The organism is Streptomyces sp. BV286 (assembly GCF_019090165.1).
GTDB lineage: Bacteria > Actinomycetota > Actinomycetes > Streptomycetales > Streptomycetaceae > Streptomyces.
Map to the genome: position 1 here is coordinate 57,672 of NZ_JAHRIB010000147.1, position 44,858 is coordinate 102,529.

43 protein-coding genes and 1 tRNA gene (1 of these 44 only partly in view) are annotated in these 44,858 nt (G+C 69.8%); 12 read left to right on the forward strand and 32 right to left on the reverse strand.

Translation table 11 applies throughout. The features are described from left to right. The 4 genes from KUF83_RS23615 to KUF83_RS23630 form a co-directional block, all read left to right on the forward strand. Nucleotides 1–147 carry the 3' portion of an ABC transporter ATP-binding protein gene (locus KUF83_RS23615; protein WP_217456805.1) on the forward strand. The gene continues 840 nt to the left of window position 1, outside the view, so 147 of the gene's 987 nt are visible here — the last part of the coding sequence; the start codon falls outside the window, past its left edge; its stop codon occupies nucleotides 145–147. Between the two features lie 4 nt (nucleotides 148–151). Beyond that, nucleotides 152–922 (forward strand): ABC transporter permease, encoded by a 771-nt coding sequence (locus KUF83_RS23620; RefSeq protein WP_217456806.1) that lies wholly within the window; start codon nucleotides 152–154, stop codon nucleotides 920–922. A 108-nt stretch (nucleotides 923–1,030) separates the two neighbouring features. Continuing rightward, nucleotides 1,031–2,263, forward strand: coding sequence for an ABC transporter ATP-binding protein (locus tag KUF83_RS23625; protein WP_217456807.1), 1,233 nt, complete (start codon nucleotides 1,031–1,033; stop codon nucleotides 2,261–2,263). Then, complete coding sequence (locus tag KUF83_RS23630; RefSeq protein ID WP_217456808.1) at nucleotides 2,260–3,105, forward strand: ABC transporter permease; 846 nt, start codon at nucleotides 2,260–2,262, stop codon at nucleotides 3,103–3,105. Before KUF83_RS23625 ends, KUF83_RS23630 begins: the two co-directional genes overlap by 4 nt. Nucleotides 3,106–3,162: 57 nt before the next feature. Here the strand turns inward: KUF83_RS23630 and KUF83_RS23635 are convergent, their stop codons facing one another. Next, a complete protein-coding gene (locus KUF83_RS23635; RefSeq protein WP_217456809.1) occupies nucleotides 3,163–3,504 on the reverse strand; it encodes an ATP/GTP-binding protein in 342 nt (113 codons plus the stop codon). Between the two features lie 217 nt (nucleotides 3,505–3,721). On the opposite strand from KUF83_RS23635, the gene KUF83_RS23640 reads away from it, so the two are divergent. Beyond that, nucleotides 3,722–4,750: an LLM class flavin-dependent oxidoreductase gene (locus KUF83_RS23640; protein ID WP_217456810.1), complete on the forward strand. Its 1,029-nt coding sequence runs from the start codon at nucleotides 3,722–3,724 to the stop codon at nucleotides 4,748–4,750. A gap of 148 nt (nucleotides 4,751–4,898) precedes the next feature. Here the strand turns inward: KUF83_RS23640 and KUF83_RS23645 are convergent, their stop codons facing one another. Then, nucleotides 4,899–5,291: an SCO5389 family protein gene (locus KUF83_RS23645; RefSeq protein ID WP_149511509.1), complete on the reverse strand. Its 393-nt coding sequence runs from the start codon at nucleotides 5,289–5,291 to the stop codon at nucleotides 4,899–4,901. Between the two features lie 287 nt (nucleotides 5,292–5,578). On the opposite strand from KUF83_RS23645, the gene nucS reads away from it, so the two are divergent. After that, the gene (nucS, locus tag KUF83_RS23650; protein ID WP_217456811.1) at nucleotides 5,579–6,259 is read left to right on the forward strand and encodes an endonuclease NucS; all 681 of its coding nucleotides are present in this window, start codon (nucleotides 5,579–5,581) and stop codon (nucleotides 6,257–6,259) included. A 101-nt stretch (nucleotides 6,260–6,360) separates the two neighbouring features. On the opposite strand, the gene KUF83_RS23655 is transcribed toward nucS, so the two are convergent. The 3 genes from KUF83_RS23655 to KUF83_RS23665 form a co-directional block, all read right to left on the reverse strand. Continuing rightward, nucleotides 6,361–8,895, reverse strand: a complete 2,535-nt coding sequence (locus KUF83_RS23655) for an ATP-binding protein (protein ID WP_217456812.1) — start codon at nucleotides 8,893–8,895, stop codon at nucleotides 6,361–6,363. Nucleotides 8,896–9,177: 282 nt separating this feature from the next. After that, entirely contained in the window at nucleotides 9,178–9,501 is a 324-nt protein-coding gene (locus tag KUF83_RS23660; protein ID WP_003997851.1) for an STAS domain-containing protein, read from the reverse strand. Nucleotides 9,502–9,675: 174 nt separating this feature from the next. After that, the gene (locus KUF83_RS23665; protein ID WP_217456813.1) at nucleotides 9,676–10,524 is read right to left on the reverse strand and encodes a 3-hydroxyacyl-CoA dehydrogenase family protein; all 849 of its coding nucleotides are present in this window, start codon (nucleotides 10,522–10,524) and stop codon (nucleotides 9,676–9,678) included. A 323-nt stretch (nucleotides 10,525–10,847) separates the two neighbouring features. Between KUF83_RS23665 and KUF83_RS23670 the strand changes: the two genes are divergently transcribed. Next, nucleotides 10,848–11,420 (forward strand): cob(I)yrinic acid a,c-diamide adenosyltransferase, encoded by a 573-nt coding sequence (locus KUF83_RS23670; RefSeq protein ID WP_217456814.1) that lies wholly within the window; start codon nucleotides 10,848–10,850, stop codon nucleotides 11,418–11,420. Here KUF83_RS23670 and KUF83_RS23675 read toward each other — a convergent pair. Further along, nucleotides 11,417–11,995 carry a hypothetical protein gene (locus KUF83_RS23675; RefSeq protein WP_217456815.1) on the reverse strand — a complete coding sequence of 193 codons (579 nt, stop codon included), beginning with the start codon at nucleotides 11,993–11,995 and terminating at the stop codon, nucleotides 11,417–11,419. The two genes, KUF83_RS23670 and KUF83_RS23675, sit on opposite strands and share 4 nt — an antisense overlap. 152 nt (nucleotides 11,996–12,147) lie before the next feature. Here KUF83_RS23675 and KUF83_RS23680 point away from each other — a divergent pair, with 152 nt between their 5' ends. From KUF83_RS23680 to KUF83_RS23690, 3 genes are all read left to right on the forward strand, one after another. Then, a complete protein-coding gene (locus KUF83_RS23680; protein WP_217456816.1) occupies nucleotides 12,148–13,356 on the forward strand; it encodes a sensor histidine kinase in 1,209 nt (402 codons plus the stop codon). Then, on the forward strand, nucleotides 13,353–13,994 hold the full coding sequence (locus KUF83_RS23685) for a response regulator transcription factor (RefSeq protein ID WP_217456817.1): 642 nt from the start codon (nucleotides 13,353–13,355) through the stop codon (nucleotides 13,992–13,994). Before KUF83_RS23680 ends, KUF83_RS23685 begins: the two co-directional genes overlap by 4 nt. A gap of 105 nt (nucleotides 13,995–14,099) precedes the next feature. After that, entirely contained in the window at nucleotides 14,100–15,938 is a 1,839-nt protein-coding gene (locus KUF83_RS23690) for a glycoside hydrolase family 18 chitinase (RefSeq protein WP_217456818.1), read from the forward strand. A 98-nt stretch (nucleotides 15,939–16,036) separates the two neighbouring features. Here the strand turns inward: KUF83_RS23690 and KUF83_RS23695 are convergent, their stop codons facing one another. The 25 genes from KUF83_RS23695 to KUF83_RS23815 all read right to left on the reverse strand — a co-directional run bounded on the left by KUF83_RS23695 (nucleotide 16,037) and on the right by KUF83_RS23815 (nucleotide 42,667). Beyond that, the gene (locus KUF83_RS23695; protein ID WP_217456819.1) at nucleotides 16,037–16,483 is read right to left on the reverse strand and encodes a DUF2550 domain-containing protein; all 447 of its coding nucleotides are present in this window, start codon (nucleotides 16,481–16,483) and stop codon (nucleotides 16,037–16,039) included. Nucleotides 16,484–16,611: 128 nt separating this feature from the next. Then, nucleotides 16,612–16,986 carry a F0F1 ATP synthase subunit epsilon gene (locus KUF83_RS23700; RefSeq protein WP_217456820.1) on the reverse strand — a complete coding sequence of 125 codons (375 nt, stop codon included), beginning with the start codon at nucleotides 16,984–16,986 and terminating at the stop codon, nucleotides 16,612–16,614. A gap of 129 nt (nucleotides 16,987–17,115) precedes the next feature. Continuing rightward, a complete protein-coding gene (gene atpD / locus KUF83_RS23705) occupies nucleotides 17,116–18,552 on the reverse strand; it encodes a F0F1 ATP synthase subunit beta (RefSeq protein ID WP_217456821.1) in 1,437 nt (478 codons plus the stop codon). Continuing rightward, a complete protein-coding gene (locus KUF83_RS23710) occupies nucleotides 18,552–19,469 on the reverse strand; it encodes a F0F1 ATP synthase subunit gamma (RefSeq protein WP_217456822.1) in 918 nt (305 codons plus the stop codon). The genes atpD and KUF83_RS23710 overlap by 1 nt, the downstream gene beginning before the upstream one ends. Nucleotides 19,470–19,489: 20 nt before the next feature. Next, nucleotides 19,490–21,082, reverse strand: coding sequence for a F0F1 ATP synthase subunit alpha (atpA, locus tag KUF83_RS23715; protein ID WP_217456823.1), 1,593 nt, complete (start codon nucleotides 21,080–21,082; stop codon nucleotides 19,490–19,492). A gap of 137 nt (nucleotides 21,083–21,219) precedes the next feature. Further along, a complete protein-coding gene (locus KUF83_RS23720; RefSeq protein ID WP_217456824.1) occupies nucleotides 21,220–22,035 on the reverse strand; it encodes a F0F1 ATP synthase subunit delta in 816 nt (271 codons plus the stop codon). After that, nucleotides 22,032–22,586, reverse strand: a complete 555-nt coding sequence (locus KUF83_RS23725) for a F0F1 ATP synthase subunit B (RefSeq protein ID WP_217456825.1) — start codon at nucleotides 22,584–22,586, stop codon at nucleotides 22,032–22,034. The genes KUF83_RS23720 and KUF83_RS23725 overlap by 4 nt, the downstream gene beginning before the upstream one ends. Before the next feature lie 44 nt (nucleotides 22,587–22,630). Continuing rightward, entirely contained in the window at nucleotides 22,631–22,867 is a 237-nt protein-coding gene (locus tag KUF83_RS23730) for a F0F1 ATP synthase subunit C (RefSeq protein ID WP_067273352.1), read from the reverse strand. Between the two features lie 76 nt (nucleotides 22,868–22,943). Continuing rightward, nucleotides 22,944–23,765, reverse strand: coding sequence for a F0F1 ATP synthase subunit A (atpB, locus tag KUF83_RS23735; protein ID WP_269252308.1), 822 nt, complete (start codon nucleotides 23,763–23,765; stop codon nucleotides 22,944–22,946). Nucleotides 23,766–23,990: 225 nt separating this feature from the next. Continuing rightward, on the reverse strand, nucleotides 23,991–24,428 hold the full coding sequence (locus KUF83_RS23740) for a hypothetical protein (protein ID WP_217456826.1): 438 nt from the start codon (nucleotides 24,426–24,428) through the stop codon (nucleotides 23,991–23,993). A 295-nt stretch (nucleotides 24,429–24,723) separates the two neighbouring features. Beyond that, nucleotides 24,724–26,097, reverse strand: coding sequence for an MraY family glycosyltransferase (locus KUF83_RS23745; protein WP_217456827.1), 1,374 nt, complete (start codon nucleotides 26,095–26,097; stop codon nucleotides 24,724–24,726). A gap of 129 nt (nucleotides 26,098–26,226) precedes the next feature. After that, nucleotides 26,227–27,477, reverse strand: a complete 1,251-nt coding sequence (gene glyA / locus KUF83_RS23750) for a serine hydroxymethyltransferase (protein ID WP_217456828.1) — start codon at nucleotides 27,475–27,477, stop codon at nucleotides 26,227–26,229. Between the two features lie 145 nt (nucleotides 27,478–27,622). Continuing rightward, on the reverse strand, nucleotides 27,623–28,303 hold the full coding sequence (locus tag KUF83_RS23755) for a protein-tyrosine-phosphatase (protein ID WP_217456829.1): 681 nt from the start codon (nucleotides 28,301–28,303) through the stop codon (nucleotides 27,623–27,625). Next, complete coding sequence (locus KUF83_RS23760) at nucleotides 28,300–28,947, reverse strand: L-threonylcarbamoyladenylate synthase (protein WP_217456830.1); 648 nt, start codon at nucleotides 28,945–28,947, stop codon at nucleotides 28,300–28,302. The genes KUF83_RS23755 and KUF83_RS23760 overlap by 4 nt, the downstream gene beginning before the upstream one ends. Before the next feature lie 84 nt (nucleotides 28,948–29,031). Beyond that, on the reverse strand, nucleotides 29,032–29,871 hold the full coding sequence (gene prmC, locus KUF83_RS23765; protein ID WP_217456831.1) for a peptide chain release factor N(5)-glutamine methyltransferase: 840 nt from the start codon (nucleotides 29,869–29,871) through the stop codon (nucleotides 29,032–29,034). A gap of 109 nt (nucleotides 29,872–29,980) precedes the next feature. After that, nucleotides 29,981–31,057 (reverse strand): peptide chain release factor 1, encoded by a 1,077-nt coding sequence (prfA, locus tag KUF83_RS23770; protein WP_217456832.1) that lies wholly within the window; start codon nucleotides 31,055–31,057, stop codon nucleotides 29,981–29,983. Nucleotides 31,058–31,230: 173 nt separating this feature from the next. Further along, a complete protein-coding gene (gene rpmE / locus KUF83_RS23775) occupies nucleotides 31,231–31,458 on the reverse strand; it encodes a 50S ribosomal protein L31 (protein WP_189837654.1) in 228 nt (75 codons plus the stop codon). Between the two features lie 242 nt (nucleotides 31,459–31,700). Continuing rightward, the gene (locus KUF83_RS23780; RefSeq protein ID WP_217456833.1) at nucleotides 31,701–32,837 is read right to left on the reverse strand and encodes an LCP family protein; all 1,137 of its coding nucleotides are present in this window, start codon (nucleotides 32,835–32,837) and stop codon (nucleotides 31,701–31,703) included. 380 nt (nucleotides 32,838–33,217) lie between these two features. After that, nucleotides 33,218–35,308, reverse strand: a complete 2,091-nt coding sequence (rho, locus tag KUF83_RS23785) for a transcription termination factor Rho (RefSeq protein WP_217456834.1) — start codon at nucleotides 35,306–35,308, stop codon at nucleotides 33,218–33,220. A gap of 388 nt (nucleotides 35,309–35,696) precedes the next feature. Further along, nucleotides 35,697–36,626, reverse strand: coding sequence for a homoserine kinase (gene thrB / locus KUF83_RS23790; protein WP_217456835.1), 930 nt, complete (start codon nucleotides 36,624–36,626; stop codon nucleotides 35,697–35,699). A 229-nt stretch (nucleotides 36,627–36,855) separates the two neighbouring features. Further along, nucleotides 36,856–37,914, reverse strand: coding sequence for a threonine synthase (gene thrC, locus KUF83_RS23795; protein WP_217456836.1), 1,059 nt, complete (start codon nucleotides 37,912–37,914; stop codon nucleotides 36,856–36,858). Between the two features lie 6 nt (nucleotides 37,915–37,920). Continuing rightward, complete coding sequence (locus tag KUF83_RS23800; RefSeq protein WP_217456847.1) at nucleotides 37,921–39,219, reverse strand: homoserine dehydrogenase; 1,299 nt, start codon at nucleotides 39,217–39,219, stop codon at nucleotides 37,921–37,923. 161 nt (nucleotides 39,220–39,380) lie between these two features. After that, nucleotides 39,381–40,772, reverse strand: coding sequence for a diaminopimelate decarboxylase (gene lysA / locus KUF83_RS23805; RefSeq protein WP_217456837.1), 1,392 nt, complete (start codon nucleotides 40,770–40,772; stop codon nucleotides 39,381–39,383). Between the two features lie 37 nt (nucleotides 40,773–40,809). Continuing rightward, the gene (nrtL, locus tag KUF83_RS23810; protein WP_217456838.1) at nucleotides 40,810–41,901 is read right to left on the reverse strand and encodes an ArgS-related anticodon-binding protein NrtL; all 1,092 of its coding nucleotides are present in this window, start codon (nucleotides 41,899–41,901) and stop codon (nucleotides 40,810–40,812) included. A 235-nt stretch (nucleotides 41,902–42,136) separates the two neighbouring features. Further along, nucleotides 42,137–42,667, reverse strand: a complete 531-nt coding sequence (locus KUF83_RS23815; protein ID WP_217456839.1) for a response regulator — start codon at nucleotides 42,665–42,667, stop codon at nucleotides 42,137–42,139. 208 nt (nucleotides 42,668–42,875) lie between these two features. Between KUF83_RS23815 and KUF83_RS23820 the strand changes: the two genes are divergently transcribed. Next, nucleotides 42,876–42,947: transfer RNA gene (locus KUF83_RS23820), tRNA-Arg, on the forward strand. Nucleotides 42,948–43,213: 266 nt separating this feature from the next. Here KUF83_RS23820 and KUF83_RS23825 read toward each other — a convergent pair. Beyond that, entirely contained in the window at nucleotides 43,214–43,792 is a 579-nt protein-coding gene (locus KUF83_RS23825; RefSeq protein ID WP_217456840.1) for a hypothetical protein, read from the reverse strand. A gap of 247 nt (nucleotides 43,793–44,039) precedes the next feature. Here KUF83_RS23825 and KUF83_RS23830 point away from each other — a divergent pair. Then, a protein-coding gene (locus tag KUF83_RS23830; protein WP_217456034.1) for an IS5 family transposase occupies nucleotides 44,040–44,848 on the forward strand; the annotation gives its coding sequence in 2 pieces (ribosomal slippage) (nucleotides 44,040–44,387 and nucleotides 44,390–44,848; 807 coding nt in all). Nucleotides 44,849–44,858 lie beyond the last annotated feature (10 nt).

Sequence of the window (44,858 nt, forward strand, 5' to 3'; positions counted from 1 at the left end):
GCCTCGCTGGAGGAGGCGTTCATGCAGCTGACGGCGGAGTCGGTGGAGTACCACGCGCACGCCGACACCCCACTCGCCGCCGCCCCGCCGCCCCCTCCCGGCGAGCAGCGGGGACCGCACTGGGGCACCGACTGGAAGAAGGGCTGAACCCATGGCCGCGACCCAGGTCGTCCGCTCCGAGTGGACCAAGATCCGGTCGGTGGCGTCCACGGTGTGGACGCTGAGTCTCGCCGCCGTGGTGACCGTCGTGCTCGGTGTGCTGATCTCGCTGCTGTCCAAGAACGAGTTCGACAAGCTGAGCGCGAAGGACCGGCTCTCCTTCGACCCCACGTTCATCAGCTTCGCGGGAATGAGCCTCGGTCAGCTGGCGATGATCGTGTTCGGCGTGCTGGTGGTGTCCAACGAGTACAGCACCGGCATGATCCGCACCTCGCTCTCCGCGGTCCCCCAGCGCGGCACGTTCCTCTTCAGCAAGATCGCGGTGGCGACCGGGCTCGCCTTCCTCGTCGCCCTCGTGACCAGTTTCGTCGCGTTCTTCCTCGGCCAGGCGATGCTCGGCTCGCACCGGGCGTCGATCGGCGACCCGGGCGTGCTGCGCGCGGTCATCGGCGGCGGTCTCTACATGACCCTCATCGCCGTCTTCTCGATGGGCGTCGCCACGATGCTCCGCAGCCCGATGCTCTCCCTCGGCATCCTGATGCCGTTCTTCTTCCTCATCTCCGCCATCCTCGGCAACGTCTCGGCCACCAAGAAGGTCGGCCAGTACCTGCCCGACCAGGCGGGCAGCAAGATCATGCAGGTGGTGACCCCGGTCGACGACGACGTGCCGTACGGGCCCTGGGGCGGCCTCGGGATCATGGTGCTGTGGGTGGTCCTCGCGGTGGCCGGCGGGTACGTGCTGCTCAAGAGGAGGGACGCGTAGGAGTGTTTTTTACCCGCTCTTGAAGGGAACCGTCAGCGCCCCGATATCCTCCTAACCCTTACGGGGGCGTGTGCCCCGACGTCCTGAAGCTTTCGATGGGTGCGGAGAATGATCGAGGCAGTCGGCCTGACGAAGCGCTACGGCGACAAGACAGCCGTGTACAACCTTTCCTTCCAGGTGCGACCCGGTTCCGTCACCGGCTTCCTCGGGCCCAACGGGTCGGGCAAGTCGACGACCATGCGCATGATCCTCGGGCTCGACAACCCGACCTCCGGCCAGGTGACCATCGGCGGATACCCGTACCGCAGGCTGCCCAACGCCCCCCGCCAGGTCGGCGCGCTCCTCGACGCCAAGGCCGTGCACGGCGGCCGGCACGCCCGCAACCACCTGCTGTGCCTGGCCCAGCTGTCGGGCATCCCCGCCCGCCGGGTGGACGAGGTGCTCGGTGTCGTGGGCCTCCAGGACGTGGCGCGAAAGCGCTCCAAGGGCTTCTCCCTCGGCATGGGCCAGCGGCTCGGCATCGCGGCCGCGCTGCTCGGCGACCCGCAGGTGCTGCTCTTCGACGAGCCGGTCAACGGGCTCGACCCCGAGGGCATCCTGTGGGTGCGCAACCTGATGAAGTCGCTGGCCGCGGAGGGCCGGACCGTCTTCGTCTCCTCGCACCTCATGAGCGAGATGGCCCTCACCGCCGACCACCTCATCGTGATCGGCCGCGGTCAGCTCCTCGCCGACATGAGCGTCGGCGCCTTCATCTCGGCCAACTCCGCCGACTTCGCGCGCGTGCGGACGCCCGACACCGAGCCCCACCAGCGCGAGAAGCTGACGTCCGCGCTCACGGAGGCGGGCGGTCAGGTGATGCCGGAGCAGGACGGCGGGCTGCGGGTCACCGGTCTGCCGCTGCCGCGCATCAGCGACCTCGCGCACGAGGCGGACGTACGCCTGTGGGAGCTCTCGCCCCACCAGGCCTCGCTGGAGGAGGCGTACATGCGGATGACGCAGGGAGCCGTCGACTACCGCTCCAGCATCGACCAGCGCGCCGGCCTGCAGCAGGAGCTGCCGCCGGGGGCCGTGCCGCCGCCGCAGATGCCGGTGCCGGGACAGGGCCAGCCGGGCTGGTACGCCCCGCCGCCGCCCCAGCAGGGCGGGCAGCCGTTCGCGATGCCGCAGGGACAGCCCCCGGCGGGCCCGTACGGCGCTCCGGGCGCCCCCGGGGCCGGGGAGCCCAATCCGTACGCCCAGCCCGCCCCCGCGCCGTCCGCAGCCGCTCCCGCGGCGCCTGCGGCCGCCCCCGCACAGCCCGCCGCCGCCCCCGACCTGACCAAGCCCGAGGACGCCCGATGAGCACGCCCCAGCCGCAGACGCATCAGCAGGCCGCCCCTGCCCCGAACTGGCAGTCGGCGCCCGGGACTTCGTACACCTCGCCGATCCCGATCACGCGCACCCACCTCGGTCACGCGCTCACCTCGGAGTGGACGAAGATCAAGTCGGTGCGCTCCACGATGTGGACGCTCGGGGTCTTCCTGCTCCTGGTCGTGGGCATCGGCCTGCTCGTCGCCGCCCAGACGACCGACGAGGACTACCGGAGCGTCCCGTACACGATCCCCGCCTTCTTCGGGCTGATCCTCGGACAGATCTGCCTGATCACCCTGGGTGTGCTGGTGGTCTCGTCCGAGTACGGCACGGGCATGATCCGTACGACGTTCACGGCCTCGCCCCAGCGTCACCGGGTGCTCACCGCCAAGCTGCTGGTCTTCTTCGTCGTCGCGTTCGTCGTGTCGGCCCTCGCCATCGGGTTCGTGGGCCTCGTCACCTCGGGCATGCACGGCGGGTCGTCGGACAACGAGTGGGGCGGGACCGTCCTGAAGGGCGCGCTCTACGTGTCGCTGCTCGGCGTGCTCGCGCTGGCCGTGGGCTCGATGCTGCGGCACTCCGCGGGCGCGATCACCGCGATGCTCGGTGTGGTGCTGGTGCCGGCGATCCTGCCCGCGTTCCTGCTGATGTCCGAGAGCATGCGCACGATCGGCGAGAAGATGATGGAGTACAACGCTCCGAACGCGCTCGCCCAGATCTTCGAGATCGACAGCGAGAACGGCGGCGGGGGCTCACAACTCGCCCTGCTCGCCGGCGTGACCGCGGCGGCCATCGCGGGCGCCTACGTCCTGCTGGAACGGCGGGACGTGTAGGCGCCGGACGTGTAGGCGCGGAACGTGGACCGGGGGCGGACGTCGCCCGTCACGGCACTAGAACCTCGGCGCGTTACGGGACCGCTGCACCCGCGTGGTGCGGCGGTCCTTCGCGTTCCAGCACGCCTTGTGCCAGTGACGGCGCTCGTCGACGCCGGAGTGCTCGGGCCAGGCCACCACGTGCGGGACGCCGGAGGGGATCTGCTGGTCGCAGCCGGGGCAGCGGTACGTCTTGCCCTGCGCGCTCGCGCCCGCCACGTGCCGCACGCTCCACGCATCGCCCTGCCAGCTCTCCGAGGACTGCCAGCCCCCGTAGCGGTCGGACGGGTCCGATCCGTCTGCGGACGCGCTCCGACCGGAGCCGTCCGCACCCTTGGGACGGTTGCGACGCGGGGACACGGGACACCTCACGGAGCTATACAGGGAGCACGGGCCGCGTCCAGCCTACGCGGAGCACCCAGGGGTACGCGTACGTCACCAATCCCCACAGATCCACCGCACGGCCGGCCCATTCTGCAGACAATCCGCCAATCTCCCCGCCAAGCCGTGTCCTTGGCACGTGTCAGACGGTTATGCGGGATGGGGAGCCGCGTCGGCACAAGGAGGCAGGAGTGCGATGCGCGTAGGAAGTTTCGTTCTGGCGGCCCAGTTCCCAGGACAGGGCCAAGGCGAGGCGCTGCACCGCGCGGTGCGGTCCGCGGAGGTCGCCGAGGAGGCCGGCCTCGACACGGTGTGGCTGGCGGAGCACCACTTCGTGCCGTACGGGACGTGCCCGTCGGCCGTGACACTCGCGGCGTTACTGCTCGGCCGCACCCACCGTATCCGCGTGGGCACCGCGGTCAGTGTGCTGCCCACCGTGCACCCGGTGGCGCTCGGCGAGCAGGCCGCACTGCTGCACGTGACGTCCGGCGGGCGCTTCTCGCTCGGGGTGGGACGCGGGGGCCCCTGGGTCGACCTCGAGGTCTTCGGGACGGGCCTGGAGGCGTACGAGCGGGGGTTCCCGGAATCACTCGATCTGCTGGTGCGCTGGCTGCGCAGGCCGTCCGTCGCGGGCGGGTCCGAGCGCTTCGACTTCCGCGAAGTCCCCGTCGTGCCACGGCCGTCGGAGGCCCTGTCGGGCGGTGAGGGCCCCGAGGTCGTCGTGGCCTGCACCTCCCCGGCGAGCGTCCGGCTGGCCGCCGAGCGCAAACTGCCGATGCTGCTCGGCATGCACGTGGGGGACGAGGAGAAGGCCGAGATGGTCGCGCTGTGGCGTTCGTGCGCGCTCGCCGCGGGGCACACCCCCGACGACATCGCGGACGCCGCCCACGTCTCGGCCGGGCTCGCACAGATCGCCGACCGGCGGACGGACGCGGTGGAGACGCTCCTGAAGACCATGCCGGGCTGGCTGAAGCAGGGGCTCGACGCGCATGTGACGGTGGACGACCGAAAGCGCTCGATGCGCGATCCCCTGGCGTACACCGAACTGCTCTGCGGCCTCCACCCGGTGGGCACTCCCCGCCTGTGCGCCGACCGCCTCGCGGCGACCTCCGAGCGCACGGGGATCACCCGCTTCGCCCTCCTCGTGGAAGGCACCGGTGATCTCGCGGCCACGGAGGAGAATGTCCGGCGCCTGGGGGGCGAGGTACTGCCGCGGCTCCGGTGAACCGGCCCGCACTCCCCCCGAAGGGAGCGGCGCCCCGGCTCAGCCTGCCCGCGGACCGGGCCGAACAGGCCCGGTCCGCGGGAAGCTTGCCGCCCCGGTACAGAACACCTCCCGCGTACGGGGCGGCAAGCCGTGCGACTCCACTGCCTCAGCAGTCCCGGAACTCCGGCGACTGGTTCAGCAACTGACTGCGCACCGACGTGAAGCGGGCCAGAGTGTCGTCCACCGAGCCGTCCAGCGGGAACACTGCCACCCGATGGCAGTTCTGGAAGGCCAGGCGTACGCCGAAGTGCCGCTGCAGCGCACCGCGTATCGCGTCGCTCGCGAGCGCACGCAGCAGCTGGCCACGCGCCTGCTCGTCCGGCGGAGGCGTCTGGTTGTCGGCGAAGTTGCCGCCGTCCACCTTCAGCTGAGCCACCAGGGAGCTGATCATCTCCCATGCGTAGGGCAGGGAGGTCCGGACGCAGTCGACGAATTCCGCTTCGTCGACCTCGCCTCGCTCGGCCTTTTCGAGTAGGGCCGGTGAGACGTCCAGCGACATGGGTTCTCCTCTCGCACCCCCTCGGCCGAGGGGGTTGACGGACAGGTAAGGAGACCGTGACGCCGAACACGCTGAGTACACGCGTCGCGACCTCCCGTTTATACGGTAGGCAACTGTTCGTGGCCGCACCAGGACATTGAGAAACCAGGCCAGTCCCAACGTGCACACAACCGGCCACTTTCGAACAGGGCTTATCCGGGGAAACAGGGGCGACCGGAAGAGTTGCGGTCAACGAGCCTCCTGGGCGGATCGCGCCGACCCGCACCGGTCGAGTAGCGTTGCCGACCATGCGTCTCGTCATTGCCCGCTGCTCCGTTGACTACGCGGGCCGGCTCACCGCCCATCTCCCGTCGGCCCCCCGCCTCATCCTCGTGAAGGCGGACGGCAGTGTCTCGATCCATGCGGACGACCGGGCCTACAAGCCCCTCAACTGGATGTCGCCGCCCTGCACCCTGAAGGAGGGGCCGGGGGACGGTGAAGGCACGGCGGGTGTCTGGACCGTCATCAACAAGGCGGGCGAGAAGCTCATCATCACCATGGAGGAGGTCCTCCACGACTCCTCGCACGAGCTCGGCGTGGACCCCGGCCTGATCAAGGACGGCGTGGAGGCGCACCTCCAGGAGCTCCTGGCCGACCGCATCGACACCCTCGGAGAGGGCTACTCGCTGATCCGCCGCGAGTACATGACGGCCATCGGCCCGGTCGACATCCTCTGCCGCGACGCGGAGGGCCGTACCGTCGCCGTGGAGATCAAGCGGCGGGGCGAGATCGACGGCGTGGAGCAACTGACGCGCTACCTGGAGCTGTTGAACCGCGACCCGCACCTCGCGCCGGTCCGCGGCATCTTCGCCGCCCAGGAGATCAAGCCCCAGGCGCGCGTCCTCGCCACGGACCGGGGCATCGGCTGCGCGGTCCTCGACTACAACGCGCTGCGGGGCATCGAGGACGACAAGCTGCGGCTGTTCTGACGGCCACGGGGCCGCTCGTACGGCATGGCAGTGGGCCGGGTCCTTCCACAGGACCCGGCCCACTGTCATGCCGTACGTACGCGGTCGTCGTGCCTCGCCGCTCAGATCACCGGCGACGTGCCGGCCGTACCGGAGCCGGAGTCCGCCGGGCTGCTCGCGGCGCTGCTGGTCTCGGCCGGGCTGGATGCCGGGCCGCTGGCCGAGTCCGAGGTCTCCGGCGTCGACGGCGGGGTCTCGCTGGGCTCCCCGGAGGGCCCGGTCGGCGTGGGAGTCGGCGTCGGGGTCGGGGTGGGCGTCGGAGTGGGCGTCGGCTTCGGCGAGGTCGACGGCCTGGGTGAGGTCGGCGGCTTCGTCGTGGACGTGCTCGGGCTCGGCTCCTTCGACCCGCTCGGGTCGTCCGACGGCTCGGTGCTCGCGGTCGGCGTCGGGTCGTCGTCGGTCCCGAGGACACCGTCCTTGCCCGGGTCGGCCGGCCGGTTCGTCGAGTCCGCGTCGCTGCTGCCCTTCCTCGGCCGCTCCGCGCCGAGTCCGTCGCCGCCCTCGCCCGCGCTGGCGGACGGGTTGACGCCGACCTTCTCGGACGGGGTGTTGTCGTCCGGGTTGGAGGTCGCTCCGAGCGTCACCACCGTGCCGAGCACGGCGGCGAGCAGAGCGCCCGCCCCGGCCGCCACCAGATTGCGCCGGGTGCCGTTGACCAGGCCCTTGACCCCGCCGGTCTTCGCCGAGGAGGAGGACCCGGTCCGGTGCGTGATCAGCGTGGCGGGCTCACCGGGCCCCTGCAGCGAGGGGACCGCCGCGAACGCGGCCGGCACGCCTCCGGGCGGTGACGCCGACTCCTCGTACCGCGCGTCGGGCACCTCCTCGCCCGTGGTCGGGCCGATGCCCGCCGAGGGTGTGGTGCCCGCCGGAGGCGTGGTGCCCGAGCGGTCCGCGACCAGGGCGAGGGCACGCCGGCCCGCGACCGTGCCGCGCTTGTCCGCGAGGGCGCCGCGCAGGCCGATGGAGGCCTCCAGTTCGGCGCGGGCCCGGTCGAGCTGCCCGCCGCAGAGCGCCAGGATGCCCAACTCGTGGTGGAAATAGGCTTGATCCGAGACCTCGCCGGAGAGCCGGGCCGCCTCGGCGCCGGAGCGCAGCGCACGCTCCCAGGCACTCCAGTGCAGTCCCGCGGCGAACGCGGGCGCGGCCGTCCGGGCCAGCTCCACCGCGGTGGAGCTCTCCTCGTCCTCGGCGGGCGGGACGGTGACCGGCGCCAGGGCGGTCAGCGCGGCGAGCACGGCGTCCGCCTCCGCGGAGACCCGCTCCGGGGTGACGGACGGATGCCCGGCCCACCAGGCGTAGTGCCGGGCGGCGCTGTGGACCGTTTCCCCGGCGTCGGACGCGTAGCCCGCCGCCTCCAGCTGGGTCTGCACGCCGGCCGCGAGCCGGTAGTGCGAACCGACCGGGGTGACGAGCGCGCAGCCGACGAGCTCCGCGAGCGCGGCGTCCGCGTGCGTGTCCCCCACGAGGGCGGGCAGATGCGCCTGGTGCGGGACCTCGCCGCCCAGCGCGACGGCGAAGCGCAGGGTGGCGCGCGCCGACTCGCTGAGCCGTGAGGCGAGCAGCGCGGCGGGCGCGGCACCCTCGGCGAGCGAGGGCAGCGGCACGTCGTGGCCGTCCTCGGCGTCGAAGGGCGCGTCCACGGGCGCGTCCTCGTAGTAGCCGAACTCGTCGAAGGCGCTCGGGTCGGCGCGCAGCTGGTCGCGCTGGCGCAGCAGGGCGCCGGCCTGGACGAAGCGCAGCGGGAGCCCCTCGGACTCGAACCACAGGTCGCCGGCCCAGTTGGCCTCGTCATCGGTCAGGACGCGGCCGACGGCCCGCTCCAGCAGTTCGAGACCGCCGCCGCGGCCGAGTCCGCCCAGGAAGACCTCTTCGAGGAGCGAGTCGGTGGACGGTGCGGCGATCTCGGGTGTCGCGGAGACCAGGAAGGCGCACTCGGGTGTCGCGTCGAGCAGGTCGTCGAGCGCGCTGCCGCCGAACTCCACGTCGTCCAGGACGACGACCGCGCCGATCTCGTGGACGAGGGCGAGCAGTTCGTCCTGTTCCGGCCGGTGCAGCGGAGCGTTGTGGACGGCCGCGAAGAGGTCGTGCAGCAGGTCGTCCGCAGTACGGCGGTGACCGCTGAGGCGGACCACGCCGTCGGGCGCGAGGTCCGCGCAGTCGTCGGCGACGGCGTCCAGGAGCACGGTCCGGCCCGAGCCCGAGGGCCCGGTGAGCCGTACGGAGCGACCGCGCGCGAGCAGGCGCACGAGCCTCTCGCGCTCCTCCTGGCGCTCCAGGAGCGGCAGTCCGGCCGACGAGGCCCCGGGCGGTACGGGCGGTCGGGTCGAGCGGGCCGCCTCGGCCCGCTCGGCTGCGCTGAACTTCGTGGGCCGCGGCGGCCGCTCGCCCGGCGGGCAGAGCTCGATCTCGCTGCCGTCGACGGGATTGACGGTGAGCAGGTGATCGCCCGCGACGAGCTGCACGGTGCGGGCCAGTGCCGGCGTGTGCGGGGCGCTCCCCTGCCCCAGCACGTGCGTCAGAGGATCGCGTGGTGGGCGCTGTCGCGGCGCCGAGTCGTCGTGGCCGTACTCTTCGGGTCCCCGGTTCATCGGGTCCATAGGTCCAAGCCCCCCAAAAGCGTCGTGTGCCGAGCCCCTCCCGGCCTTGCCGCACACTGCGCTGTCGCTTCTGGTCCGGTGCCCGCTCACGGGTTCGTCATTACGCGGGCAGCCGAACCCTAAACCTTCGCACAGTATCTACGAACACACGGGGTACCGCGCCGTCCGAGACGTCACAGCTTCGTGAGGATTGTTCACCGCGTACGGGTTCGTACGCGGCTTCCTATCCGATCTTCGCCGTTTGCGACAGTGACGCCGTGTCACATCCGGTGAGGGGCGGGATCACACACGGGGCAGCGATTCGACGCCGATTCCGCCCTCGATCGCCAGGATCCGGTGGAGGCGGGTGGCCACCAGCAGGCGCTGCATCTGCGGCGGGACGCCGCGCAGCACAAGCCTCCGGCCGCACCGCCCCGCCCGCCGGTGGGCCCCCATGATGACACCGAGCCCGGTGGCGTCCCAGGAGTCCAGCTCTGACAGGTCGAGCACCAGGTCGCCGGCTCCGTCGTCGACGGCCGAGTGCAGGACCGTACGGGCGTCCGCCGCGCTGCGGACGTCGAGGCGGCCCCCGACGACCAGCTCGGCGTGGTCGCCCCTGATGTGCATATGCGCTCCCCGAGAGTGCGTATTCGTACTCAGCGTCTTCGTCGTGCCCTGTGTTGCCAGGACTGACTGCCGTACCGGGGCAGAAGTTGCCCTCTGTGAGCGAACCGATACCGAATTCACTCCTACGAGTGGCGGCGTGACCGGTCGAAGATCACCACAGAGTCAGTACGTGCATCAGTACGTGTAGAAGCCCTGCCCGCTCTTGCGTCCGATGTCACCGGCATCAACCATCCGGCGCATCAGTTCCGGCGGTGCGAACTTCTCGTCCTGGGACTCGGTGTAGATGTTGCTCGTCGCGTGCAGCAGGATGTCGACGCCCGTGAGGTCGGCGGTGGCCAGGGGCCCCATGGCGTGACCGAAGCCCAGCTTGCAGGCGAGGTCGATGTCCTCGGCGGTGGCCACGCCCGACTCGTACAGCTTGGCCGCCTCGACGACGAGGGCCGAGATGAGCCGGGTGGTCACGAAGCCCGCCACGTCACGGTTGACGACGATGCAGGTCTTGCCGACCGACTCGGCGAACTCCCGGGCGGTGGCGAGCGTTTCGTCGCTCGTCTTGTAGCCGCGGACGAGCTCGCACAGCTGCATCATCGGGACCGGCGAGAAGAAGTGGACGCCGACGACCCGCTCCGGGCGCCCGGTGGCCGCCGCGATCTTGGTGATCGGGATGGCGGAGGTGTTGGAGGCCAGTACGGTCTCGTCCTTCACCAGCCCGTCGAGCGTACGGAAGATCTCGTGCTTGACTTCCAGCTTCTCGAAGACGGCCTCGACGACGATGTCGGCGTCGGCGGCCGCGTCCAGATCGGTGGTCGTGGTGATGCGCCCCAGCGCCGCCCCGGCCGCGTCGGCGTCCAGCTTGCCCTTGCTCACGAACCTGTCGAACGAGGCCTTGATGCCGTCGGTGCCACGGGTCAGCGCCTCGTCGGTGACATCCCTCAGGACGACGTCCCAGCCGGCCTGCGCCGAGACCTGGGCGATACCGGAACCCATGAGTCCGGCTCCGATGACGGCGAGCTTCCGTGCCACAGTCCGACTCCCCTTAACACGCTGTTCAAATTGCCTCTTCGGCGGACCCTAGCGTCCGTGAGGGGCTGTGTGACCGGTAAGTAACGCGCGTCACGTCTCATCTGACGGACATCACACCGAGAGGCTCATGGCGCCGCCCGTACGGCGTAGTTGAGGACCTTCTCACGCAAAAGGTCCCCCATGTCCGCAAGGAGGACCGACACCCCCGGGACACCTCGTACGGAGGAGCGGCGCCCGGTCCCCCGTACACGTCGGCGGCTGCCTCGCCGTGACGGTGGGCACACCTGCTCTCCGGAGGACCGGGGCGTAACTACGCTGGCCGCATGGTCAATCTGACGCGCATCTACACCAGGACCGGCGACCGGGGCACCACGGCCCTCGGCGACATGAGCCGGACCGCGAAGACGGATCTGCGGATCTCGGCGTACGCGGACACCAACGAGGCGAACGCGGTCATCGGTACGGCGATCGCTCTCGGCGGCCTCGACGAGGAGGTCGTGAAGGTCCTCACCCGCGTCCAGAACGACCTGTTCGACGTGGGCGCCGACCTGTCCACCCCGGTCGTCGAGAAGCCCGAGTTCCCGCCGCTGCGCGTCGAGCAGTTCTACGTCGACAAGCTGGAGGCGGACTGCGACCACTTCAACGGGCAGCTGGAGAAGCTCCGCTCCTTCATCCTCCCCGGCGGTACGCCCGGCGCGGCCCTCCTCCACCAGGCGTGCACGGTGGTCCGCCGGGCCGAGCGGTCGACCTGGGCGGCCCTGGAGGCCCACGGCGAGGTGATGAACGCGCTGACGGCGACCTACCTCAACCGCCTGTCCGACCTCCTGTTCATCCTGGCCAGGACGGCGAACAAGGAGGTCGGGGACGTGCTGTGGGTCCCGGGCGGCGAGCGCTAGCGCTTGGTCAGCGTCCGGGCCGGCTGTTCCTGTGCCGGGCCCGCGGGTGCCTTCTTCGGCCAGATCGCGTACGTCAGGGCGATCAGGCCGTGGATGCCCGCGGCCCGCCACGCCACGTACCGCCAGCTCTCCAGCGATCCGGTGCTGCCGGGGTCGTCGACGTACCAGATGGCGAGCTGCAGCAGGGCGGTCGCGACGGCCGCGGCCGTCACCGTGCCGAGCCACACCTTGCCCTCGTGCCGGGCCCGGGCCATGCCGTACCTCGGCGGGCGGGCCGGCCGCTCGGCACCGGCGAGACGGTGGGCCGCGTGGCCGTCGAGCCATTTCACCGTCCGGTGGCCGTGCCCGACGGTGTAGCCGATGTAGAGCGCGGCCAGTCCGTGCTTCCAGCTCGGCTCGGCGCCGTCCTTCAGGTCCAGTGCGGTGACCACCAGCAGGACGACCTCCAGCAGGGGCTCGCACAGCAGCAGGGCCATGCCCGTGCGGGGCATCTTCAGCAGGTAGCGGAAGGCCAGACCCGCGGCCAGCAGCACCCAGAAGCCGACTTCACAGACGATGATCAGCGTGACGATCACGACTCGCTCCTCTCGGTCACCCTTCCAGGCTCCCGGCGATCCGGGCCGTACTCGTCGTCGCCAGTGACGAAACGGCACTGCATCCTTCGATGTAGCCGAGGACCGTCCCCCGGGACCGGGCGCCGGGCGCGCACTGCGTGTTGGATGGAGTCATGGCCGTACGACTCCCCCGCCCCCACCGCGACGACGTGCGGATCGCGGCCGCGGGGCTGTTCGGCGGGCTCTTCCTGTACGCGGTCGGGCTGGGCACCCGGCCGGCCGGCGAGCCCATCGTCCTGTGGCCCGACAGCCGGGCGCTGCTGGTGCCCCTGGTGGTGATGGCGGGCTGCGAGCTGCTGCGCCGGACCGGGCCGCGCACGGCCCTGCTCGTCGGCACGGTCGCGGTGATCGCGGACCTGTTCACACGGGGCAGCCTGGCCACCCTCGTGATGTTCACCGACCTCGTGTACGCGGCGGTGCTGTACGGACCGCCCGCCTCGGCCCGGCGCATCCCGTGGATCACCGGGCTGCTCACGGTGGCCGGGACGATCGCGCCCGTGGCGGTCTGGCGTGAGCCGGAGGCCCTGTTGATCGGCGTGGGCGTCGGCGTCGTGGCCCTCGCGCCCGCCGCCACCGGCTGGATCGTCCGGAGCCACCGCAACGCCGCCGACGCGGCCCGGCTGCGCGCCGAACAGACCGCCCTGCTGGCCGAGATGGACCGCAGCCAGGCCGTCACGGCGGAACGGGCGCGCATGGCCCGGGAGTTGCACGACATGGTCGCCAACCACCTGTCCGCGATCGCCATCCACTCGACGGCCGCGCTCTCGCTCGACGACGCGGACACGTCGAAGGAGGCCCTCGGTGTCATCCGCGAGAACAGCGTCGCGGGGCTCGCGGAGATGCGCCGCCTCATCGGCATCCTGCGCGACAGCAGCGGCGACACGGAGCCGGTCGCCGCGCCCACTCTCGACGGGCTCGGCGCGCTCGTGGACCATGCCCGCGCCAACGGCCTCGACGTGCACCTCGACTGCACGCGCACTTCACTGCCGGCCCCGGTCGAGATGGCCGCCTACCGCATAGTGCAGGAATCCCTGACCAACGCACTCAAGCACGCCTCCCCCGGCCGGGTCACCGTCGCCCTCACCCAGCGCGAGCACGCCCTGGACGTGCGCGTGACCAGCCCGTTCGGCGGCGGCCGGGACAGCGGCCCGCGCGCTCCGGGCTCCGGCGCGGGCCTGGTCGGGATGAGCGAGCGGGTCGCCCTGCTGCACGGCACGTTCGAGGCCGGACCCGAAGAACCCGAAGACCCCGACGGCCTGGAGGGCGGCAAGATCTGGACGGTCCGCGCCACCTTGCCGATCACCGAAGGAGAGACCGAATGATCCGTGTGCTCGTCGCCGAGGACCAGTCCGCCGTACGCGCGGGCCTCGTCCTCATCCTGCGCAGCGCCCCCGACATCGAGGTGGTCGGCGAGGCCGCGGACGGCGAGCAGGCGGTGTCCCTGGCCAGGGAGCTGCGGCCGGACCTGGTCCTGATGGACGTCCAGATGCCCCGGCTCGACGGCGTCTCGGCCACCCGTCAGGTCGTCGACGAGAACCTCGCCGACGTCCTCGTACTGACGACCTTCGACCTGGACGAGTACGTGTTCGGAGCGCTGCGCGCGGGTGCCTCCGGTTTCCTCCTGAAGAACACCGAGGCCCGTCAACTCCTCGACGCGGTCCGCACGGTGGCGCGCGGCGAGGGCCTGATCGCGCCCGCGGTCACCCGGCGGCTGATCGCGGAGTTCGCCGCGAAGCCGGTGCGCGAGCCGTCGGTCGACCCGGCCGTCCTCGACGCGCTGACCCGGCGGGAGCGGGAGGTCCTCTCCTGCCTCGGCGAGGGCCTGTCCAACGCGGAGATCGGAGTACGCCTGGACATGGCGGAGGCCACGGTGAAGACCCACGTCAGCCGCCTGCTGGGCAAGCTGGAGCTCCGCAGCCGGGTCCAAGCAGCCGTATTGGCGCAGGAGTTGGGCGTGTAACAAGTAGCCGCCCCACTACGCCTCAATGGTCTGGACCTATTGACCTATGGTCCAGACCTTTCTATTGTCCTGCGCACCTCATCAAACTCCCCCAAGGAGACGCGGATGCGCCTCGGACACAGACTTGGACACAGAGCCGTGGCAGGGCTCACCACCCTGCTGCTGCCGTTCGCCGCCCTGGTCGGGCTCGCGAGCCCCGCCTCCGCCGCCACGTCGGCGACCGCCACCTACGCCAAGACCCAGGACTGGGGGTCCGGCTTCGAGGGCAAGTGGACCGTCAAGAACACGGGCACCACGGCCATCAGCTCCTGGACCGTCGAGTGGGACTTCCCCTCGGGCACCTCGGTCACCTCCGCCTGGGACGCCGACGTCACCAACTCCGGCACCCACTGGACCGCCAAGAACAAGTCCTGGAACGGCACCCTCGCACCGGGCGCCTCCCTCTCCTTCGGCTTCAACGGCTCGGGCGCCGGCTCCCCCGCCAACTGCAAGCTCAACGGCGGCAGTTGTGACGGCGGCCCCACGGTCCCGGGCGACAACCCGCCCTCGGCGCCGGGCAAGCCGACCGCCTCCGGCATCACCGACACCTCGGTGAAGCTCGCCTGGAGCGCGGCCACCGACGACAAGGGCGTCAAGAACTACGACGTCCTGCGCGACGGCGCCAAGGTCGCCACGGTGACCGGAACCTCGTACACCGACACCGGCCTGACCGCGGGCAGCGACTACTCGTACACCGTCCAGGCCCGTGACACCGCCGACCAGACAGGACCGGTGAGCGGCTCGACCGCCGTGCGCACCACCGGCGGGACCACCGACCCGCCGCCCACCGGCGACAAGGTCAAGCTCGGCTACTTCACCGAGTGGGGCGTCTACGGGCGCAACTACCACGTGAAGAACCTGGTCACCTCCGGCTCCGCGTCGAAGATCACCCACATCAACTACGCGTTCGGCAACGTCAAGGGCGGCAAGTGCCTCCTCGACGACGCGTACGCGGCCACCGACAAGGCGTACACCGCCGACCAGTCCGTCAGCGGCACCGCCGACACCTGGGACCAGCCGCTGCGCGGCAACTTCAACCAGCTCCGCCAGCTGAAGGCCAAGTACCCGCACATCAAGGTGCTGTACTCGTTCGGCGGCTGGACCTACTCGGGCGGCTTCGGTGAGGCCGCCGCCAACCCGGCAGCCTTCGCCAAGTCCTGCAAGGCGGTCGTCGAGGACCCGCGCTGGGCCGACGTCTTCGACGGCATCGACATCGACTGGGAGTACCCGAACGCCTGCGGCCTGAGCTGCGACACCTCCGGCTTCAGCTCGTTCAAGACGCTCAGCCAGGCGCTGCGCACCGAGTTCGGCCCGAACTACCTGGTCACGGCGGCCATCACGGCGGACGGCTCGTCCGGCGGCAAGATCGACGCGGCCGACTACGGCGGCGCCTCGCAGTACCTCGACTGGTACAACGTGATGACGTACGACTACTTCGGCGCCTTCACCCCCGCCGGCCCGACCGCCCCGCACTCCCCGCTGACCTCGTACGCGGGCATCCCGGCGGCCGGCTTCAACTCGGCCGACGCGATCGCCAAGCTCAAGGCCAAGGGCGTACCGGCGAAGAAGCTGCTGCTCGGCATCGGGTTCTACGGCCGCGGCTGGACCGGGGTCACCCAGTCCGCTCCCGGCGGCACGGCGACCGGCGCGGCACCCGGCACGTACGAGGCGGGCATCGAGGACTACAAGATCCTCAAGAACTCCTGCCCGGCCACCGGCACCATCGCCGGCACGGCCTACGCGCACTGCGGCAGCAACTGGTGGAGCTACGACACCCCGGCCACCATCGGCACGAAGATGACCTGGGCCAAGAACCAGGGCCTGGGCGGCGCGTTCTTCTGGGAGTTCAGCGGCGACACCAGCAACGGTGAGCTGGTGACGGCAGTCAACAACGGCCTGAACTAGCCGGCCCCGGGCCCTCGATGGGCGCGGGGAACTGCGCGCCCAGCCACGAAGGACCCGCAGGCAGATCACGCACAACCGCCCGGGCAGTGAGTGAATGGTTACGCCACATTCACTCGCTGCCCGGGCGGCGCGGCTTCCAGCCAGGCCAAGAACCCGGTGAGCGCATCCTCACTCATGGCAAGTTCGAGCCGCGTACCCCGATGTACGCACGTAAGAATGATCGCGTCGGAGAGCAGCGCCAGCTCCTCCTCACCGTCGGGGGCCCGGCGGCCGGCCACCTCGATCGCCGAGCGTTCAAGGGTGCGGCGCGGCCTCCACGCGTACGAGAAGACGCGGAACCACTCGATCCGGTCACCGTTGTAGCGGGCGATGCCGTAACCCCAGCCCTTGCCGCTGGTGTCGCCCTTCTCCGGGACGTTCCAGCGGAGGCTGCAGTCGAAGGTGCCGCCCGAACGCTGGATCACTCTGCGACGCAGGCCGAAGACGAAGAGTCCGATCGCCACCAGCGCTACTACCGACCCGGCCACAGTCAGAGCGAGGACCATCGACACCGACCTCCTCGTCTCCTAGGTAACGGAAAGGAAAAAAGCACCTGCATCGCCTCAGCCGCGACCCGGTCCGGAAAAGCTCCGGTCCTGGCCGCGGCTGAGTCACTTCCTGTGGCGCGCCGGTTTCAGTGCGCCGACACCGCCCGCAGTCGGACGTCCGCGCGACGCTCGGCGGACGCGTCCGCGTCCGACTTCGCGCGCTCGAGCGCCCGCTCCGCACGCTGGACGTCGATCTCGTCCGACAGCTCGGCGATCTCGGCCAGCAGGGACAGCTTGTTGTCCGCGAACGAGATGAAACCGCCGTGCACCGCGGCGACGACCGTTCCACCATCACTCGTACGGATGGTCACCGGGCCCGACTCCAGCACACCGAGCAGCGGCTGGTGACCGGGCATGACGCCGATGTCGCCGGACGTGGTACGCGCGACGACCAGGGTGGCCTCGCCGGACCAGACACTGCGGTCCGCGGCGACGAGCTCGACGTGCAGCTCAGCAGCCAAGGTGGGCTCCTCGGGTCACCACCCGGCGTTCGCTGCCGGGTGTTGGGTCAAAGTCTAATGGGCGTGTGGAGAAGGGCGGGACCCGCCCCGCGAGGCACGGCCCCGCCCCTCTCACTCAGAACACGGGGTTCAGGAGACGCCGAGTTCCTTGGCGTTCGCCTTCAGGTCCTCGATGCCACCGCACATGAAGAACGCCTGCTCCGGGAAGTGGTCGTACTCGCCGTCGATGATCGCGTTGAAGGCCGCGATCGACTCCTCCAGCGGGACGTCCGACCCGTCGACGCCGGTGAACTGCTTGGCGGCGTGGGTGTTCTGGGACAGGAAGCGCTCCACGCGACGGGCACGGTGGACGACGAGCTTGTCCTCCTCGCCGAGCTCGTCGATACCGAGGATCGCGATGATGTCCTGGAGGTCCTTGTACTTCTGCAGGACCGTCTTGACGCGCATGGCGGCGTCGTAGTGGTCCTGCGCGATGTAGCGCGGGTCCAGGATGCGGGACGTGGAGTCCAGCGGGTCCACGGCCGGGTAGATGCCCTTCTCGGAGATCGGACGGGAGAGAACCGTCGTCGCGTCGAGGTGGGCGAACGTGGTGGCCGGGGCCGGGTCGGTCAGGTCGTCCGCGGGGACGTAGATCGCCTGCATCGACGTGATCGAGTGACCACGCGTCGAGGTGATGCGCTCCTGCAGCTGACCCATCTCGTCGGCCAGGGTCGGCTGGTAACCCACCGCGGACGGCATACGGCCGAGCAGGGTGGAGACCTCGGAACCGGCCTGCGTGAAGCGGAAGATGTTGTCGATGAAGAACAGCACGTCCTGCTTCTGCACATCGCGGAAGTACTCCGCCATGGTCAGACCGGCCAGCGCCACACGCAGACGGGTGCCCGGGGGCTCGTCCATCTGACCGAAGACAAGAGCGGTCTTGTCGAGAACACCGCTCTCTTCCATCTCCGCGATGAGGTCGTTGCCCTCACGGGTGCGCTCACCGACGCCCGCGAAGACGGAGACGCCCTCGTGGAGGTTGGCGACACGCATGATCATTTCCTGGATCAGCACGGTCTTGCCGACACCGGCACCACCGAACAGACCGATCTTGCCGCCCTTGACGTACGGGGTGAGAAGGTCGACGACCTTCAGACCCGTCTCGAACATCTCGGTCTTCGGCTCGAGCTGGTCGAACGAGGGGGCCTTGCGGTGGATGGTCCACCGGTCGCCCGTGTAGGCCTCGTCGGAGTTCAGCACCTCACCGAGGGTGTTGAACACCTTGCCCTTGGTGAAGTCACCGACCGGGACGGAGATGCCCGTGCCCGTGTCGGTCACCGCGGCCTGGCGGACCAGACCGTCGGTGGGCTGCATGGAGATGGTGCGGACCAGACCGTCACCCAGGTGCTGGGCGACCTCAAGGGTCAGCGTCTTCTTCTCGCCGGCGTTGGCCGGGTCGGCCACCTCGACGTGAAGGGCGTTGTAGATCTCCGGCATGGCGTCGACGGGGAATTCCACGTCGACGACCGGGCCGATGACCCGGGCGACGCGGCCCGTGGCAACGGCCGTCTCAACTGTCGTCGTCATTACCTGTCACTCCCCGCGGTCGCGTCGGCCAGTGCTGCGGTGCCACCGACGATCTCGCTGATTTCCTGGGTGATTTCGGCCTGTCGGGCCGCATTGGCAGATCGGGAGAGTGAAGTGATCAGGTCTCCCGCGTTGTCGGTCGCCGACTTCATCGCGCGGCGGGTGGCGGCGTGCTTGGAGGCAGCCGACTGGAGCAGCGCGTTGTAGATACGGCTCTCGACGTACCGCGGCAGGAGGGCGTCGAGGACGTCCTCCGCCGACGGCTCGAAGTCGTACAGCGGAAGGATCTCGTCCTTGCCGGACGTCTCCTCCGCCACCTCTTCGAGGCTGAGCGGCAGCAGACGGCTGTCGATCGCCGTCTGCGTCATCATCGAGACGAACTCGGTGTAGACGATGTGGATCTCGTCCACGCCGCCCTCCGCCGTCTCCTTCTCGATGGCCTCGATCAGCGGGACCGCGACGTTCTTCGCGTCCCCGTACGAGGGCTCGTCGGTGAAGCCCGCCCACGACTCCGAGACCTTGCGCTCCCGGAAGTTGTAGTGGGCCAGACCACGGCGGCCGACGATGTACGTGTCGACCTCCTTGCCCTCGGCCTCGAGACGGGCGGTCAGCCTCTCCGCCGCCTTGATGGCGTTGGAGTTGAACGCGCCGGCCAGTCCGCGGTCGCTCGTGAGCAGCAGCACCGCGGAACGGGTCGCCGTCTCAGCCTCCGTGGTCAGCGGGTGCTGCGTGTTCGAACCGGTCCCGACCGCCGTGACCGCGCGGGTGAGCTCGGTCGCGTACGGCGTGGAGGCCGCCACCTTGCGCTGCGCCTTGACGACGCGCGAGGCGGCGATCATCTCCATCGCCTTGGTGATCTTCTTGGTCGCGGTGACGGATTTGATGCGACGCTTGTAGACCCGGAGCTGGGCTCCCATGAGTCAGGTCCCTTCCGTCGTCACTTGCCCGCAGCGGCAGGGGTGTCCTCGCCGAGCAGCTTGCCGTCCGACGTCTCGAACTGCTTCTTGAAGTCCGCGATCGCGTCGGCGATGGCCTGCAGGGTGTCGTCGGACATCTTGCCGCCCTCCTTGATGGAGGTCATGAGGCCCTGCTCCTTGCGGTGCAGGTACTCGAGGAGCTCCTTCTCGAAGCGGCGGATGTCGTTGACCGGTACGTCGTCCATCTTGCCGGTGGTGCCGGCCCAGACGGAGACGACCTGGTCCTCGGTGGCCATCGGCTGGTACTGAGCCTGCTTGAGCAGCTCGACCATCCGCTGACCGCGCTCCAGCTGCGACTTCGACGCGGCGTCCAGGTCGGAACCGAAGGCGGCGAACGCCTCGAGCTCACGGAACTGGGCGAGGTCCACGCGCAGACGGCCGGAAACCTGCTTCATCGCCTTGTGCTGCGCGGAACCACCGACTCGGGAGACGGAGATACCGACGTTCAGCGCGGGGCGCTGACCAGCGTTGAACAGGTCCGACTCCAGGAAGCACTGGCCGTCGGTGATGGAGATGACGTTGGTCGGGATGAACGCCGAGACGTCGTTGGCCTTCGTCTCGACGATCGGCAGACCGGTCATCGAGCCCGCGCCCAGCTCGTCCGAGAGCTTCGCGCAGCGCTCGAGGAGACGGGAGTGCAGGTAGAAGACGTCACCCGGGTAGGCCTCGCGCCCCGGCGGACGGCGGAGCAGCAGGGACACGGCGCGGTAGGCGTCGGCCTGCTTCGAGAGGTCGTCGAAGATGATGAGGACGTGCTTGCCCTCGTACATCCACTGCTGGCCGATGGCCGAACCGGTGTACGGCGCCAGGTACTTGAAGCCGGCCGGGTCGGACGCCGGGGCGGCGACGATGGTCGTGTACTCCAGCGCGCCGGCCTCTTCGAGGGCGCCACGCACGGAGGCGATGGTCGAGCCCTTCTGACCGATGGCGACGTAGACGCAGCGGACCTGCTTCTTCGGGTCGCCCGTGCGCCAGTTGTCACGCTGGTTGATGATCGTGTCGACGGCCAGAGCGGTCTTGCCGGTCTGACGGTCACCGATGACCAGCTGACGCTGGCCACGGCCGATCGGGGTCATCGCGTCGACGGCCTTGTAGCCGGTCTCCATCGGCTCGTGCACCGACTTACGGGCCATGACGCCCGGGGCCTGCAGCTCGAGGGCGCGGCGGCCGGACGTCTCGATCTCGCCGAGACCGTCGATCGGGGTGCCGAGCGGGTCGACGACGCGACCGAGGTAGCCCTCGCCCACCGCGACCGACAGGACCTCGCCGGTACGGGTGACCGGCTGGCCCTCCTCGATACCGCTGAACTCACCGAGGACGACCGCACCGATCTCGCGCTCTTCCAGGTTCAGTGCGAGACCGAGGGTGCCGTCCTCGAACTTCAGCAGTTCGTTGGCCATGGCCGAGGGCAGGCCCTCGACCTTCGCGATGCCGTCGCCGGCAAGGGTGACCGTACCGACCTCCTCGCGCGAGGCCGCGTCCGGCTTGTACGACTGGACAAAGTTCTCCAGCGCATCCCGGATCTCCTCCGGCCGGATCGTGAGCTCCGCCATCTGGGTTCCCTGCTCTCCTTGTTGGGCCCGAAGTTTTCTTGGGGGGTCTGGGGTCAGCCCCCAGGAATCCTCTGCACGGCCCAACCAGGGCCGTAAGTACTTCTTAGGTACTGCCGTGTACGCGTATTGAGTTGCTGCTAGCCCGCCATGCGGCGGCTGGCGTCCGCCAGCCGGTCCGCGATCGAGCCGTTGATGATCTCGTCGCCGACCTGCACCCGGATTCCGCCGAGGACCTCGGGGTCCACGTCGAGGTTGAGGTGCATCTGACGGCCGTAGAGCTTCGCGAGGGCGGCGCCCAGGCGCTGCTTCTGCGACGGGCTCAGCACGACCGCCGAGGTGACGACGGCGACCATGCGGTCACGACGCTCGGCGGCGAGCTTGGACAGGGACTCGAGTCCCGCTTCCAGGCTACGTCCCCGGGGCGCGGTCACAAGGCGCGTGACCAACCGCTCGGTGACGGCGTCGGCCCGGCCGCCGAGCAGACTGCGCAGCAGTTCGCTCTTGGCCGCGGTCGTGGCGCCGCGATCGGTCAGGGCAGCCCGCAGTCCGGTGCTGGAAGAGACGATCCGGCCGAACCGGAACAGCTCGTCCTCCACGTCGTCGAGCTTGCCCGCACGCTGCGCCGCCGTGAGGTCGGCGGTGTCAGCCAGCTCCTCGACGGAGTCCACCAGGTCGCGCGAGCGCGACCAGCGGGCCCGCACCAGGCCGGCCACCAGGTCGGCGGTCGTACCGCTGACCTGGCCGGCGAGGAGGCGTCCGGCCAGTTCGGCCTTCGCCTCTCCGGCCTGCGACGGGTCGGTGAGGACCCGGCGCAGTGACACCTCGCGGTCGAGCAGCGCGGTGACGGCGGCCAGCTCGGATGCGAGCTGCGCCGCGTCCACGGACGTGTTGTCCGTCAGCGCGTCGAGACGCTCACGTGCGGCAGCCAGGGCCTCGCGGCTCGCCCCGTTCATCGCGTGGCCTCGGCCTGCGAAGCGGTCTCGTCGAGACCGTCGAGGAACCGGTCGATGGTGCGGCTCTGCCGGGCGTGGTCCTCGAGGGACTCGCCGACGAGCTTGCCGGCCAGTTCGGTGGCCAGCTGGCCGACGTCCTGGCGCAGCGCGGACGCGGCGGCCTTGCGGTCGGCCGCGAGCTGGGTGTGACCGGCGGCGATGATTTCCTCACGCTGCCGCTGGCCTTCCGCGCGCATCTCGGCGATGAGCGTGGCGCCCTGCTCCTGCGCCTCCTGGCGCAGGCGCGCGGCCTCGTGCCGTGCCTCGGCGAGCTGAGCCTTGTACTGCTCGAGCACGCTCTGGGCCTCGGTCTGAGCGGCCTCGGCCTTCTCGATACCGCCCTCGATGGCCTCGCGACGCTGCTCCAGAACCTTGTTGATGTTCGGGAGGAGCTTCTTGGCGAGGAAGCCGAAGACGATGACGAAGGCGATCAGGCCGATGACCAGCTCGGGAATCGGCGGGATGAGGGGATTTTCCATCTCCTCGGCCGCGACAGTGAGCAGCTGGCTCATATCAGTGCCTTTCGTCTAGTGGGCGGTCTGTCGTGAATCCGACGTCAGACGCCGTAGACGAACGGCATGACCAGACCGATGAGGGCGAGCGCCTCACAGAAGGCGAAGCCGAGGATCTGGTTGGCGCGGATGAGGCCGGCGGCCTCGGGCTGACGGGCAAGGGCCTGGGTGCCGTTACCGAAGATGATGCCGACGCCGACGCCGGGGCCGATGGCGGCGAGGCCGTAGCCGATGGAGCCGAGGGAGCCGGAGACAGCGGCGAGGGTCTCAGTGGCAGCCATGCTGATTCTTCCTTCTCTGTACGGACCGGCGGGGGTTGGCCACCGGACGCTTAGGGGGTTCTACTGGAGGGGTGGCTCAGTGGTGCTCGGCGAGCGCGCCCTGGATGAAGGTGCAGGTGAGGAGCACGAAGACGTACGCCTGCAGGGCCTGGATGAACAGCTCGAAGGCCGTCATCACGATCACCATGACGAACGAGACGCCCGCGTAGGCGATCCCGATGCCGTTGAGCAGGTACCAGCTGGCGATCGTGAACAGCAGCAGCAGGGTGTGGCCCGCGAACATGTTCGCGAAGAGCCGCACCGCGTGCGTGAACGGCCGCACGAGGAGGTTCGAGAGGAGTTCGATGAACATGGCCAGCGGGAGGACCGGGCCCAGCGACTTGTCGTATCCGGTGATGTTCTTGAAACCACCGACGAATCCGTGCCGCTTGAAGGTCAGCGAGACCCACAGAACGTAGACGATCAGAGCGAGGACCGCGGGGTACGCGATGATCGACGTGACCGGGAACTGCGCGACCGGGATGATCGACCAGAGGTTCATCATCCAGATGAAGAAGAACAGCGAGACGACCAGCGGGACGTACTTCTCGCCTTCCTTCTTGCCGATGGTCTCGTAGACGACACCGCGACGGATGAAGTCGTAGCCCGCCTCGGCCACCATCTGCAGCTTGCCCGGGACGACCTTCGGCTTACGGAAGGCGGCCCAGAAGAAACCGATGATGATGACGGAGCCGAGCAGCGCCAGGAGCATCGTCTTGTTGAAATACACGCTGCTGTCCGCATCGCCCACCAGGGGCTCGAACAGGAACGAGTGCAGGCCGGGAGCCGGGAATCCACAGCCGTCGAAGATGTGGCAGTCGGTCTCGAAGGCGAGCACCTGCGTCGGGTCAGCACTCACCGCGGGCTCCTTCAGCGTGGCGCATGGGTACGGCAACCTCGTTGTGTCGGCGCGGCGAACAGCCGCGGTTCGGCACTGGACTGGTGTTACGGATGTGGGGGCGGCAAGAGGGCATCGAGCCTCGCGCTAGAGCAGGCGTCAGCTCAGATGCCCGCGCCCGCGATGCCGCAGTTGGCACCGGACGATAGCAGGATCCCCAACGTGCGCTTATCCCGGCCCTACCCCTCACGACGAGTGCCCCGTCTTTTCGGGCTTGTCGCCCTTCGAGGAGTCGGGTTCGACGTACAGGATCTTGGCCTTCATGTGGGCACGCGCCTGGGCGCCGATCCACGCGAGCGTGGTGGCGACAAGCGTGACGGCGAACGCCTTGGGGTTGAACAACGTCGTGTTCTTGAAGGCCGCGACGAAGATGAACAGCAGAAGAATCTGTGCCGTGTAGAGCATCAGACCCATCGCCTGGAAAAGGTGCGGAAGCGATTTGGCGGTGCGCTGCAGGACGTACAGCCCGATGCCCATGAACAGGATCACGACCAGCGTCGCCACGAGCGCCCCGACCGCTCCCTCACCACCGGCGACCACACCACTGACGACGGCTGCGACTGCGCCGACGGCAGCTGTGGGCACAGCGGCCTGGAGGAGGATCCGGACGTCGTTGGAGGGCATGGCGGCAACTCCGCTTGTTCAAGGGGGCAGGTGTCGTCATGGACGAGCGTAGTCCCGGACAGAGAGAGAACCTCACGCCGATGAACCGTCGCACTGCGGTCCTTCGGCTCCGTCCTGGGTTCTCGTGAACCGTATCACAAACTATTTGATGAGGTCTTTACCTGGTTGGTGTGCCCGGGGTCACACATGAGAGTGAACGCGCGCGTCTGTGCACTCTGGCGGCCGACTTGTCTGGTATTAGGGCATTTTCCAAGAGCCGCCCAGGGGACGGCTCTTGCAAGATTCTTACCCGGCGTCAGCGCGACGTTCCGGTCCTGCGCTCTTCCAGGACGCGTGAACGAGGGCCGACGGCGGTCGCCCCGTTGACTCCTGACACACCCACGGCCACCGGAGTGCGGTGTTCCTCACCCTGGACACCGTCGTCCTCGGCCTCGCCGTGCGGCTCTGCGCCGGCCGCGTACGCGGTCGGCGTCGCGGGCTCCGCGGGTACGTCGACGGCCTTGCGCCGGCGGTAGCGCGGCGGCACGAAGTGCTCGGCCCAGCGCGGGGTACGCGGCGTGAAGCGCGGCAGCAGGAGCAGGACCAGGCCCACCGCGCTGAGCGCCATGATGCCGAGCACGATCCACATGGCCCCGGAGTTCACCGAGTAGGCCAGGGCTCCGAAGGCGATCAGCGCCGACCAGAAGTACATGATGAGGACGGCCCGGCTGTGCGAGTGCCCGATCTCGAGGAGACGGTGGTGCAGGTGGCCGCGGTCGGCCGCGAACGGGGACTGGCCGCGCCAGGTGCGCCGCACGATGGCGAGCACCAGGTCGGCCGCCGGGACGGCGATGATCGTCAGCGGCAGCAGCAGCGGGATGTAGACCGGCACCGTCTGGTGCACTGCCTCCTTCTCGGACCCGGCGAAGAGGTTCATCGCGTCCGGGTCGACCTGCCCGGTGATGGAGATGGCGCCGGCCGCCAGCACCAGGCCGATGAGCATCGAGCCCGAGTCGCCCATGAAGATCCGCGCGGGGTGCATGTTGTGCGGCAGGAAGCCGAGGCACATGCCCATCAGGAGCGCGGAGAACAGGGTGGCGGGGGCGGCTGACTCCAGCCCGTAGCCGTACCAGATGCGGTAGCCGTACATGAAGAACGCGGCGGACGCGATGCACACCATGCCGGCCGCGAGGCCGTCGAGGCCGTCGGCGAAGTTCACGGCGTTGATGGTGATCACGACGAGCGCGACGGTCAGCAGCGTGCCCTGCCACTGGGTCAGGGAGACCGAGCCGACGCCGGGGATCGGCAGCCACAGGATCGTCAGACCCTGCATGACCATGACGCCCGCGGCGATCATCTGGCCGCCGAGCTTGATGAGGGCGTCGATCTCGAACTTGTCGTCCAGGACGCCGATCAGCCAGATCAGGGCGGCGCCGGAGAGCAGGGCCCGCGGCTCGTTGGAGTTCTCGAAGACCTCACTGAGGTTCGTCAGGTGGTCGGCGACCAGCAGGCCGGCGCACAGCCCGAAGAACATCGCGATGCCGCCGAGCCGCGGGGTGGGTTCCCGGTGCACGTCACGTGCCCGGATCTCCGGCATCGCTCCGGCCACGATCGCGAACTTCCGCACCGGCCCGGTCAGCAGGTACGTCACCGCGGCCGTGATGCAGAGCGTCAGGAGGTATTCACGCACGGGCTTCCCCACAGGTCTCGCTGGCCATCTCAGCCCCACACCCTAGCTTCGTGCGCATACGGTTGGGGACTTCCGGGTAGAGCCGATGGTTGCACGAGTGGCTGTGCCCCTGTGGCCGCCTACCCCCCGCTAGCCGGGATAGGGGGGAAATCTCCCGGTCAGATCCCGCACTTCTTCACGCACGCGACGGCCGGCCGCCTCGTCCCGCAGGGCCGCCGCGAACAGCGCGGCGATCCGGGTCATCTCGGCCTCGCCCATGCCCTGCGTGGTGACGGCGGCCGTGCCCAGGCGCAGTCCGCGCACGTCGGGGTGGGGCAGCGCACAGGTGTCGAGGACCATTCCGGCGGCGGCGAGACGACCGCGGGCGGTGCGGCCCTCCACGCCGAGCGGCGCCGGGTCGACGGTCAGCAGGTGGGTGTCGGTGCCTCCGGTGGTGACCGTGAGCCCCTCGGCGGCCAGGCTCCGCGCGAGCGCCCGCGCGTTCGCGACCACCTGATGGGCGTACGCGGTGAACGCCGGTGTTGCCGCCTCGCCGAACGCGACGGCCTTGGCGGCGATGGTGTGCATCTGCGCGCCGCCCTGGGTGAAGGGGAAGACCGCCCGGTCCACGCGCTCGGCCAGGTCGCTCCCGCACAGCAGCATTCCGCCGCGCGGTCCGCGCAGGACCTTGTGCGTGGTCGCACACACGACGTCGGCGTACGGGACCGGGCTGGGCGCCGCTCCCCCGGCGACGAGCCCGATGGGGTGGGCGGCGTCGGCGATGAGGTACGCGCCGACCTCGTCCGCCACCTCGCGGAACGCGGCGTAGTCGATGTGCCGGGGGTACGAGATGGACCCGCACACGATGGCCTTCGGGCGGTGCGTGCGGGCCAGCGCCCGCACCTGCTCGTGGTCGATGAGCCCACTCTCCGGGTCGACGCCGTATCCGACGAAGTCGAACCACCTGCCGGAGAAGTTGGCGGGCGACCCGTGCGTGAGGTGCCCGCCGTGCGGCAGGCCCATCGCGAGGACGGTGTCACCGGGGCGCAGCAGGGCGGCGTACGCGGCCAGGACGGCCGAACTCCCGGAGTGGGACTGCACGTTGGCGTGATCGGCGCCGAAGAGGGCCTTCGCGCGCTCCATGGCGACCCGCTCGGCGACGTCGACCAGTTCGCAGCCGCCGTGGTGCCGGGCACCGGGATAGCCCTCGGCGTACTTGTTCGCGAGCGGCGAGCCCAGGGCGGCCAGCACGGCCGGTGAGGTGAAGTTCTCGGCGGCGATCAGCTGCAGCGTCGTCGTCTGCCGCTCCAGCTCGCCGAGGAGGATCTCGGCCAGTTCCGGATCCTGCCGGCCGAGCACGTCGGCCGGCAGCTGACCTTCAAGGGTGTGTGTGACCGGCATGGCTGACTCCGGACCTCGGCGGGGGGACCTACGTCCAATGTAGAACCGAGTTCTCCGCCGCGCCCGGTGTTACGTCCGAGCCGGTGTCCCGACCCCCGGCGCGCGCCTCGTGCCGCTCGGCCCCTCGCGTCGTCCCAGGGCCTGGTCAGGTGCGCGCGGGCACCCCTGTCAGCGCCGTGACCACCGGGTCCAGTGCCTGCTGGATCTCGTCCCCCACCGACCGGAAGAACGGCAGGGGCGCCCCGTACGGGTCGTACACCTCGTCCGCCTCCGCCGTCGGCGCCAGGAGCCACCCGCGTAGAGCCGCCGCCGCGCGGACCAGTGCCCGTGCGCGCGCGACCATGCCCTCCTCCAGAGGAGGGAGCGTCGCGGGGTCTATGGCCCGGACCAGACGGGTGAACTCCTTCAGCGTGAAGGTGCGCAGGCCCGCCGAGTGGCCCATGGAGATGACCTGGGCGCGGTGGTCGCGGGTGGCGGTCAGCACCAGGTCCGCCCTGATGACGTGCTCGTCCAGCAGTTCGCGGCCCACGAAGCCGGAGGGGTCCGCGCCGAAGTCCGCGAGGACCGTCTCCGCGTTGGCCTCCATGGCGGCGCCCTCGTGCCCCCAGGTGCCGGCGCTCTCCACGATCAGGCCGCCCCACAGGGGGTCGCCGAGACGGTCCGCCAGGGCATGACGGGTCAGCCGCTCGGTGATCGGCGAGCGGCACACGTTGCCGGTGCTGACGTGGAGGATGCGAAAGAAGGAGTCGCCCGAGGCTCCGTCGCCGTAAGCCCCCGTGTTCCCCGTCCCCGTGCCTATGCCACGCCCCGCGTCAGGGGCTGTCAATTCGCCACCTCGAGGTCGGGTACGACCTTTCGCAGCTCCTCGGCCGACAGGGCCCCCGCACGCAGCAGTACCGGCACCTTGCCCGTCACGTCGACGATCGACGAGGGGACGATGCCGGGGGTGGGGCCGCCGTCCAGGTACACGGAGACGGAGTCGCCGAGCATCTCCTGCGCGGCGTCGCAGTCCTCGGGGGACGGGTGTCCCGTGAGGTTCGCGGACGAGACGGCCATCGGGCCGACCTCGGTCAGCAGCTCGATGGCGACCGGGTGCAGCGGCATGCGCACGGCGACGGTGCCGCGGGTGTCCCCCAGGTCCCACTGGAGCGACGGCTGGTGCTTGGCGACGAGGGTCAGTGCGCCCGGCCAGAAGGCGTCGACGAGCTCCCACGCCATCTCGGAGAAGTCGGTGACCAGGCCGTGCAGGGTGTTCGGGGAGCCGATGAGGACGGGCGTGGGCATGCTCCGGCCCCGGCCCTTGGCCTCCAGCAGGTCGGACACGGCCTCCGAGCTGAACGCGTCGGCGCCGATCCCGTACACGGTGTCGGTCGGCAGCACGACGAGCTCGCCCCGGCGGACGGCGGACGCGGCCTCACGCAGACCCGTCGAGCGGTCGGTCGCGTCGTTGGTGTCGTATCGCCGTGCCATATCAGCAAGCCTCCTCGAACACGCGGGCCCCGTTGGCCGCGCGTCTAACGATGTCCACGTCGTCCACGCAAGAAGTCGCCGCGGTCATGGCATCGCCCTGCGGGCGGTCGCGAACCGCGGCCGGTTGTTGAGGTCGGGGTGGTCGGCCGCGTCGGCCCAGCCCCGCTCCTCGGTGAAGATCCACGGCACCTGTCCGCCCTGGGTGTCCGCGTGCTCGACGACGACGACACCGCCGGGCCGCAGCAGCCGGTGCGCGGTGCGTTCCAGGCCGCGGATCAGGTCGAGGCCGTCCTCCCCCGAGAACAGGGCGAGTTCGGGATCGTGGTCCCGGGCCTCCGGAGCGACGTACTCCCATTCCGTGAGCGGGATGTACGGCGGGTTGGAGATGACGAGGTCCACCTGGCCGTCGAGGTCGGGGAAGGCGTCCAGCGCGTCCCCCTGGCGCAGGTCGACCCTGGACCCCTCGACGTTCTTACGGGTCCACCGCAGGGCGTCCTCGGACAGCTCGACGGCGTGCACGCGGGAGCGCGGCACCTCCTGCGCGAGGGCGAGCGCGATGGCGCCCGACCCGGTGCACAGGTCGACGATCAGCGGCTCCACGACGTCCATCGCACGGACGGCGTCTATGGCCCAGCCGACGACCGACTCGGTCTCCGGCCGGGGCACGAACACGCCTGGCCCGACCTGGAGTTCCAGGTAGCGGAAGTAGGCCCGTCCGGTGATGTGCTGGAGCGGTTCGCGGGCCTCGCGGCGCGCGATCGTCTCCCAGTACCGGGCGTCGAAGTCGGAGTCCTTGACGGTGTGCAGCTCGCCCCGCTTCACGCCGTGCACGAACGCGGCGAGCTCCTCGGCGTCGTTGCGCGGCGAGGGCACGCCGGCGTCGGCCAGCCGCTGGGTGGCCTGGGCCACTTCCGCGAGCAGCACTCCGCGGGGGTTTGGGGTTCGCCCCCCAAAATGTTGCTGCACGCTGGTCCTCCGGGCTGAGCTGTTGTCCGTCGAGCGGATGGGTAGTGCGGCTGTGCTGGTGCGCTTCCTAGGCCGCGGCGAGCTTGGCCGCCGAGTCGGCGTCCACGCAGGCCTGGATCACCGAGTCGAGGTCACCGTCGAGGACCTGGTCCAAGTTGTACGCCTTGAAGCCGACGCGGTGGTCCGAGATGCGGTTCTCCGGGAAGTTGTACGTACGGATCTTCTCGGAGCGGTCGACGGTGCGGACCTGGCTGCGGCGGGCGTCGGCGGCCTTGCTCTCCGCCTCCTCCTGGGCCGCGGCCAGCAGCCTGGAGCGCAGGATACGCATCGCCTGCTCCTTGTTCTGCAGCTGGCTCTTCTCGTTCTGGCAGGAGGCGACGACCCCGGTGGGAACGTGCGTGATGCGCACGGCGGAGTCGGTCGTGTTGACGGACTGGCCGCCGGGCCCGGAGGAGCGGTAGACGTCGATCCGCAGGTCGTTGGCGAGGATCTCGACGTCGACCTCCTCGGCCTCGGGCGTGACGAGCACACCGGCGGCGGAGGTGTGGATGCGGCCCTGCGACTCGGTGGAGGGCACCCGCTGCACGCGGTGCACGCCGCCCTCGTACTTCATCCGGGCCCAGACACCCTGGCCGGGCTCGGTGGCACCCTGGCCGCCCTTGGTCTTCACCGCGACCTGGACGTCCTTGTAGCCGCCGAGCTCGGACTCGGTGGAGTCGATGATCTCGGTCTTCCAGCCGACCCGCTCGGCGTACCGCAGGTACATGCGCAGGAGGTCGCCGGCGAACAGGGCCGACTCGTCGCCGCCCGCGCCCGCCTTGATCTCGAGGATGACGTCCTTGTCGTCGCTGGGGTCCCGCGGGACCAACAGCAGCCGGAGCTTCTCGGTGAGCTCCTCGCGCTGCTTCTCCAGCTCCTTCACCTCGGCGGCGAAGTCGGGGTCGTCGGCGACGAACCCCTTCGCCGTCTCGATGTCGTCCCCGGTCTGCTTCCAGGAGCGGTACGTCGCGACGATCGGAGTCAGCTCGGCATAACGCTTGTTGAGCTTGCGCGCGTTGGCCTGGTCGGCGTGGACCGACGGGTCAGCGAGCTTCTTCTCCAGATCGGCGTGCTCGCCGATGAGTTCCTCGACCGCCTCGAACATCTCCGGCTCCAATGGGCTGCCCCCGGCTCGTCACGGGCTCGGGGACGTAGGTACGGCTTGGGGGTTCCCCCCGCTCGATCGGAGTCGAGAGCTCGGGGGAGGGGGCTGCACCGCAAAGCGCCGGTCCCGGCGCCCCCTGGTCGGAGGCGCCGGAGACCGGCGCTGCGAGCTCGCTACTTGCTGTCAGCGGCAGCCTTGGCCTTGCCGAAGCGGGCCTCGAAGCGGGCCACACGGCCACCGGTGTCGAGGATCTTCTGCTTGCCCGTGTAGAACGGGTGGCACTCGGAGCAGACCTCGGCGCGGACGGTGCCGCTGGAGATCGTGCTGCGGGTGGTGAACGACGCGCCACAGGTGCAGCTGACCTGCGTCTCGACGTACTCGGGGTGGATGTCGCGCTTCAAGGTGTCTCCTAGTTTCGGGAGGGCGCCGGGTCGCCGCCGCGGGATGCGGGTGCGTGAACCGGGGCCGACTGTCCAGTCTGCCAGGACTGGTGCCATCTCCCAAAACCGGGGGACGGCGTCAGGTATTCCCCGGGGGTGGGAGTGGTGCGCCCCGGGGTGCCCGAGTGCCGTCGTGGGCGGGTACGGGCCCGGTGCGGGCCCGTACCCGGCGGTCGTGCGGTGTGCCCGTGCCCCCAGCGGGACTAGGAGGCGATCACGCCCTTGGCGTCGCCGCTCGCCGTCTTCTCGGTCGCCGACTTCGGGATCGCCCGGTCGTTCTTCAGGGCGTCCCAGACCAGCTCGGCCTTGGTCTTCTGCAGGAGGACGCGGTTCGCGTCGGCCGGGTCGTACTGGACCGGCATCGTGACCATGTTCATCTTCGAGGAGCTGATCCCCTTGAGCCCGCCCGCGAACGACGCCAGGTCCTTGACCGAGTCGAGGTCGGAGTCGGTGGTGACCGTCTTCGTCGCGGTGTCGGCGAGGTCGTACAGCTTCGTCGGGCTGGTCAGCACGCCGATGTCCTTGACCTGGTTGACGAGGGCCTTGATGAACGCCTGCTGGAGCTGGATGCGGCCGAGGTCGGAGCCGTCGCCGACGCCGTGGCGTGTACGCACCAGGCCGAGCGCCTGCTTGCCGGTGAGCCGGTGCGTGCCGGCCTCCAGGTCGAGGTGGCTCTCCTTGTCGGTGATGTTCTTGGTCGTGGTGACCTCGACACCGCCGAGCTCGTCGATCAGCTTCTGGAAGCCGCTGAAGTCGACCTCCAGGTAGTGGTCCATGCGGATGCCGGTCATCGACTCGACGGTCTTCACGGCGCAGGCGGCGCCGCCTGTCGAGTACGCCGAGTTGAACATCGCCAGGGACGCGGCGTCGTGCTTGACGCCCTGGCTGTCGGTGCACTCGGGCCGGGGCACGAGGGTGTCGCGGGGTATGGAGACCACGCTGGCCTTCTTGTGGCCCTCGTAGACGTGCACGATCATCGCCGTGTCCGAGCGGGCGCTGCCGTCGTCGATGCCGCCGCCGAGCTTCTTGTTGCTGCCGGAGCGGGTGTCGGAGCCGAGTACGAGGATGTCCTGCGAGCCGTTGTCGACGTCCAGGGGCCGGTCGGTGCCGAGTGCCTGGTTGATGTCGACGCTCTTGATGTTGTCGTTGAGGCTGAAGTACAGGTACCCGAGGCCGGTACCGCCCAGGACGAGGACGCCCGCAGCGGACCAGGCTGTGACGAGGAGAGCCTTGTGGCGCCTGCTGCGCGGCTTGCGGCGGCGGCCGGGGGCGCGGTGGCGCGGGGCGGTGGTGCCGGAATCGTCCGGGGTACCGGGTTCCGGAATGCTCTCGGCAGACATGTGCTCCTCAGTCCTCGCTGGCTCGGTTACCCCCTGCGGTCAGGGTCAGGCGTGGTCAAGTGCCGTGACGTCTCTGTCAGGACCCGTCTGTTCAGACGTTGAAACCGAAAAAAGGGTTGCACAACACGCTGTGACCGTACGGTGCCCCGATGGCGACGGTGAGTGAGCGGCGCAGGCGGCCACCGGCGGCTCACCTGCGCTTTCGGGGGCGGACGCGATCGTTCCCACGCCCCGTGACGCCCTTCACACCTGTGGTGAAGGTCTCGCGTGCGGCCCTTCCGTTCGCGGCTGTTCCCGGCCCGCCGCAACGCGAAGGGCCGCCCCCGTGTGACGGGGACGGCCCTTCGCGGTACAGCTGTCCGGCCGAGCCGGCTGCGACCTCAGTCGTTGCCGTTGCCCGGCATCGGCGTCGTCTTCTGGATCTGCAGCAGGAACTCGGCGTTCGACTTCGTCTGCTTCATCTTGTCGAGCAGCAGCTCGATCGCCTGCTGCTGGTCGAGCGCGTGCAGCACGCGACGCAGCTTCCAGGTGATGGCGAGCTCGTCGCTGCCGAGCAGGAGCTCTTCCTTACGGGTACCGGACGCGTCGACGTCCACCGCCGGGAAGACACGCTTGTCGGCGAGCTTGCGGTCGAGCTTGAGCTCGGCGTTGCCGGTGCCCTTGAACTCCTCGAAGATGACCTCGTCCATGCGCGAGCCGGTGTCGACGAGCGCGGTGGCCAGGATCGTCAGCGAGCCGCCGTCCTCGATGTTGCGCGCGGCACCGAAGAAGCGCTTCGGCGGGTAGAGCGCGGTCGAGTCGACACCACCGGACAGGATGCGGCCGGAGGCCGGGGCGGCGAGGTTGTACGCACGGCCCAGACGCGTGATCGAGTCGAGCAGCACGACGACGTCGTGGCCCAGCTCCACCAGGCGCTTGGCACGCTCGATGGCGAGCTCGGCGACCGTGGTGTGGTCCTCGGCGGGGCGGTCGAAGGTCGAGGAGATGACCTCGCCCTTCACCGACCGCTGCATGTCGGTGACCTCTTCCGGACGCTCGTCGACCAGGACGACCATCAGGTGGCACTCGGGGTTGTTGTGCGTGATCGCGTTGGCGATCGCCTGCATGATCATGGTCTTGCCGGTCTTCGGCGGGGCCACGATCAGACCTCGCTGGCCCTTGCCGATCGGCGCGACGAGGTCGATGATGCGGGTCGTCAGCACGCCCGGGTCGGTCTCCAGACGGAGCCGGTCCTGCGGGTAAAGGGGCGTCAGCTTGTTGAACTCGGGCCGCCCGCGCCCGGATTCGGCAGCCATGCCGTTCGCCGAGTCGAGGCGGACCAGCGCGTTGAACTTCTCGCGGCGCTCGCCGTCCTTGGGCTGGCGCACCGCGCCGGTGACGTGGTCACCCTTGCGCAGACCGTTCTTGCGGACCTGGGCGAGGGAGACGTACACGTCGTTCGGCCCCGGCAGGTAGCCCGAGGTGCGGATGAACGCGTAGTTGTCGAGGATGTCCAGGATGCCCGCGACGGGGATCAGGACGTCGTCGTCGGCGACCTGCGGCTCGTTGGGGCCGAACTCCTCGCGGCCACGGCGGCCACGGCGGTCCCGGTAACGACCGCGGCGGCCGCGGCGGCCACCCTCGAAGTCGTCGTCGTCCTGCGGGCCGTTGTCACGCTGGCGGTCCTGACGGTCCTGACGGCCGCCGCCCTGCTGCTGCCGGTCCTGACGGTCCTGGCGCTGCTGGTTGCCGCCGCCCTGGCCACCCTGACCGCCCTGGCCACCCTGCTGCTCGTCGCTCTTGCCACGGCGGTCGCGGTCGCGGCCACCACGGTCACGGTCGCCGCGCTCACCACGGTCGCCGCGGTCACGACGGTCGCGGCGGCCCTGACGGCCGTCGGCACCGCCGTCCGAGGCGTCTCCCTGGGACTGTGCGGGCGTCTCGGCCTTCGGCTCGCTCTTCGCCTCGGCGGTGACCGTCTCGGGGCTGCCCGCGTCGGCGGTCGAGCGCCGCCGGCGGCGCTCGACCGGGGCGTCGTCTCCCCCACGGTCGGCTTCGCTCGCGCGGGAGGGGCCGCCGTCGGGCTGGCCCGGAATCTCGATCTGCTGCTGTGCCACGGCCTTCTCGGCCTTGGCGTCCGCCTTCTTGTCGGCGGCGGAGGCGGCCTCGTCACCCGTACGAGCCTTCGAGGTGGCCCGGCGCTTGGGCTTCGTCTCGGTGGCGTCCGCGGTGGAGGACGCGGCCTTGGCCGGGGTACCCCCACCCTGCGCCTCCTTGATGACCTCGATCAGCTGGCTCTTGCGCATCCGCGCGGTGCCCCTGATGCCGAGGCCGGATGCGACCTGCTGCAGCTCGGCCAGCACCATGCCCTCGAGGCCGGTACCGCGGCGCCGACGGGAGCCGGCACCGGTGGCAGGCGCGGAGGCGTCCGTGGCGGGCGCGGCAGCGGTCTCCTCGACACGTGCGCCCATCAGATCGGTGGTGTCGCTCACGAAGGGTCCTTCCCTGGAGCGGACGTCGGCCTGTCTGGCTCGGCGACCGGTTGTGCTGTCCGACAGTGGTCCGTCATGTGTGGACCGTGCCGGGGCGGTGGTCCGCCAAAAGGCGGAGGGAATTTCTGGGATGACGTTTCCCGTGGCCGTGGCACTGAGGTGCGGTGTCCATCGGCTCGGTGACGCCGGTTCCGGAGCGTGCTCAGCACCGCTCAGCGCGTAGCACCCAATGCATGGCACAAAGCAGTTTGGGGGGCTCCCGGAAGAATGGTTGTCCCGGACGGGGACGTGAAGCACCTCGCCATGGTGGGGTCGGGTGCAGACTTGAGGTTAACACTACCGGATCCAACAAACATTCCCCCTCTCGAAATCCGGCAACACTACGTAGTCATTGGACGCTGACCGGAGCGAGCGGCAGCACGCTCGCGCCGGTGGCGTCGAGGTCCAGCCGGTTGGCCGCCCAGCCCTCGCCCGCCAGTCGTGCGACCTTGTCGGCCGCGGCCTCGTCGGCGAGCGCCAGCACGGTGGGACCGGCTCCGGAGATGACCGCGGGAACCCCGTCGGCACGCAGCCGCTCCACCAGCGCCAGGCTCTCCGGCATGGCCGGGGCGCGGTACTCCTGGTGCAACCGGTCCTCGGTGGCGGGCAGCAGCAGCTCGGGGCGCCTGGTCAGGGCCTCGACGAGCAGTGCGGCGCGGCCCGCGTTGGTGGCGGCGTCGACGTGCGGGACGGTGCGCGGGAGCAGTCCGCGGGCGGTCTCGGTCAGCACGGCCTTCCCCGGTACGAAAACCACCGGAACGATGGAATCCGCGGGTTCCATCCTGATCGCGCGCGCCGCTCCGCCCTCCATCCAGGACAGCGTGAACCCGCCGAGCAGACAGGCGGCGACGTTGTCGGGATGCCCCTCGATCTCGGTCGCGAGCTCCAGGAGCGCGGTGTCGTCGAGCTTGGAGTCGCCACCTATGGTCACTGCGCGTGCGGCGACGATGCCGGCGCAGATCGCGGCGGACGAGGAGCCGAGGCCGCGGCCGTGCGGGATGCGGTTGGCGCAGACGATCTCGAGGCCGCGGGGTTGTCCGCCCAGCAGGTCGAAGGCGGTGCGCAGGGATCGTACGAGGAGGTGACGCTCGTCGCGCGGGAGCGTCTCACTCCCCTCTCCCGCGATGTCGATGTTCAGCCCGGAGTCGGCCACCCGGACGACCACGTCGTCGTAGAGCCCCAGTGACAGACCCAGGGCGTCGAAGCCCGGGCCGAGGTTGGCACTGGTGGCGGGGACGCGCACCCGGACGGCGGCGGCGCGGAACGCTGGACCGGCCATCGCTCGATGACTCTCCTTGAGCTTGAGCTGCGAGATTTTCGAAATCCTGCGAGACGTACGGAGAATGCGGAAGACCCGGAGGCCGCAGGGACGGCGCGGCACCGCGGCATATGCGGCGGGCGGGTTCGGTACAGCCTATCGAAGGAAGGTTCTGTGGCGACATAGGGCGCACAGGAGGCGCACGATGCGTGTCGTAAGCCCCCTGTGCACCCCCTGTCGGGTGGTGCGGTTACGCGAGACCGAGGCGCTCGGCCGCGGTCGCCGCGTCGACCGGGACCGTGACCGGCTGCGGGGCGCCCGCGACGGCCCAGTCGGGGTCCTTGAGCCCGTTCCCGGTCACCGTGCAGACGATGCGCTGCCCCGGGTCGACCTTGCCCTGCTCGGCGGCCTTCAGCAGACCGGCGACGGACGCGGCGGACGCGGGCTCGACGAAGACACCCTCCTGAGCGGCCAACAGCCGGTAGGCGCGCAGGATCTCACGGTCCGTCACCTCGTCGATGAAGCCGCCCGACTCGTCCCGCGCGGCGAGCGCGAACTGCCACGAGGCCGGGTTGCCGATGCGGATCGCGGTGGCGATCGTCGAGGGGTCCTTGACGACCTCGCCGCGCACGATGGGCGCGGACCCGGACGCCTGGAAGCCCCACATCCGCGGGGTGCGTCCGGCGATCTTGTCTGCGGCGTACTCCGTGTACCCCTTCCAGTACGCGGTGATGTTGCCCGCGTTGCCCACCGGGAGGACATGGATGTCGGGGGCGTCGCCGAGCATGTCGACGATCTCGAAGGCCGCGGTCTTCTGGCCCTCGATACGCACCGGGTTCACCGAATTGACGAGCGCCACCGGGTAGTTGTCGGAGAGGCTGCGCGCCAGGGTGAGGCAGTCGTCGAAGTTGCCGTCGACCTGGAGGATCTTCGCGCCGTGCACGAGGGCCTGGCCCATCTTGCCGAGCGCGATCTTGCCCTGCGGGACGAGGACGGCGCAGACCATCCCGGCCCGGACGGCATAGGCGGCCGCGGAGGCAGACGTGTTGCCCGTCGAGGCACAGATGACCGCCTTCGCGCCCTCCTCCTTCGCCCGCGTGATGGCCATGGTCATACCGCGGTCCTTGAAGGACCCGGTGGGGTTCGCACCCTCGACCTTGAGGTGGACCTCGCAGCCCGTGCGCTCGGAGAGCACCTGCGCGGGCACGAGCGGCGTACCGCCCTCGCGGAGCGATACGGCCTGCGTGGTGTCCGATACCGGCAGCCGGTCCCGGTACTCCTCGATGATTCCGCGCCACTGGTGGGTCATTGCTGGTTACTCTCCTTCAACCCGCATGATGCTGGCGACACCCCGCACGGTGTCGAGGTTGCGCAACGCCTCGACGGTCCCGTTGAGGGACGCGTCGGACGCGCGGTGCGTGACGACGACGAGGGAGGCATCGCCGCCTCCGTCCTGCCGTCCTTGCTGGCGAACCGTATCGATCGACACGCCGTGCTCGGCGAAGACGGTCGCCACCTGGGCGAGAACACCCGGTTTGTCCGCCACGTCGAGGCTGATGTGGTAGCGGGTCACGACCTCGCCCATGGGCGAGACGGGCAACTGGGCGTACGCCGAGTCGCCGGGCCCTGTCGTGCCGCTGAGCCTGTTGCGGCACACGGCCACGAGGTCGCCGAGGACGGCGGACGCCGTGGGGGCACCGCCCGCGCCCGGCCCGTAGAACATGAGCTGCCCCGCGGCGTCCGACTCGACGAACACGGCGTTGTACGCGCCGCGCACGGAGGCGAGCGGGTGGCTCAGCGGAATCATCGCGGGATGCACCCGCGCGGTGACCGATCCCCCGTCGGCGGCCCGCTCACAGATGGCGAGCAGCTTGATGGTGCAGCCCATGGCCTTCGCCGAGGCGAAGTCGGCGGCGGTGACCTCGGTCATGCCCTCGCGGTACACGTCGTCGAGGCGTACGCGCGTGTGGAAGGCGATGCCGGCGAGGATGGCGGCCTTGGCGGCGGCGTCGAACCCCTCGACGTCGGCGGTGGGATCGGCTTCCGCGTATCCCAGGGCGGTGGCCTCGTCGAGCGCCTCCTGGTAGCCGGCGCCCGTGGAGTCCATCTTGTCGAGGATGAAGTTGGTGGTTCCGTTGACGATCCCCAGGACCCGGTTGACCTTGTCGCCGGCGAGGGACTCGCGCAGCGGCCGGATCAGCGGGATGGCACCGGCGACGGCGGCCTCGTAGTAGAGGTCCCTGCCCTGTTCCTGGGCCAGGGCGTGCAGCGCGGCACCGTCCTGGGCGAGGAGCGCCTTGTTCGCGGAGACGACGGACGCGCCGTGCTCGAACGCGGTGGTGATGAGGGCACGGGCGGGCTCGATACCGCCGATGACCTCGACGACGACGTCGATGTCGCCCCGTTTGACCAGGGCGGTCGCGTCGGTGGTGACGAGCGCGGGGTCGATGCCCGCGCGCACCTTGGCGGGCCGCCGCACGGCCACGCCCGCCAGCTCGACGGGGGCACCGATGCGGGCGGCGAGGTCGTCGGCGTGCGTCGTCATGATGCGCGCCACCTCTGAGCCGACGACCCCACAGCCCAGCAGCGCCACCTTCAGCGGACGCGTACGCATCATCCGACCTCGTTTCCTCATACCGTCACGGTGGGACCAGTCTCACTCACCGGACGGGAGTTTCTGCCCCTCGTCCGGATCGTGAGATGTCTATTTCATTTGTGCGGGGGCGGAAGACAGGAGATCTTCCGCCCTCCTCCGAATGGCTTGTTTCTCTTCCGTCAGCCGACGTCGAGACGCAGGAGGTCCTCCTCCGTCTCCCGGCGGACGATCACCCTGGCCTCGCCGTCGCGGACCGCGACGACGGGCGGACGCAGGGCGTGGTTGTAGTTGCTGGCCATCGAGCGGCAGTACGCACCGGTGGCCGGCACCGCGATGAGGTCACCGGGCGCGAGGTCGGCGGGCAGGAAGGCGTCCTTCACGACGATGTCGCCACTCTCGCAGTGCTTGCCGACGACGCGCACCAGCATGGGCTCGGCGTCGCTCGTCCGGGAGACGAGGGCGACGCTGTACTCGGCGTCGTAGAGCGCCGTACGAATGTTGTCGGACATCCCGCCGTCGACGGACACGTAGGTGCGCAGCCCTTCGAGGGGCTTGATGGTCCCGACCTCGTACAGCGTGAAGGCAGTGGGCCCGACGATGGCGCGCCCGGGCTCGACGGAGATGCGGGGGGTCCGCAGCCGGGCGGCCTCGCACTCCCTCGTCACGATCTCCCCGAGGGCCTTGGCGATCTCGTGGGGCTCGCGCGGGTCGTCGTCACTGGTGTAGGCGATGCCGAGCCCACCGCCGAGGTCGATCTCGGGAAGCTCCACGCCGTGCTCGTCACGGATCTCGGCGAGCAGGGACACCACACGCCGTGCGGCGACCTCGAACCCGGCCATGTCGAAGATCTGCGACCCGATGTGGGAGTGGATCCCGATGAGCTCGATCCCGTCGAGGGTGAGCGCCCGCCGTACGGCCTCGGCGGCCTGCCCGTCCGCGAGCGCGATCCCGAACTTCTGGTCCTCGTGCGCGGTGGCGATGAACTCGTGCGTGTGGGCCTCGACGCCGACGGTCACCCGGATCTGCACCCGCTGCCGCTTGCCGAGCGACTGGGCGATGTGCGCGACGCGGACGATCTCCTGGAACGAGTCGAGGACGATGCGTCCGACACCGGTCTCGACGGCCCGGGTGATCTCCTCCGTCGACTTGTTGTTGCCGTGGAAGGCGATGCGGTCGGCGGGCATCCCGGCGGACAGGGCGGTGGTCAGCTCGCCGCCGGAGCAGACGTCGAGGTTGAGGCCTTCCTCGTGCAGCCAGCGCACGACGGCGCGGGACAGGAATGCCTTGCCGGCGTAGAAGACGTCGGCGTCGTGGCCGAAGGCGGTACGCCAGGCGCGCGCCCGCGCCCTGAAGTCCGTCTCGTCGACGAAGTAGGCGGGGGTGCCGAACTCCTCGGCGAGCGTGGCCACGTCGATCCCGCCGACGCTGACCGACCCGTCCTCGGTACGGGTGACGGTCTGGGCCCAGACCTTCGGGTCGAGGGCGTTGAGGTCGGCCGCCGGAGCGGAGTAGTGGCCCTCGGGCAGGACATCGGCGTGACGGGGCCCGGCGGGGTGTGCGGAACGGCTCATGTCTGTTGGGCTTTCTCAGAGGTGTGCCAGAGATCTTCTACAGATGTTCTGGTGCGTCGATGCCGAGCAGGGTCAGGCCGCCGGCCAGCACCGTCCCGGCGGCTTCGGCGAGCGCGAGCCGGGCGCGGTGGGCGGCCGAGGGTTTCTCGCCCCCCAGCGGGAGCACGGTGTGCTGGAAGGCGAGCAGCGCGTCGGCGGTGAGGACGAGATGCCGGGCGAGACGGTCGGGCCCACGGTGCCGCGCCGCGGCGGCGAGGGCATGCGGATACGTGTCGAGGGCGTCGACAAGACCGCCGGCGTCCTCCAGTTCCAGTACGCCTCCGTCACCGACCCCGGCCCCGCTCCCGTCTCCTGAGGTGCGGGTGAAGCCGAGATCGGCGGCGTTACGCGTGAGGGCCCGGGCGCGGGCGTGGGCGTAGCGGACCCTGAAGAGCGGATTGCTCTCCCGCTGGACGAGGTGCTCGTCGGTGATGCGGGGACGGTCGTGGGGTGCGGGGTGCAGCAGGGCCCAACGGGCGGCGTCGCGGCCGAGGGGGATGGGGTCCTGGCCGGCGGGGACGGGCCGCACGTTGATCTCGAGGGGGGCGGGCGAGCCGGGCGTGCCATGGGCGTCGACGGTGACACCGAGAGGCCCTGCCCAGGCCGGATCCGACTCTTCCTCGCAGGACGTATGCACCAGGGCGCCCTGGGACCGGAGGATCCGGGCGAGGACCTGCCCGGTCACGGCGGCTCGCACCTCACGGGGATGGTGCAGCTGGACCAGCTCACCGGTGGGCCGCGCGGCGTACCCGTACGGCTTTCCGCGCTCCCCGCAGCGCAGGATCTCGGCGACCAGGGCCTGGCTCCTGCCGCTGACGCTGATGTTGAGGAAACCGGGCCCGGTGATGTCGACCCGCGTCACCCCTGCCGCGTCGAAGAGGTGCGGCCGCAGGATCTCCGCGACCTCGTACGGCGGCCGGCCGGCGGGGCGGGCCAGCTGCAGGGCGACGTTCGTGGCGTAGTCACCACGCCCGCCGGGCCCGGGCGGCCCGACCTGCGCCCTCTCCGGTACCGGCACGGAGAGCTCACCGGCATCCACCGCACGGCGCACGGCGCGCAGAACGGTACGGGAGAGCTCGACGGGGGTCACGGGACAAGCGTAGGGGAGGAGGGGGGTGGGTAGGCGAACTGGTTTGGGAGAGGGTCCGGGATGTGGACGGGTGACGCCACTGGAGCCACCTCACGAGCGAGCTCCCTCTTCTCTTCCCCTTCTTCTCTTCTCCCCTTTGCCTTCTCTGCTTCTCCCCTGCCTTCTTCCCTCAGCCGCCGGGGCGGCCGGCTGCCTTCTTCCCTCAGCCGCCGGGGCGGCCAGCTGCCTTCTTCCCTCAGCCGCCGGGTCGGCCGGCGCGTTCTGTCCCGCCGGATCCGTAGAGGCTCTCGGCACTCTCGAAGGAGGCGCCGGAACCACTGCCGGAGCTGGTGGCCGCGGACTCCCGCCGCTCCATCAACTGGCGTACGAGCCGCACCAGTTCGGCAGGCTCGAAGGGCTTTGCCAGGAAGGCGTCGACGCCGACGTCGAGGCCGCTCTCGACCTCGTACTGGGTACAGGCGCTCACGATGGCGATGGGCAGGTTGCGCGTCCGTGGATCGGCCCGGAGCCGGGCGGCGGTACGCAACCCGTCCAGCCGAGGCATGACCACATCCAGGGTGACGACATCAGGCCGAACCTGGTGAATGACGTCCAGACACTCGACACCGTCGGCCGCGGTCACGACCTCGAAACCCTCCAGCTCGAGGTTGACCCTGATCAGCTGCCGGATGACCTTGTTGTCGTCCACAACAAGCACCCGACCCGACGCGCCTGGCACAAGTCGAGAGTAGGTCGGCGCCCGGGGCCGCGTCCGGCTTTTGCCCACTTCCACCCCACGCGGGGGACTTCGGGCCCTGCACCGGGGCCCCGTCGGCCGATGGCCGACCCGACGCGCCGCGGCCCCTCAACTCCACGCCCACAACAAGATCGAACCACCCTCCGACACGCCTCCCCCGACCCCCAAAACCCGTTCATGACGACCCCGAAAGAGCTGGTAGGGTTCTACCCGTCGCCGCAATCACAGCGCCCGACACGCCCCCGTAGCTCAGGGGATAGAGCAACGGCCTCCGGAGCCGTGTGCGCAGGTTCGAATCCTGCCGGGGGCACCCTGTATGAGGTGCCCAGAGACCCCGCCATCAGCGCTTTCGCTGAGGACGGGGTCTTGGCGTTTGTGCAGTCACGTCCCCGAGCTTCCGAACTCGTCCACTCGTTCCGTCCGCGGACCAGCGGTTGAAGACGGCATCACGGCCTTGCGGTCGTGTTCATGCTTCCCTCTTGCGGTACAGGCTGCCGTGGCGCTCGTCGGCGTCGGCGGAGCGCTGGGTGGAATCCTGGGTGTGACTCTGGGCGGCGCAGTTGCTCAGCCCGCGTGTCAGGGGTGGCTCTTTCGGGTCACCTTGATGACGGGGGACCATGTGTGTGGCGCTGAACCGTCGGTGAAGGTCGCCTTGGAGTTGAGGTCGTGGCGGCCCGGGGCGAGGTCTGTCAGCCATGCCACCCAGCCACACGCCGTGAACGTCGCGGGTTGCGCCGGTAGGTCGAGGAAGTTGTCCGGCGGCAGTTGCACCGCTCGCTGCGGTGCGCAGATTGCGAAGCGTCGCTTCTGGAGATCGACCGCTTTGCCTCCGTCGGTGGTGAACCGTACCGACTCGGTGGTGGTGCGGAGTGCCTTTCGGGCGCACTCGCGTTGAGCGGGTCCGTCGGCGCCGTACCACGGAGGCGGCTCGACGTCATCGCAAACCGCCATGATTCCGATGACGAACACCGCTGTCCCTTCCCTCACGGTGCATTTCAGAGGCGGTCCGTCACCGATGGCGAGGAGTACTTTTCCTGTCCGTCCGATCTTCACGCATCGATCGCCGTTGCCGAACCACGGGTTCTCTGCTGCGGGAAGCGAGAACGTCCTGTACCAGCCCTCCGCCATGGCGTCTCGTCCGGTCAGTCCGTCCATCTTCTTGCGAGGTTCGACAATGCGTCCTGCGTCCCGGGGTGCGCTGTGCCCCGAAGCGACAGGTACGGGACCCAGCTGGACCGCGGCGACCAAGGTCGTGATCAGAACAATCGACCACCTGACGTGGCGCAGTCGTGACATGGCACTCTCCCCGGCAGAAACAGTGTGGCCGGCCGTCCCTGTGCTCGGCCACCCTAGGGGGTACTGAGACGACGTTTCCTTTGGCGAGGAGAGTCGTTGTGTTGGTATGACAAGTCTTGCTGAGCATCTGGTCTCGGATGAGTTGTGGGAGCTGTTTCGGCGGGTGGTGCCGGAGACGGTGGTGGTGCGTCCGCAGGGCGGGGGCCGTCGGCGGGCCGGGGACCGTGAATGCCTGACCGCGATCGTGTTCGTGGCCACGTCGGGCTGTTCCTGGCGGCAGTTGCCGCCGGTGTTCGGGCCAGTCTGGCCCACCGTCTACCGACGTTTCGCGCGGTGGACTCAGCAGCGTGTGTGGGCTCGCCTGCACCGCGTCATCCTCGATGAACTCGGTGCTCAGGGGGGATTGGACTGGTCACGATTCGCCGTGGACTCGGTCAGTGTCCGCGCCCTCAAAGGGGGCAGTTGACGGGACCGAATCCGACCGACCGCGGCAAGTTGGGATCGAAAATCCATCTTGTCGTCGACCGTGCCGGCCTGCCCGTCTCTGTCGCGATCTCGGCCGCCAACACCCACGACAGCCTGGCCCTGCAACCGCTGGTCATGGGGATCCCGCCGGTCCGCAGTCCTCGCGGTCCGCGGCGTCGCCGGCCGGCAAAGCTCCACGGCGACAAGGGCTACGACTATCCCTACCTGCGTCGATGGCTCCGTGAGCGGAACATCGTTCCTCGCATCGCCCGCCGCGGTGTCGAGAACTCACAACGCCTGGGCCGACACCGCTGGGTGGTCGAGCGCACCATGTCCTGGCTCAGCGGATGCCGCCGCCTCCACCGACGCTACGAACGCAAGCCCGAACACTTCCTGGCCTTCACCGCCATCGCCACCAGCCTCATCAACCACCGCCGACTCACCAAGTGAAACGACGTCT

Excerpts from the sequence above, each read along its gene's own strand:
- KUF83_RS23620 (WP_217456806.1), top strand. The coding sequence starts at position 152 with ATGGCCGCGACCCAGGTCGTCCGCTCCGAGTGGACCAAGATCCGGTCG.
- KUF83_RS23625 (WP_217456807.1), top strand. The coding sequence starts at position 1,031 with ATGATCGAGGCAGTCGGCCTGACGAAGCGCTACGGCGACAAGACAGCC.
- KUF83_RS23630 (WP_217456808.1), top strand. The coding sequence starts at position 2,260 with ATGAGCACGCCCCAGCCGCAGACGCATCAGCAGGCCGCCCCTGCCCCG.
- KUF83_RS23640 (WP_217456810.1), top strand. The coding sequence starts at position 3,722 with ATGCGCGTAGGAAGTTTCGTTCTGGCGGCCCAGTTCCCAGGACAGGGC.
- KUF83_RS23645 (WP_149511509.1), bottom strand. The coding sequence starts at position 5,291 with ATGTCGCTGGACGTCTCACCGGCCCTACTCGAAAAGGCCGAGCGAGGC.
- nucS (WP_217456811.1), top strand. The coding sequence starts at position 5,579 with ATGCGTCTCGTCATTGCCCGCTGCTCCGTTGACTACGCGGGCCGGCTC.
- KUF83_RS23655 (WP_217456812.1), bottom strand. The coding sequence starts at position 8,895 with ATGGACCCGATGAACCGGGGACCCGAAGAGTACGGCCACGACGACTCG.
- KUF83_RS23660 (WP_003997851.1), bottom strand. The coding sequence starts at position 9,501 with ATGCACATCAGGGGCGACCACGCCGAGCTGGTCGTCGGGGGCCGCCTC.
- KUF83_RS23670 (WP_217456814.1), top strand. The coding sequence starts at position 10,848 with ATGGTCAATCTGACGCGCATCTACACCAGGACCGGCGACCGGGGCACC.
- KUF83_RS23680 (WP_217456816.1), top strand. The coding sequence starts at position 12,148 with ATGGCCGTACGACTCCCCCGCCCCCACCGCGACGACGTGCGGATCGCG.
- KUF83_RS23685 (WP_217456817.1), top strand. The coding sequence starts at position 13,353 with ATGATCCGTGTGCTCGTCGCCGAGGACCAGTCCGCCGTACGCGCGGGC.
- KUF83_RS23690 (WP_217456818.1), top strand. The coding sequence starts at position 14,100 with ATGCGCCTCGGACACAGACTTGGACACAGAGCCGTGGCAGGGCTCACC.
- KUF83_RS23695 (WP_217456819.1), bottom strand. The coding sequence starts at position 16,483 with ATGGTCCTCGCTCTGACTGTGGCCGGGTCGGTAGTAGCGCTGGTGGCG.
- atpD (WP_217456821.1), bottom strand. The coding sequence starts at position 18,552 with ATGACGACGACAGTTGAGACGGCCGTTGCCACGGGCCGCGTCGCCCGG.
- KUF83_RS23710 (WP_217456822.1), bottom strand. The coding sequence starts at position 19,469 with ATGGGAGCCCAGCTCCGGGTCTACAAGCGTCGCATCAAATCCGTCACC.
- atpA (WP_217456823.1), bottom strand. The coding sequence starts at position 21,082 with ATGGCGGAGCTCACGATCCGGCCGGAGGAGATCCGGGATGCGCTGGAG.
- KUF83_RS23720 (WP_217456824.1), bottom strand. The coding sequence starts at position 22,035 with ATGAACGGGGCGAGCCGCGAGGCCCTGGCTGCCGCACGTGAGCGTCTC.
- KUF83_RS23725 (WP_217456825.1), bottom strand. The coding sequence starts at position 22,586 with ATGAGCCAGCTGCTCACTGTCGCGGCCGAGGAGATGGAAAATCCCCTC.
- KUF83_RS23730 (WP_067273352.1), bottom strand. The coding sequence starts at position 22,867 with ATGGCTGCCACTGAGACCCTCGCCGCTGTCTCCGGCTCCCTCGGCTCC.
- KUF83_RS23740 (WP_217456826.1), bottom strand. The coding sequence starts at position 24,428 with ATGCCCTCCAACGACGTCCGGATCCTCCTCCAGGCCGCTGTGCCCACA.
- glyA (WP_217456828.1), bottom strand. The coding sequence starts at position 27,477 with ATGCCGGTCACACACACCCTTGAAGGTCAGCTGCCGGCCGACGTGCTC.
- KUF83_RS23760 (WP_217456830.1), bottom strand. The coding sequence starts at position 28,947 with ATGGCACGGCGATACGACACCAACGACGCGACCGACCGCTCGACGGGT.
- prfA (WP_217456832.1), bottom strand. The coding sequence starts at position 31,057 with ATGTTCGAGGCGGTCGAGGAACTCATCGGCGAGCACGCCGATCTGGAG.
- KUF83_RS23780 (WP_217456833.1), bottom strand. The coding sequence starts at position 32,837 with ATGTCTGCCGAGAGCATTCCGGAACCCGGTACCCCGGACGATTCCGGC.
- thrB (WP_217456835.1), bottom strand. The coding sequence starts at position 36,626 with ATGGCCGGTCCAGCGTTCCGCGCCGCCGCCGTCCGGGTGCGCGTCCCC.
- thrC (WP_217456836.1), bottom strand. The coding sequence starts at position 37,914 with ATGACCCACCAGTGGCGCGGAATCATCGAGGAGTACCGGGACCGGCTG.
- KUF83_RS23800 (WP_217456847.1), bottom strand. The coding sequence starts at position 39,219 with ATGCGTACGCGTCCGCTGAAGGTGGCGCTGCTGGGCTGTGGGGTCGTC.
- lysA (WP_217456837.1), bottom strand. The coding sequence starts at position 40,772 with ATGAGCCGTTCCGCACACCCCGCCGGGCCCCGTCACGCCGATGTCCTG.
- KUF83_RS23825 (WP_217456840.1), bottom strand. The coding sequence starts at position 43,792 with ATGGACGGACTGACCGGACGAGACGCCATGGCGGAGGGCTGGTACAGG.